General features: G+C 71.3%; 53 protein-coding genes (2 of these 53 running past the window's edge). 21 read left to right on the top strand and 32 right to left on the bottom strand.

Annotation, left to right across the window (positions count from 1 at the left end; translation table 11 throughout):
* From ACXJ1Y_RS17525 to ACXJ1Y_RS17540, 4 genes are all read left to right on the top strand, one after another.
* Positions 1–1,280 carry the 3' portion of a L,D-transpeptidase family protein gene (locus ACXJ1Y_RS17525; RefSeq protein ID WP_463847433.1) on the top strand. Its footprint begins 226 nt before the window's first position, so 1,280 of the gene's 1,506 nt are visible here — the last part of the coding sequence; its start codon lies off the left edge, out of view; the stop codon is at positions 1,278–1,280.
* A 136-nt stretch (positions 1,281–1,416) separates the two neighbouring features.
* A complete protein-coding gene (locus tag ACXJ1Y_RS17530) occupies positions 1,417–1,950 on the top strand; it encodes a Dps family protein (RefSeq protein WP_243959569.1) in 534 nt (177 codons plus the stop codon).
* Between the two features lie 111 nt (positions 1,951–2,061).
* Positions 2,062–2,310 carry an AbrB/MazE/SpoVT family DNA-binding domain-containing protein gene (locus tag ACXJ1Y_RS17535; RefSeq protein ID WP_342162326.1) on the top strand — a complete coding sequence of 83 codons (249 nt, stop codon included), beginning with the start codon at positions 2,062–2,064 and terminating at the stop codon, positions 2,308–2,310.
* Positions 2,294–2,695 carry a type II toxin-antitoxin system VapC family toxin gene (locus ACXJ1Y_RS17540; protein ID WP_463847434.1) on the top strand — a complete coding sequence of 134 codons (402 nt, stop codon included), beginning with the start codon at positions 2,294–2,296 and terminating at the stop codon, positions 2,693–2,695. Before ACXJ1Y_RS17535 ends, ACXJ1Y_RS17540 begins: the two co-directional genes overlap by 17 nt.
* Before the next feature lie 12 nt (positions 2,696–2,707).
* Here the strand turns inward: ACXJ1Y_RS17540 and ACXJ1Y_RS17545 are convergent, their stop codons facing one another.
* On the bottom strand, positions 2,708–5,422 hold the full coding sequence (locus ACXJ1Y_RS17545; protein ID WP_463847435.1) for a bifunctional acetate--CoA ligase family protein/GNAT family N-acetyltransferase: 2,715 nt from the start codon (positions 5,420–5,422) through the stop codon (positions 2,708–2,710).
* Between the two features lie 118 nt (positions 5,423–5,540).
* Between ACXJ1Y_RS17545 and ACXJ1Y_RS17550 the strand changes: the two genes are divergently transcribed.
* The gene (locus ACXJ1Y_RS17550; RefSeq protein ID WP_463847436.1) at positions 5,541–6,329 is read left to right on the top strand and encodes a restriction endonuclease; all 789 of its coding nucleotides are present in this window, start codon (positions 5,541–5,543) and stop codon (positions 6,327–6,329) included.
* A 3-nt stretch (positions 6,330–6,332) separates the two neighbouring features.
* Here the strand turns inward: ACXJ1Y_RS17550 and ACXJ1Y_RS17555 are convergent, their stop codons facing one another.
* Together ACXJ1Y_RS17555 and ACXJ1Y_RS17560 are read right to left on the bottom strand one after the other, a co-directional pair.
* The gene (locus ACXJ1Y_RS17555; RefSeq protein ID WP_463847437.1) at positions 6,333–6,974 is read right to left on the bottom strand and encodes a DedA family protein; all 642 of its coding nucleotides are present in this window, start codon (positions 6,972–6,974) and stop codon (positions 6,333–6,335) included.
* Positions 6,975–7,073: 99 nt separating this feature from the next.
* Complete coding sequence (locus ACXJ1Y_RS17560) at positions 7,074–7,553, bottom strand: peroxiredoxin (protein ID WP_463847438.1); 480 nt, start codon at positions 7,551–7,553, stop codon at positions 7,074–7,076.
* Between the two features lie 159 nt (positions 7,554–7,712).
* Between ACXJ1Y_RS17560 and ACXJ1Y_RS17565 the strand changes: the two genes are divergently transcribed.
* Positions 7,713–8,333 carry a YqgE/AlgH family protein gene (locus tag ACXJ1Y_RS17565; RefSeq protein WP_243959553.1) on the top strand — a complete coding sequence of 207 codons (621 nt, stop codon included), beginning with the start codon at positions 7,713–7,715 and terminating at the stop codon, positions 8,331–8,333.
* 21 nt (positions 8,334–8,354) lie between these two features.
* Here the strand turns inward: ACXJ1Y_RS17565 and ACXJ1Y_RS17570 are convergent, their stop codons facing one another.
* Positions 8,355–9,350, bottom strand: a complete 996-nt coding sequence (locus ACXJ1Y_RS17570) for a hypothetical protein (RefSeq protein ID WP_463847439.1) — start codon at positions 9,348–9,350, stop codon at positions 8,355–8,357.
* A gap of 402 nt (positions 9,351–9,752) precedes the next feature.
* Between ACXJ1Y_RS17570 and dnaK the strand changes: the two genes are divergently transcribed.
* The 3 genes from dnaK (at position 9,753) to ACXJ1Y_RS17585 (ending at position 13,736) form a co-directional block, all read left to right on the top strand.
* Positions 9,753–11,675, top strand: coding sequence for a molecular chaperone DnaK (gene dnaK, locus ACXJ1Y_RS17575; protein WP_463847440.1), 1,923 nt, complete (start codon positions 9,753–9,755; stop codon positions 11,673–11,675).
* 122 nt (positions 11,676–11,797) lie between these two features.
* Positions 11,798–12,952, top strand: a complete 1,155-nt coding sequence (gene dnaJ, locus ACXJ1Y_RS17580) for a molecular chaperone DnaJ (protein WP_463847441.1) — start codon at positions 11,798–11,800, stop codon at positions 12,950–12,952.
* A gap of 130 nt (positions 12,953–13,082) precedes the next feature.
* Positions 13,083–13,736 (top strand): class I SAM-dependent methyltransferase, encoded by a 654-nt coding sequence (locus ACXJ1Y_RS17585; RefSeq protein ID WP_342162333.1) that lies wholly within the window; start codon positions 13,083–13,085, stop codon positions 13,734–13,736.
* A 101-nt stretch (positions 13,737–13,837) separates the two neighbouring features.
* Here the strand turns inward: ACXJ1Y_RS17585 and ACXJ1Y_RS17590 are convergent, their stop codons facing one another.
* Positions 13,838–14,602 carry an NAD kinase gene (locus tag ACXJ1Y_RS17590; RefSeq protein ID WP_463847442.1) on the bottom strand — a complete coding sequence of 255 codons (765 nt, stop codon included), beginning with the start codon at positions 14,600–14,602 and terminating at the stop codon, positions 13,838–13,840.
* Between the two features lie 129 nt (positions 14,603–14,731).
* Here ACXJ1Y_RS17590 and cutA point away from each other — a divergent pair, with 129 nt between their 5' ends.
* Positions 14,732–15,064, top strand: coding sequence for a divalent-cation tolerance protein CutA (cutA, locus tag ACXJ1Y_RS17595; RefSeq protein ID WP_463847443.1), 333 nt, complete (start codon positions 14,732–14,734; stop codon positions 15,062–15,064).
* Here the strand turns inward: cutA and ACXJ1Y_RS17600 are convergent.
* The 9 genes from ACXJ1Y_RS17600 to croR form a co-directional block, all read right to left on the bottom strand.
* Positions 15,043–16,167, bottom strand: a complete 1,125-nt coding sequence (locus ACXJ1Y_RS17600; protein ID WP_463847444.1) for a glycosyltransferase family 2 protein — start codon at positions 16,165–16,167, stop codon at positions 15,043–15,045. The two genes, cutA and ACXJ1Y_RS17600, sit on opposite strands and share 22 nt — an antisense overlap.
* An 8-nt stretch (positions 16,168–16,175) precedes the next feature.
* Positions 16,176–16,919, bottom strand: coding sequence for a lysophospholipid acyltransferase family protein (locus ACXJ1Y_RS17605; protein ID WP_463850149.1), 744 nt, complete (start codon positions 16,917–16,919; stop codon positions 16,176–16,178).
* A gap of 77 nt (positions 16,920–16,996) precedes the next feature.
* Positions 16,997–18,538: a phytoene desaturase family protein gene (locus ACXJ1Y_RS17610; RefSeq protein ID WP_463847445.1), complete on the bottom strand. Its 1,542-nt coding sequence runs from the start codon at positions 18,536–18,538 to the stop codon at positions 16,997–16,999.
* 148 nt (positions 18,539–18,686) lie between these two features.
* On the bottom strand, positions 18,687–19,895 hold the full coding sequence (locus ACXJ1Y_RS17615; RefSeq protein ID WP_463847446.1) for an ABC transporter permease: 1,209 nt from the start codon (positions 19,893–19,895) through the stop codon (positions 18,687–18,689).
* On the bottom strand, positions 19,892–20,899 hold the full coding sequence (locus tag ACXJ1Y_RS17620; RefSeq protein WP_463847447.1) for an ABC transporter ATP-binding protein: 1,008 nt from the start codon (positions 20,897–20,899) through the stop codon (positions 19,892–19,894). The genes ACXJ1Y_RS17615 and ACXJ1Y_RS17620 overlap by 4 nt, the downstream gene beginning before the upstream one ends.
* A 5-nt stretch (positions 20,900–20,904) precedes the next feature.
* Complete coding sequence (locus ACXJ1Y_RS17625; RefSeq protein ID WP_463850150.1) at positions 20,905–21,288, bottom strand: DUF2141 domain-containing protein; 384 nt, start codon at positions 21,286–21,288, stop codon at positions 20,905–20,907.
* Between the two features lie 50 nt (positions 21,289–21,338).
* A complete protein-coding gene (locus ACXJ1Y_RS17630) occupies positions 21,339–22,928 on the bottom strand; it encodes a phytoene desaturase family protein (protein ID WP_463850151.1) in 1,590 nt (529 codons plus the stop codon).
* Positions 22,929–23,067: 139 nt separating this feature from the next.
* Positions 23,068–23,832 carry a TrmH family RNA methyltransferase gene (locus ACXJ1Y_RS17635; protein WP_463850152.1) on the bottom strand — a complete coding sequence of 255 codons (765 nt, stop codon included), beginning with the start codon at positions 23,830–23,832 and terminating at the stop codon, positions 23,068–23,070.
* Between the two features lie 62 nt (positions 23,833–23,894).
* Positions 23,895–24,383: a 3-hydroxybutyryl-CoA dehydratase gene (gene croR / locus ACXJ1Y_RS17640; protein ID WP_463847448.1), complete on the bottom strand. Its 489-nt coding sequence runs from the start codon at positions 24,381–24,383 to the stop codon at positions 23,895–23,897.
* Between the two features lie 201 nt (positions 24,384–24,584).
* Here croR and ACXJ1Y_RS17645 point away from each other — a divergent pair, with 201 nt between their 5' ends.
* Together ACXJ1Y_RS17645 and ACXJ1Y_RS17650 are read left to right on the top strand one after the other, a co-directional pair.
* Positions 24,585–25,187: a cation efflux transmembrane domain-containing protein gene (locus ACXJ1Y_RS17645; protein WP_463847449.1), complete on the top strand. Its 603-nt coding sequence runs from the start codon at positions 24,585–24,587 to the stop codon at positions 25,185–25,187.
* A gap of 8 nt (positions 25,188–25,195) precedes the next feature.
* The gene (locus tag ACXJ1Y_RS17650) at positions 25,196–26,038 is read left to right on the top strand and encodes a metallophosphoesterase (protein ID WP_463847450.1); all 843 of its coding nucleotides are present in this window, start codon (positions 25,196–25,198) and stop codon (positions 26,036–26,038) included.
* A gap of 38 nt (positions 26,039–26,076) precedes the next feature.
* Here the strand turns inward: ACXJ1Y_RS17650 and ACXJ1Y_RS17655 are convergent, their stop codons facing one another.
* The gene (locus ACXJ1Y_RS17655; protein ID WP_463847451.1) at positions 26,077–27,522 is read right to left on the bottom strand and encodes a homospermidine synthase; all 1,446 of its coding nucleotides are present in this window, start codon (positions 27,520–27,522) and stop codon (positions 26,077–26,079) included.
* 333 nt (positions 27,523–27,855) lie between these two features.
* On the opposite strand from ACXJ1Y_RS17655, the gene ACXJ1Y_RS17660 reads away from it, so the two are divergent.
* The 3 genes from ACXJ1Y_RS17660 (at position 27,856) to ACXJ1Y_RS17670 (ending at position 32,230) form a co-directional block, all read left to right on the top strand.
* Positions 27,856–28,032 (top strand): hypothetical protein, encoded by a 177-nt coding sequence (locus ACXJ1Y_RS17660; RefSeq protein WP_463847452.1) that lies wholly within the window; start codon positions 27,856–27,858, stop codon positions 28,030–28,032.
* A 76-nt stretch (positions 28,033–28,108) separates the two neighbouring features.
* Positions 28,109–28,777: an invasion associated locus B family protein gene (locus ACXJ1Y_RS17665; protein WP_463847453.1), complete on the top strand. Its 669-nt coding sequence runs from the start codon at positions 28,109–28,111 to the stop codon at positions 28,775–28,777.
* Between the two features lie 93 nt (positions 28,778–28,870).
* Positions 28,871–32,230, top strand: a complete 3,360-nt coding sequence (locus ACXJ1Y_RS17670) for a hypothetical protein (protein WP_463847454.1) — start codon at positions 28,871–28,873, stop codon at positions 32,228–32,230.
* 10 nt (positions 32,231–32,240) lie between these two features.
* Here the strand turns inward: ACXJ1Y_RS17670 and ACXJ1Y_RS17675 are convergent, their stop codons facing one another.
* From ACXJ1Y_RS17675 to ACXJ1Y_RS17700, 6 genes are all read right to left on the bottom strand, one after another.
* On the bottom strand, positions 32,241–33,677 hold the full coding sequence (locus tag ACXJ1Y_RS17675; RefSeq protein WP_463847455.1) for a TadE/TadG family type IV pilus assembly protein: 1,437 nt from the start codon (positions 33,675–33,677) through the stop codon (positions 32,241–32,243).
* Positions 33,662–34,390, bottom strand: coding sequence for a TadE/TadG family type IV pilus assembly protein (locus ACXJ1Y_RS17680; RefSeq protein ID WP_463847456.1), 729 nt, complete (start codon positions 34,388–34,390; stop codon positions 33,662–33,664). Before ACXJ1Y_RS17680 ends, ACXJ1Y_RS17675 begins: the two co-directional genes overlap by 16 nt.
* Positions 34,390–34,935: a TadE/TadG family type IV pilus assembly protein gene (locus ACXJ1Y_RS17685; RefSeq protein WP_463847457.1), complete on the bottom strand. Its 546-nt coding sequence runs from the start codon at positions 34,933–34,935 to the stop codon at positions 34,390–34,392. Before ACXJ1Y_RS17685 ends, ACXJ1Y_RS17680 begins: the two co-directional genes overlap by 1 nt.
* 108 nt (positions 34,936–35,043) lie before the next feature.
* Complete coding sequence (fliP, locus tag ACXJ1Y_RS17690; RefSeq protein WP_463847458.1) at positions 35,044–35,766, bottom strand: flagellar type III secretion system pore protein FliP; 723 nt, start codon at positions 35,764–35,766, stop codon at positions 35,044–35,046.
* Positions 35,763–36,824 (bottom strand): lysylphosphatidylglycerol synthase domain-containing protein, encoded by a 1,062-nt coding sequence (locus tag ACXJ1Y_RS17695; protein WP_463847459.1) that lies wholly within the window; start codon positions 36,822–36,824, stop codon positions 35,763–35,765. Before ACXJ1Y_RS17695 ends, fliP begins: the two co-directional genes overlap by 4 nt.
* A gap of 26 nt (positions 36,825–36,850) precedes the next feature.
* Positions 36,851–37,261, bottom strand: coding sequence for a hypothetical protein (locus ACXJ1Y_RS17700; protein ID WP_463847460.1), 411 nt, complete (start codon positions 37,259–37,261; stop codon positions 36,851–36,853).
* Between the two features lie 178 nt (positions 37,262–37,439).
* Here ACXJ1Y_RS17700 and ACXJ1Y_RS17705 point away from each other — a divergent pair, with 178 nt between their 5' ends.
* On the top strand, positions 37,440–38,756 hold the full coding sequence (locus ACXJ1Y_RS17705) for a KpsE/RkpR family capsule polysaccharide export protein (protein ID WP_463847461.1): 1,317 nt from the start codon (positions 37,440–37,442) through the stop codon (positions 38,754–38,756).
* A gap of 83 nt (positions 38,757–38,839) precedes the next feature.
* Complete coding sequence (locus tag ACXJ1Y_RS17710; RefSeq protein WP_463847462.1) at positions 38,840–39,124, top strand: hypothetical protein; 285 nt, start codon at positions 38,840–38,842, stop codon at positions 39,122–39,124.
* 11 nt (positions 39,125–39,135) lie between these two features.
* On the opposite strand, the gene flbD is transcribed toward ACXJ1Y_RS17710, so the two are convergent.
* The 8 genes from flbD to ACXJ1Y_RS17750 all read right to left on the bottom strand — a co-directional run bounded on the left by flbD (position 39,136) and on the right by ACXJ1Y_RS17750 (position 46,740).
* Positions 39,136–40,497 (bottom strand): sigma-54-dependent transcriptional regulator FlbD, encoded by a 1,362-nt coding sequence (flbD, locus tag ACXJ1Y_RS17715; protein ID WP_463847463.1) that lies wholly within the window; start codon positions 40,495–40,497, stop codon positions 39,136–39,138.
* 90 nt (positions 40,498–40,587) lie between these two features.
* Complete coding sequence (gene fliN / locus ACXJ1Y_RS17720) at positions 40,588–40,920, bottom strand: flagellar motor switch protein FliN (RefSeq protein ID WP_463847464.1); 333 nt, start codon at positions 40,918–40,920, stop codon at positions 40,588–40,590.
* 12 nt (positions 40,921–40,932) lie between these two features.
* Entirely contained in the window at positions 40,933–41,538 is a 606-nt protein-coding gene (locus ACXJ1Y_RS17725) for a FliH/SctL family protein (protein WP_463847465.1), read from the bottom strand.
* Positions 41,535–42,578, bottom strand: coding sequence for a flagellar motor switch protein FliG (locus tag ACXJ1Y_RS17730; protein ID WP_463847466.1), 1,044 nt, complete (start codon positions 42,576–42,578; stop codon positions 41,535–41,537). Before ACXJ1Y_RS17730 ends, ACXJ1Y_RS17725 begins: the two co-directional genes overlap by 4 nt.
* A gap of 17 nt (positions 42,579–42,595) precedes the next feature.
* Entirely contained in the window at positions 42,596–44,251 is a 1,656-nt protein-coding gene (gene fliF, locus ACXJ1Y_RS17735; protein WP_463847467.1) for a flagellar basal-body MS-ring/collar protein FliF, read from the bottom strand.
* A gap of 204 nt (positions 44,252–44,455) precedes the next feature.
* Positions 44,456–44,731, bottom strand: coding sequence for a CtrA inhibitor SciP (gene sciP / locus ACXJ1Y_RS17740; RefSeq protein WP_238204121.1), 276 nt, complete (start codon positions 44,729–44,731; stop codon positions 44,456–44,458).
* A gap of 91 nt (positions 44,732–44,822) precedes the next feature.
* Positions 44,823–45,512 (bottom strand): flagellar hook assembly protein FlgD, encoded by a 690-nt coding sequence (locus ACXJ1Y_RS17745; protein WP_463847468.1) that lies wholly within the window; start codon positions 45,510–45,512, stop codon positions 44,823–44,825.
* A gap of 13 nt (positions 45,513–45,525) precedes the next feature.
* Positions 45,526–46,740, bottom strand: a complete 1,215-nt coding sequence (locus ACXJ1Y_RS17750) for a flagellar hook-length control protein FliK (protein ID WP_463847469.1) — start codon at positions 46,738–46,740, stop codon at positions 45,526–45,528.
* A gap of 242 nt (positions 46,741–46,982) precedes the next feature.
* Here ACXJ1Y_RS17750 and mnmA point away from each other — a divergent pair, with 242 nt between their 5' ends.
* The 4 genes from mnmA to ACXJ1Y_RS17770 all read left to right on the top strand — a co-directional run bounded on the left by mnmA (position 46,983) and on the right by ACXJ1Y_RS17770 (position 51,215).
* Positions 46,983–48,134, top strand: coding sequence for a tRNA 2-thiouridine(34) synthase MnmA (gene mnmA / locus ACXJ1Y_RS17755; protein WP_463847470.1), 1,152 nt, complete (start codon positions 46,983–46,985; stop codon positions 48,132–48,134).
* A gap of 62 nt (positions 48,135–48,196) precedes the next feature.
* Entirely contained in the window at positions 48,197–48,850 is a 654-nt protein-coding gene (locus ACXJ1Y_RS17760) for a class I SAM-dependent methyltransferase (RefSeq protein ID WP_342162362.1), read from the top strand.
* Positions 48,847–49,623: a TVP38/TMEM64 family protein gene (locus ACXJ1Y_RS17765; protein WP_463847471.1), complete on the top strand. Its 777-nt coding sequence runs from the start codon at positions 48,847–48,849 to the stop codon at positions 49,621–49,623. Before ACXJ1Y_RS17760 ends, ACXJ1Y_RS17765 begins: the two co-directional genes overlap by 4 nt.
* Before the next feature lie 182 nt (positions 49,624–49,805).
* A complete protein-coding gene (locus ACXJ1Y_RS17770; RefSeq protein WP_463847472.1) occupies positions 49,806–51,215 on the top strand; it encodes a sensor histidine kinase in 1,410 nt (469 codons plus the stop codon).
* A gap of 13 nt (positions 51,216–51,228) precedes the next feature.
* Here the strand turns inward: ACXJ1Y_RS17770 and bioB are convergent, their stop codons facing one another.
* The 3 genes in view from bioB to ACXJ1Y_RS17785 are tightly spaced (at most 33 nt apart) and all read right to left on the bottom strand, a layout consistent with a single transcriptional unit that may run on beyond the window.
* Positions 51,229–52,227 carry a biotin synthase BioB gene (gene bioB / locus ACXJ1Y_RS17775; RefSeq protein WP_463847473.1) on the bottom strand — a complete coding sequence of 333 codons (999 nt, stop codon included), beginning with the start codon at positions 52,225–52,227 and terminating at the stop codon, positions 51,229–51,231.
* A 31-nt stretch (positions 52,228–52,258) separates the two neighbouring features.
* The gene (locus ACXJ1Y_RS17780) at positions 52,259–53,134 is read right to left on the bottom strand and encodes a fumarylacetoacetate hydrolase family protein (protein ID WP_463847474.1); all 876 of its coding nucleotides are present in this window, start codon (positions 53,132–53,134) and stop codon (positions 52,259–52,261) included.
* A 33-nt stretch (positions 53,135–53,167) separates the two neighbouring features.
* A protein-coding gene (locus ACXJ1Y_RS17785; RefSeq protein WP_463850153.1) for a PHA/PHB synthase family protein crosses the window boundary here: on the bottom strand, positions 53,168–54,481 show its 3' portion. The gene runs 423 nt beyond the window's last position; only the last 1,314 of its 1,737 coding nucleotides appear in the window; its start codon lies off the right edge, out of view — the gene reads right to left on this strand; its stop codon occupies positions 53,168–53,170.

The following is a 54,481-nucleotide window of genomic DNA, read 5'->3' on the forward strand; positions in this document are numbered from 1 at the left end:
AGAGCCGGGAGCCGGCGCCCCTCGTCTATGCCAAGGTCTCGACCGATCCCGTCCCGGCGCTCTCGCCGCAGACCTTCCTGAACACCCTGCGCGCCGCCGAGCGATACGCCGCCTTCGTGGAGGCCGGCGGCTGGGAGAAGGTGCCGGACAGCCTCATCACCCTGAAGCCCGGCGAGCGCCATCCCGCGATCCCGGCCCTGCGCCATCACCTCACCCTGGAGGGCGACCTTCCCGCCGACGCGCCGCCGAGCGACCGCCTGGACCCGCCCCTCGTGGCGGCGATCTCGGCGTTCCAGGCCCGGCACGGCCTGCCCGACAGCGGGATACTTGGTCGGCTTACTATCAACGCCCTGAACATCCCGGCCGAGACGCGCCAGAAGCAGCTCGCCGCCTCGGCCGCGCGGCTGATGGGCGCGAAATTCGCCTTCGGCGAGCGCTACGTCGCGGTGAACATTCCCTCGGCCACGGTCGAGGCGGTGGAGAACGGGCAGGTGGTCCGCCGCTACGTCGCCGTGGTCGGCTCCCCCGACAAGGCGACGCCCACCATCGAGACGCGCATCACCGACATCAACTTCAACCCGACCTGGACGGTGCCGGTCTCGGTGGTGAAGAACGAGATCATCCCGCAGATGCGGAAGAACCCCGGCTACCTCGCCAAGAACCGGATCCGCATCCTCGGGCCGGGCGGAACCGAGGTCGATCCGACGAAGGTCGATTGGGCGACGGAGAAGGCGGCGAACTACACGCTGCGCCAGGATTCCGGCCTCGACAATTCGCTGGGGCAGGTCCGCATCGACATGCCGAACCGTTTTGCCGTCTACATGCACGATACGCCAGCCAAGTCGCTGTTCGCGCGCTCGGTGCGCTTCCACAGCCACGGCTGCGTCCGCGTGGGGCAGGTGAAGGAACTCGTCGGTTGGCTGCTGCAGGGCGTCGAGGGGCCGAACGGGCCAGGCTCGACCTGGGGCCCGATGGAGATCGAGACCGGCATCGCCGACGGCGAGCGCCGGGACATCAAGCTGCCGAAGCCCGTTCCCGTCGCCTTCGTGTATCTCACGGGCTATGCCGGGCCGGACGGGCGCGCCCAGTTCCGGGACGACATCTACGGCCTCGACAGCCCCAAGCCGGCGCCCATGCCCGCGCCGACCGCCGCCGCGCCGAAGCCCTCCGAACCCGCCGCCACCGGCTCCGTCGGCGCCCGCCCGGCGGCCTCCCGGCCGGTGCCCCAGGCGGCCGCGGCCGAGCGCCGCAACGGCGAGGCGCCCTCCACCGTCCGCTGAAGGGGACCCTGCCATGCGGTGGGGGGAAAGATCGGAACCAACAGGGCGCGGTGCGATTGCAGGTGAGAACGCGGTCGGACCCCCCGTCAGGGGCCGACCCTACCTGTTACACCACCTGCATATGGGAGCCTGAACGATGGCCAAGGCCAATCCGGTCAGCCGTATCGAGAGCGATCGCCTCAACACCCCGACCGACCTCGATCCGAACGACACCAAGAAGATCGCCGAGGGGCTCACCGTCCTGCTGTCGGACCTCTTCGCCCTCTACATCAAGACGAAGAACTTCCACTGGCACGTGAGCGGCCCGAACTTCCGCGATTACCACCTGCTGATGGACGAGCAGTCCCAGCAGATCTTCGCGATCATCGACGCCGTGGGCGAGCGCGCCCGCAAGATCGGCGGCACGGTGCTGCGCTCGCTCGGCCAGGCCAAGAGCCTGACCCGCGTCGCCGACAACGATGCCGAGTATGTCAGCCCGCTCGACATGCTCAAGGAGCTGCGCGACGACAACAAGGCGCTCACCGCGCACATGCGCGAGCTCCATGAGGTCACGGACGAGGCCAACGACGTCTCGACCACCTCGCTGCTGGAAGAGTGGATCGACCAGTCCGAGGAGCGCACGTGGTTCCTCTACGAGGCCACCCGCAACGCGACCGACAGCGGCCACTGAGCCGACTCAGGCGAGATGAATGAGCCCTGCGCAGCGATGCGCGGGGCTTTTCTTTGCGCCGCCTTGTGAGGCATCCTTCTGGGATCCGATGCGTCCAAGAGGGGGATCGCGATGCCTTCGCAGGCGGTGAAGATCGGCGACGACGGCAAGTTGCTGATCCCGAACGATTTCCGCCGAGAACTAGGTCTGGACGCCGGCGACACCGTGACGGTCGAGCTGACGGAGGATGGGTTGCGTGTGCGCTCCCTGTCCGCCGCCATCCGCACGGCGCAGGCGATCGTGCGCGGCTTCGCCCCTGCCGAGCGAAGCCTGTCCGACGAGCTGATCGCAGAACGGCGAGCGAATGCCGAACGTGAGTGAGACTTACGTTCTGGATGCGTCTGCCCTGTTGTGTCTGCTGCATGCGGAGGCCGGCGCGGAACGGGTGACGGACATCCTGGATCGGTCGGTGATCGGTGCGGTCAACCTGTCCGAAGTCGTCGCCAAGCTCGCGGATACGGGGGGAACGGAGGCGGAGATATCGCGGGCACTCGGTGTGCTCCGCCTGAGGGTCGAGCCGTTCGATGACGAACAGGCCCGCCTCGCGGGACTGATGCGGACGGCGACGCGTCCCCTTGGGTTATCCCTCGGCGACAGGGCCTGCCTCGCCCTCGCCCGCCAGCGCGCCGCCGTTGCGGTCACGACCGACCGGGCATGGGGTAAACTTCCGAATCAGATCGGCGTCCCGATCCGCGTCGTCCGCTGACGCGAATGCCGGTCAGCCCGAGGCAGCGCGCTCGGTGTCAGCGGCTTGTCCCAGATCCAGCCGCACCTTCATCACCCCCGGATCCTCCGGGTCGCGCTTCTGGGTGAAGCCGAGGCGGCGGCAGACGGCGAGCATCGCGCGGTTCTCCGAGAGCACCGTGCCCTCCACCCGGCCGATCCCCTCCGAACGCGCCCAGTCGATCATCAGCCGCATCAGCGCGAAGGCGAGCCCCGTGCCGCGCACGTCCTGGCCGACGCCGATCGCGTATTCGCCGCTATCGTTGTTCGCGTCGGCGTGGAGGCGCACCGCGCCGAGCATCCGCTCGCGGCCGTCCGGGCCGATCTCCACCGCCACGAAGGCGATGGCGCGGGCGTAGTCGAGCTGCGTCAGCCGGGTGAGGAAGGCGTGGCTGAAGGCCCGCACCGGGCCGAAGAAGCGCAGGCGCAGGCTCTCCGGGTCGAGGTTCTCGAAGAACACCCGGAACAGCCCCTCGTCCTCTGGCCGCACCGGGCGCACCCGCACGGTCCGGTCCTTCAGGTTGAGGACGCGGATCCATTCCACCGGATAGGGGCGGATCGCGAAGCCCGGATGCCCGCCGCCGCGCCGGTCGCGGGTGCCGAAGCGGGTCTGCGGCACCCGGCCGATCCGCACCCGCGCGTCGAGGGCCAGCACCCCCGTCTCGTCGGCGAGCAGGGGGTTGATGTCGAGTTCGCGCACCTGCGGCAGGTCGGCGGCGAGCTGGGCGATCTTCACCAGTGTGAGGGCGATGGCCGGGATGTCGGCGGCGGGCACGTCGCGGTAGGCGTCGAGGCGCCGTGCCACCCGCGTGCGGCCGATGAGGTCGCGGGCGAGGATCATGTCGAGGGGCGGCAGGCCCAGCGCCCGGTCGTCGATCACCTCGACGGCGGTGCCGCCCCGGCCGAACACCACCACGGGCCCGAAGACCGGATCCTCGGCGAGCCCGGCGATCAACTCCCGGCGGCGGCCCCTGCGCACCATCGGCTGCACGGCGAAGCCGGTGACGCGGGCATCCGGCCGCTCCCGCCGCGCCCGGGTGAGGATGCTGCGCGCCGCCTCGCGCACGTCGGCCTCGCTCGTCAGGTCGAGGTGGACGCCGCCGATGTCGGATTTGTGCACGATGTCCGGCGAGACGACCTTGAGCGCCACCGTCTGCCCCCCCGCGATCAGCGGCCACGCGGCGGCGGCGGCCGCGTCGATGTCGGGGGCGAGCGTCAGCGGCACCACCGGGATGCGATAGGCCGAGAGCAGGGCGCTCACCGCGATCGGGTCGAGCCAGGAAGCCCCCTGGCGCAGGGCGTCGGCCACGATCCGCCGCGCCGCCTCGGTGTCGGGGGAGAAGTCGCGCGGCAGCGAATCGGGCGTGCGCATCAGGTTGTCCTGCGCCTCCCGGTAGCGGACGAGGTGCAGGAACCCTTCGATCGCCTCCGAATCGGAGGAGAAATGCGGGATGCCGGCGCCCGCGAAGGTCTCGCGCACGGCCTCGGCCTCCCCGAGGGAGACGGCGAAGACCGGCTTCTTGCGCGATGGGCCCTTGCGCGCCTGCGTCACCGTCTCGGCGATGGCGCCGGCCACGGCCTTCGCGTCGGAGCGGATCGTCGGGACGTGGATCGCCAGCACCGCGTCGCCGGCGTCGTCGGTGAGCAGCGGCGCCAGCGCCGCCGCGAAGGCGGGGCCGCCCGCATCCATGCCGAGGTTCACGGGGTTGCCGGCGGGGATCGCGGCGAGGAGGCCGGAGCGGTCGGCGAGCTTGTCGGCCGCGAGCAGCCCTATGCCGAGGCCGTTGGTGAGGATCGAGAGGCGCTTGCCGGGGAAGGGGCGCTGCCGGCCGAGGGTCTCGACGGCGGCGAACATCTCGTCGAGATCCTGCACGGCGAGCAGGCCCGCCCGGCGGAAGGCGGCGGCGTAGACCGCGTCGGGCCGGGCCAGCGCGCCGGTATGCGTCACGGTGGAGCCGGCGCAGTCCGGCGCGTCGGGCCGGCGGCGTCCCGCGCGCAGCACCACCACCGGCTTCGCCCGTGCCGCCGCGCGGGCGGCGGACATGAAGCGGCGGGCATCCTCCACCCGGTCGAGGCAGAGCAGGATCGCGCGGGTGCGGATGTCGGCGGCGAAATGGTCGAGGCAATCGGAGGCGTCGATGTCGAGGGCGTTGCCCAGCGCCATCACCGCCGAAAAGCCGTTCCCCCGCCGGCTCGCCCATTCCACGATGGCCGCCGCCACCGTGCCCGATTGCGAGACCAGCGCGAGGTCCCCCGCCGAGGGCGCGTGGGCGAAGAGGCTCGCATCGAGTTGTCGCGATGGCACGCACAGGCCCGCGCTGCTGGGGCCGAGGAGGCGCAGGCCGTGGGCGCGGGCGGCGATCCGCGCCCGGGGGCCGGGATCCTCCGGCCCGCGTCCGAGCCCGGCGCTGAGGATGACGGCCGCCGCCGCGCCGATCCGCCCGGCCTCGTCCACCACCTCCGGCACGCCCTCCGGCGGCACCGCCACGATCACGAGGTCGGGCACGGCGGGCAGCGCCGAGAGGGTCGGGGCGGTGGCGAGCCCCTCGATGGCGGCTTCCGTCGGATGAACGGGGAGGATGCGTCCGGGATAGCCCGAGCGGCGCAGGTTCGCGAGCACGCTGCGGCCCACGCTGCCCTCGCGGGCGCCGGCGCCGACGAAGGCCACCGCGCGCGGGGCGAGTAGCCTGTCGAAGCGATAGGTGCTCATGCCGTCCCCGGGCGTCTCGGGCGATCCACAGGTTTTCCCCGCTGCTTCAGGATCGGGCAAGGGGGGCTTGCGAGGCTCATCGCCGCCACCACCGATCGAGTTGCCGATGCCGATGCCGATGCCGTTCGCGCGCCCCGCGTCCCCCGGCGCGGGCGAGGAGCCCGCCCGCCCGCCGAACCTCGTCGCCCGCCTGTTCTGGACGGGGGTGACGGGCGCGTCCATCGCCTTCTGGTACGGCCCGGCGGCCTTCGCCGGCACGGGGCTGGCGCTCGCCGCCGTGCTGGCCCGCCACCTCGACAGGCCGCGCCGCCTGCGCGCCCGCGTCCGCCGCATCGCCCGGCGCCACGGCGAGACCCTGGCGCTCCGCCGGCGGCAGGAGCGGTTCGAGGATGCCTACGGCAACCTGATCGAGGACGGCTGGCTGCGCGAGTGCGACTATTTCCTCGACCGGACGGTGCTGCCGCAGCTCGGCCCCCGCGACGCCGACCTGTTCGAGCGGGAGCGCCCCCGGATGCTGGCGGTGATCGAGATGGCGGCGGCCGAAATCGACCTGCCGGACGAGGACGAGGCGCCGGAGGACGGCATCGATTACGAGCGCTTCTGCGCCGGGCTCCTGGCGCGGGCGGGCTGGCGCACCCACCGGACCCCGCCGAGCGGCGACCAGGGGGCGGACGTCGTGGCCGAGCGGGAGGGGATCCGCCTCATCGTGCAATGCAAGCGGCTCGGGCGCCCGGTGGGCAACGCCGCCGTGCAGGAGGCCGCCGCCGCCCTGCGCTACTGGGAGGGGGATCGCGCGGCGGTGGTCTCGAACGCGGGCTTCACCCCCGCCGCCCGCCGCCTCGCGGGGGCCACGGGGGTGCTGCTGCTCCACCATGGGGATCTGGAGGAGCTGGAGGTCGAGGTTTGAGGCTCAGGCCAGCGGCCCGGGGATCGCGCTCTCGGCCTTCACGAGCAAGCGCGCCTCGTGGCGGCGCACGAAGGCCCACAGGGCGATGCCGCCGAAGATCACCAGGGCGAGGAGGGTGAGGCCCACCGGCCCGGCGACCTTCTCGATGGAGCGGCCGCAATAATACGAGCCGAGGCCCATGCTCGCCGCCCAGGTCACGCCGCCCAGCGCGTTGAAGACGAAGAAGCGGCGGGCATCCAGGCGGTTCACCCCGGCGAGCAGGGCCGCGTAGGCACGCAGCATCGCGGTGAAGCGGCCGAAGAACACGATCTTCCCGCCATGCCGCCGGAACAGGTACTGCCCCAGCTTGAGCCGGCCGTGGTCGAGGGCGATCAGGTGGCCGTAGCGCAGCAGCAGGGGCATCCCCCAGCGCCGCCCGGCCCAGTAGCCGAGGTTGTCGCCGAGGATCGCGGCCGTCGCGGCGGCGGCGATCACCCCCGCGATGTCGAGGTTGCCGGTGCTGCCGGCATAGACCGCCGCCGAGATCAGCACGGTCTCGCCGGGGCAGGGCACGCCCGCGCTCTCGAGCGTGATGATCACGAAGATGGCGATGTAGCCGTAATTCGCGATCAGGTCGGCGATGGGCAGGTCGTGCAGGAAGGCCATGGGTCCTCGGGGGCCGGCTGCGGGTGAGCGCCCGCTGCCTTAGCCCGCAGAACATGGCCTCACGAGGGCGCGCCCGTCAAACCCCCTCGCGCCCCCTCGTCAGAGAACCTTCAGGAGGGCCTCGGCACCGGACGCCTCGGCCTTCGAGGGCGATTCCTCGACGTTGAGGATCCGCACCACGCCGTCCTCGACGAGCATGGAATAGCGCTTGGAGCGGATGCCGAGGCCGAAGCCCGTGCCGTCCATCTCGAGGCCGATCGCCTTGGCGAAGTCGGCGTTGCCGTCCGCCAGGAACTCGATGCCCTCGGCCGCGCTCGCCTTGGCCCAGGCGTCCAGCACGAACACGTCGTTGACGCTGGTCACGGCGATGGCGTCGACGCCCTTGCCCAGGATGGCCTCCCGGTGCTGCACGAAGCCCGGCAGATGGTTGCGGTGGCAGCTCGGGGTGAAGGCGCCGGGCACGCCGATCAGCACGATCCGACGGCCCTTGAACATGTCGTCCGTGGTGCGCGCGATCGGGCCTTCGGGGCCGATCACCCGGAAGGTCGCCTGAGGCAGGTGGTCGCCGACCTGGATCATCTGGTCTCTCCGCTGGGGCGGGGTTCCCCGCTGGCTCGGGGGTGACGTAGCGTGGCGGACTGGGCCTGTCGAGGCAGCCGGCACCGGCGGGCGGAAATCGAGGTTGCACAATCACGTTGTCCGCTGGACAACACGCCACCGCAGGGCCAGCATATAACCATGCCGACCACCCTTCCTCCCCGGCAGACGGCGCTCTCCGGCACGAATTTCCTCGATGGTCAGTTCCTGGTCGCGATGCCCGGGATGGCGGACGAGAGGTTCGCGCGCTCGGTGATCTACATCTGCGCCCATTCCTCCGACGGGGCGATGGGAATCATCGTCAACAAGCCCGCCACCGACATCAGCATGCCGGACCTGCTGGTGCAGCTCGACGTGGCGCCCGAGGCGGACGCGATCCGCCTGCGCGAGCGCGTCGGCCACATGCCGGTGCTGATGGGCGGGCCGGTGGAGGGGCGGCGCGGGTTCGTCCTGCACTCGGACGATTTCCACATCGCGCAATCGACGCTCATCATCGACGACGGGATCTGCCTCACCGCCACGGTGGAGATCCTGCGCGCCATCGCCAGCGGCGAGGGCCCGGCCAACGCCGTGCTCGCCCTCGGCTATGCCGGCTGGCAGGCGGGGCAGCTCGAAAGCGAGATCATGGCCAATGGCTGGCTCAACTGCCAGGCGGATCCGAGCCTGATCTTCGCGCCGGATCTGGAATCCAAGTACGAGCGGACCCTGCGGGACAACGGGATCGACCCCGCCATGCTCTCCGCGAGCGTCGGGCGGGCCTGACGGGCCCCCCTGAGAAATCCGCTACTCGGGTTCGGGGCCGCCGAACGCGTCCGGGTTCATGCCCTCGACGGAGGGTTTCGGCCTCGGCTTGCGCGGGGCGGCGACCGTCGTCGTGGGCGCGGCGGTGTTGGCGCCGAGCCGCGTCGCCAGCGCCAGCGAGCGGTTCTCCGTGAAGCGCAGGTGGCAGAAGCCGTGCGTGCCCTCGCGGGCGTAGCTCCGGCAGAACTGCTCCCGGTCCGCCGAGAAGGCGGCCTGCTCGGCCACGATCGGGCGGACATCCTCCCGCCGGGCCCGCTGGGTCATGAGCTTGTAATTGTCGCGCACCGACTTGTCCGCGACGCCCCGGGCCGTGTCGAACTCCCCCGCGCGGGGGATCAGCGTGGCGGCCGGCGGCCCCCACAGCCCGACCGGCGTCGTCGCGCAATCGTCGGCCGAGAAGGTGCAGGTCTGGCCGGACTCGACGGTCGTCACCATCACGCCGCCCTCGGTCACGTCCAACCGCAGGGGGCATTCGGCGGCCGGCGCCTCGTAGCGCGGCACGCCCTCCGGCTTGCCGGCGGCATTCAGGGCGATCGGCTTGCCGCCGCCGAGCTTGACGCTGCACGTCTCGGTCGGCTGCGAGACCTTGGTGCCCGGCAGGGTCACGGTGGCCGTGAGGCCCGTGCCGGCCCGTTCGAGCTTCAGGGCGCCGGTCGTGCCGTTGAGCTGCAGGTCCTGGTTGAGGATTCCATCCTCGCTCGGGGCCTTCAGCACCACCGGGGCACGGGGCACCGGGGCGGGGCGGGCCGCCTCGGGGGCCGACGATCCCGGCTGGCCCGGCTCCTCCGGCCCGCCGGGGGCGGGGGCGCCCTCCGGGATGCGCTGGGGCGGCACGGGCGGACGCTCCGGCTTGATGCCGAACAGCCGTTCGAGAAAATTCTGCGCCTCCGCCGGGCGGACGGGCGCCCCGAGGGCGAGCCCCGCCGCCAGGGCGGTGAGCAGGAGAAGGCGGGTCGGTCGGGGCTGGCGCGCGGGCAAGGACGGCTCTGTCGAGTGATTTTCCTGCGGGGGCCGGTCTCGATCCCACGGGACAGGGTTAACACGCCATCGGTGGCGCTGACGTGGCAGCGGAGCAACAAATTGCGGCTGTGCGGAAGGGCCGATTCCCTGGTGAGGGTTGAAAACCCCTGGCGGCCGAAGGCAGTGGCCGCGGAGACCGCGTTCATGCCAAGGCTTCTTGCGGCGTCGGGCGGCGGTTCTTATATCGCCGACGACGCGGGATTATCCGCTGGATTTCGGCCGTTCGCGGCCCTTGATCCGGCCCGGGTCCCGTACTCACATCAGATGCGTCAGTCTCCATCGCGAGTTCTGAAATGCCATGGGCCGAGCTGCTTCGGGGCTCGGCGGTCTGCTTGAACGCGACAGAAGAGGGATCCCACCATGGGTAAAGTAATCGGTATCGACCTCGGCACCACCAATTCCTGCGTGGCCGTCATGGAAGGCACGCAGCCGAAGGTCATCGAGAATTCGGAAGGCGCCCGCACCACCCCGTCGATCGTGGCCTTCACCGACGACGGCGAGCGGCTCGTCGGCCAGCCGGCCAAGCGGCAGGCGGTGACGAACCCCGAGCGGACGTTCTTCGCCATCAAGCGCCTGGTCGGGCGCACCTACGACGACCCGATGACCCAGAAGGACAAGGGTCTCGTCCCCTACAAGATCGTGCGCGGCGACAACGGCGACGCCTGGGTCGAGGCCGACGGCAAGAAGTACTCGCCGTCGCAGATCTCGGCCTTCACCCTTCAGAAGATGAAGGAGACGGCGGAGGCCCATCTCGGCCAGCCGGTCACGCAGGCGGTCATCACCGTCCCGGCGTACTTCAACGACGCCCAGCGTCAGGCGACCAAGGACGCCGGCAAGATCGCCGGTCTCGAGGTCCTGCGCATCATCAACGAGCCGACGGCGGCGGCGCTGGCCTACGGCCTCGACAAGAAGAAGGCCGGCACCATCGCGGTCTACGACCTCGGCGGCGGCACCTTCGACGTCTCGATCCTGGAGATCGGCGACGGCGTGTTCGAGGTGAAGTCCACGAACGGCGACACCTTCCTCGGCGGCGAGGACTTCGACAACCGCGTGGTCGAGTACCTGACCGCCGAGTTCAAGAAGGAGCAGGGCATCGACCTGACCAAGGACAAGCTCGCCCTCCAGCGCCTCAAGGAGGCCGCTGAGAAGGCCAAGATCGAGCTGTCGTCCTCGACGCAGACCGAGATCAACCTGCCCTACATCACCGCCGACCAGACCGGCCCGAAGCACCTCGCGCTCAAGCTCTCGCGCGCCAAGTTCGAGTCCCTGGTGGACGACCTCGTCCAGCGGACCATCGAGCCCTGCCGCAAGGCCCTCAAGGATGCCGGCGTCACGCCCGCCGAGATCGACGAGGTGGTGCTCGTGGGCGGCATGATCCGCATGCCGAAGATCCAGGAGGTGGTGAAGTCCTTCTTCGGGAAGGAGCCCCACAAGGGCGTCAACCCGGATGAGGTCGTGGCCATCGGCGCGGCGGTGCAGGCCGGCGTGCTCCAGGGCGACGTGAAGGACGTGCTGCTCCTCGACGTCACCCCGCTGTCGCTCGGCATCGAGACGCTGGGCGGCGTGTTCACCCGCCTGATCGACCGCAACACCACGATCCCGACCAAGAAGTCCCAGACCTTCTCGACGGCCGAAGACAACCAGAACGCGGTCACGATCCGGGTCTTCCAGGGCGAGCGCGAGATGGCGGCGGACAACAAGCTGCTCGGCCAGTTCGACCTCGTCGGCATCCCGCCGGCCCCGCGCGGCATGCCGCAGATCGAGGTGACGTTCGACATCGACGCCAACGGCATCGTCAACGTGACGGCCAAGGACAAGGCGACGAACAAGGAGCACCAGATCCGCATCCAGGCCTCGGGCGGCCTGTCCGATTCGGACATCGAGCGGATGGTGAAGGACGCCGAGGCCAATGCCGAGGCGGACAAGCGCCGCCGCGAGCTGGTCGAGGTGAAGAACCAGGGCGAGAGCCTCGTGCACTCCACCGAGAAGTCGGTGAAGGAGTACGGCGACAAGGTCTCGGCCGCCGACAAGGGCACCATCGAGACGGCCATCACGGCCCTCAAGACCGCCCTGGAAGGCGAGGACGTCGAGACCATCAAGGCCCGCACCACGGACCTGATGCAGGCGTCCATGAAGCTCGGCGAGGCAATGTACGCCGCGAGCCAGTCGGCCGGGCCGGATGGCGCGGCGGCCGGTGGCGAGGCGTCGGCCGAGAAGAAGGACGACGTCATCGACGCCGACTTCCAGGAGGTCGACGAGAAGGACCAGAAGAAGCGGGCTTAATCGCCACGCTCGTCTGAAACTTTACGGGGCCGGAGCGATCCGGCCCCGTCTTCGCTTGTGCGTGCGCACGCTCTCCTTCATCGGAAAGCAAGGCGCGGACGGGAAGGCACCTGAGGGCAGGGATGTCGAAGCGGGACTATTATGAGGTGCTGGGGGTCGCGAGGACCGCCACGGACGGCGAGATGAAAACCGCCTTCCGCAAGCTCGCGATGACCTATCATCCGGACCGCAATCCCGGCGACAAGGAAGCCGAGATCAAGTTCAAGGAGATCAACGAGGCCTATCAGTGCCTCTCCGACGGTCAGAAGCGCGCCGCCTACGACCGGTTCGGCCATGCCGCCTTCAGCCAGGGCGGTGGCGGCGGGCCGGGCTTCGGCAACGAGTTCGGCGACTTCATGTCGGACATCTTCGACAATTTCTTCGGCGACGGCCGGGGGGCCGGCGGTGGCGGCGGCGGCGGGCGGCGCAGCAGCACCCCCGGGCGCGAGCGCGGCGCGGACCTGCGCTACAACCTCGAAATCTCCCTGGAGGAGGCCTTCACCGGGAAGGCCGAGACCATCAAGATCCCGACCTCGATCACCTGCGAGACCTGCTCGGGCTCGGGCGCCAAGCCCGGCTCCAAGCCGCGTCCCTGCTCGACCTGCGGCGGTTTCGGCCGGGTGCGGGCGGCGCAGGGGTTCTTCGCCATCGAGCGCACCTGCCCGAACTGCCACGGACGCGGCGAGATCGTGGACGATCCCTGCCCGAACTGCCAGGGCGCGGGCCGGGTCAACCGGGAGCGGACGCTCTCCATCAACGTGCCGGCGGGCGTCGATGACGGCCTGCGCATCCGCCTCGCGGGCGAGGGCGAGAGCGGCCTGCGCGGGGGGCCCTCGGGGGATCTCTACGTCTTCCTCTCGATCAAGCCGCACGAGTTCTTCCAGCGCGACGGGGCGGACCTCTTCTGCCGGGTGCCGATCTCCATGGTGACGGCGGCATTGGCGGGCGAGATCACCGTGCCGGTGATCGACGGGTCGCAGACTCAGGTGCGCATCCCGGCCGGCACGCAGACGGCCAAGCAGTTCCGCATCAAGGGCAAGGGCATGCCGGTGCTGCGCTCGCGCGAGGTCGGCGACCTCTACATCCAGGTCTTCGTCGAGACCCCGCAGAACCTCACCAAGCGCCAGCGCGAGCTGCTGCTGGAGTTCGACCAATCCGCCTCGCCGGAAAATCATCCGGAATCGGCAGGGTTCTTTTCCAAGGTTCGCGAGTTCTTCGGGGGCGCCGCGAAGGCATGAGCCCCCGAACGGTCATGCGTGCATGGCGCCCCGCCGTGGCGCAGACACCCTAGGCGGCGCCTTGACCGGACGATAGATACGTTAGCCTGCTACACACTTTCGACTCTCCACGGCATCGGGAATCCAGGACTTGCCGCCGCTGCGCCACTCCAGTGCAAAGGTCCCCGGCCTCGAAGGCCGTCTCCGTGAGGGCCGCCTCCTCGGGCCCCGCCGCGATCCACTGGAGGACGAAGCGAGGTTCCTGCGCTCGTGGCTGGAGCGGCCCCTCGTCACCGGGGCGGTGACGCCCTCGGGCCGGATGCTCGCCCGGACCATGGCCTCCTATGTCGATCCGCAGCAGGACGGCCCGGTGATCGAGTTGGGACCGGGCACCGGCCCGGTGACGGAGGCGCTGATCCGCCGGGGCATCGCCCCGGAGCGGCTGATCCTCGTGGAGTTCAACCCGGATTTCTGCCGCCTCCTCGCCCGCCGCTTCCCCGGCGTCACGGTGATCCGGGGCGATGCCTACAACATCCGTGCGACGCTCGATTCGGTGCTCGCGGAGCCCGGTGCGGCGACGATCTCCAGCCTGCCGCTGTTCACCAAGCCGCTGGAGCAGCGCCTCGACCTGCTCAACGCCGCCCACGACCTGATGCGGCCGGGCGCGCCCTTCATCCAGTTCACCTACGCGGTGGTGCCGCCGATCCCCGCCAAGTGCGAGGCCGGCAGCTACACCGCCGCCCCGTCGAACCGGGTGTGGCTGAACCTGCCGCCCGCGCGGGTCTGGGTGTACCGGCGGCCCTAGGGCAGTGACGCACTCACTCCGTTCATGCGTCTCTGCCCTAGCTTATTGTCTTTGCATCAATTCTTCCAGACACGGCTGACGCCTCTGTCTGGATCGATGCCCTAGCCGAACTGCTCCCGCAGGATCCGCTCATCCAGGCTGTGCCCCGGATCGTGCAGCAGCACGAGGTCCGTGGTGCGGTCGAGGGAGGTCTCCACGGTGCAGACCCGGCGGAACTCGGTGTGGTCGGCCACCGCCGCCACGGGCCGGTGGCCGGCATCCAGCACCTCGATGTGGATGCGGGCGTAATCCGGCAGCAGCGCCCCGCGCCAGCGCCGGGGCCGGAAGGCCGAGATTGGCGTCAGCGCCAGCAGCTTGGCGTCCAGCGGCAGGATCGGCCCCCCCACGGAGAGGTTGTAGGCCGTCGAGCCGGCGGCGGTGGCGCAGAGCACGCCGTCCGCGATGAGCTGTTCGAGCCGCACCTGCCCATCGACGGAGATCTTCAGCTTCGCCGTCTGGTGCGTCTGGCGCAGGAGGTAGACCTCGTTGATCGCCCGCGCGGTGTGGGCGCGGCCCTCCGTGTCCGTGGCCTGCATGAGGAGCGGGTGGATGACGCTGCGATGGGCGTTGTCCAGGCGCTCGCGCAGGTCGTCCTCCCCGAACTCGTTCATCAGGAAGCCGACCGTGCCCCGGTTCATGCCGTAGATGGGCTTCGGCGCGTCCATGAAACGGTGCAGCACCTGCAGCATCAGGCCGTCGCCGCCGAGCGCCACGACGACGTCCGCCTCCTCGGGCGAGACGTGATCGTAGCGCCGCATCAGCAGGGCGGCGGCCTCGCGGGCGTCGCGGGTCGGGCTCGCCACGAAGGCGATGGTCTTGCTGCGCATGACGCTAGACGGACACGGGCCGGCGGATCGGGGTCACGGGCGGGGCTCCCAAACTGTCGAGCGGACCCGCCCGGTTGACGTCGGCCGTCGCGGCACCCACTCAGGGGGACCGCACGATGGAGGCATAGCATGGAGCGCCCGCTCCTCGTCTATACGACCTTTCCCGATGAGGCCTCCGCCCTCAACATCGGCGAGGCCCTGGTGCGCGACAGGCTGGTCGCCTGCGTCAACGTCCTGTCGGCGATGAGTTCGGTCTATGCCTGGAAGGGCAAGGTCGAGCGGGCGAACGAGGTGGCCGCGATCCTCAAGAGCCGCGAGGGGCTGAAGGACGCGCTCTTCGCCGCCGTGAAGGCCCGCCACCCCTACGAGACGCCGATCCTCCTGACCCTGCCGGTGGACGGGGCCGACCCTGCCACCGCCGCCTGGATCCTGGAGGAGACTCAGGCCCCGCCGACCGGGTAGCTGCGCCCCTTCCACGTCGCCGCCCCGGCGCGCTCCCGGCGCAGCAGCACGTTCCACTGGATCGCCAGCGCCACGGCGATGGAGGCCGGGTGGAGGAGGATCGTCGCCGCCGGCTCGCGGGTGGCGACCGTGATCGCGGCGCGGGTGGCGAGCGAGAGGGCGAGGGCCAGCCCGCCGAGCCACGCGGTATCCGGCGGCAGCAGGCCGAACAGCCCGGCGAGGACGAGGAACACCGGCAGCAGATGGCCGAGGCCGAGCAGCGCCGTCCACAGGGGCAGGGCGCGGGGCGTGGCGAGGCCCTCGTGGGCGTTCTTCGAGAACCCGGCCCAGGCGGCGGGGAAGCCGTCATACATCCGGCAGGTGGCGATCCGGGCACCCGCCACGAGGTCCGTCCGGTAGCCCGCCCGGCGGAAGATCGGCGCGAGGCGCACGCCGTCGTGGAGGAAGGCCCGCACGGCGCCGTGGCCCCCGGTGGCGGCATAGGCTTCCGCGTCGAACAGCACGAGTTGCCCGCAGGCGGTGGCGAGCGAGGGGTTCGGCAGCCGCCGCATCAGCGGCATGGGCAGGTAGCCGACGAGGAGGAAGTTGATCATCGGCACGGTCAGCCGCTCGCCGAGCGTGTCCATGCGCTGGCGGGGCACGGCGCTCACCAGGGCCGCGCCCGTCGCCCGGGCATGGGCCGAGAGGGCCGCGGCGGCCTGCGGCTCCAGGGTGACGTCCGCATCGATGAAGAGGAGCCGCCGGCCCCGGGCCTGGCTCGCGAGGTGGGCGCAGGCGTGGTTCTTGCCGGTCCAGCCCTCGGGCAGGTCGGGCACGGGGGCGAGGCGCATGCGCGGGTCGCCGAGGCCGGTCACGATCGCGGCGGTGTCGTCGGTCGAATGGTCGTCGCCGACGATCACCTCGATGGGGACACCCGTGCTCGCCAGCGCCGCGCGCACGGTGCCCGCGATGTTGCCGGCCTCGTTGCGGGCGGGGATCAGGATCGAGACGAGGTCGTCGCCCGGTTCCGGTTCGGGGCTCCTCAACACGAGGAGGTTCGCCACCGCGAGCCCCGCCGGGAGGAGGGCGGCGAGCACGCAGAGCAGGGCGAGGACAGTCAGCATGGCCTCGCTCAGGGGCTGGGGCTGCGATGGGCGGGGTCGAAGGGCCGGCCGCGCAGCCGGGCGGCTCCGCGCCGCCACAGGTCGTAGAGGCCGCCGACGCCCTTCCGCCCGGCCAGCAGCGGCCGGAAGCGGGCGGGGTCGCGGGTCGACACGTCGGCGCCGAGGCGGTCGAGGGTGTCGGTGAGCGCCCCTTCGAGGCGGGCGAGGCGGTCCGCCCGCGGCAGGGCGGCGAGGTCGGCCGCGCTCATCGCCGGCCCGAAGGCGGCGAAGGCCTTGGCGCCGCGCTCCTCCCAGAAGGCATATTCCAGGGCGAGGGGCACGAACAGCGCGTCGGGCGCCAGTTCCGCCAGCCGGGCGACGCCGGGGCGCAGGCCGAGGGGGCGCACCCGCACGTCCTGGAAGCGGCCCTGCGCGGTGATCCACATCAGGGCGCCGGGCCGGGCGAGGATGTCCCGCGCGGCGGCGAGGAACTGCGCCCCGCCTCGCGCGGTCTCGAGATCGACGCCGAAGGCGCCCATCCGCTCGAAGATCCGGTACTTGGCGAGCATCGCCGCATCGAACGGCGCGCGGTGGTCGCGGCCGGGGAAGAGCCGTCCCGCGAGCAGGATGATCACCGCCGCATCCCACCATGCCGGGTGGTTGCAATAGATCACCACCGGGCCGGGATGCCCCGTCACCGGCGGGGCGCTCCACAGCGGCAGGTTCAGCCCGTCGAGATGGCGGCGCAGGTAGCGGTCGAACCACGCCACCATGAACCGCCACAGGGCGGGGGACGTGCGGGGCAGGGGGCGCCGGTCCCTCGTGCCTCCCTGCCTCGCGACGGCCCGGCTCACGCCGACTTGCGCTCTGGCGCCGCCCCTTGCCCGCGCGCATCCGCGTCGAGGGCGTCGGCGGCGATCCAGCCGGACATCATCACCATCGGCATGCCGGGACCGGGATGGGCGGCGCCGCCCGCGAGGTAGAGGCCGCGCACCTGCCGCGAGCGGTTGCCCGGCTTGAACGCGCCCATCACCTTGCCGTGCGAGGCCAGCCCGTAGATCGCGCCGTTCAGCACCTTGTAGCGCTCGTGGATGTCCTGGGGCGTCAGGTGGCGCTCCACGACGATCCGGTCCTCCAGGTCGGTGAGGCCGGCGGTGCGCTTCAGCTTGTCGAGGATGGTGCGGCGGTAGTTCTGGAACAGCGGCCCGTCCGGGCGCCAATCGTGGTGCGGGCGCAGGTACGGCGTGTGGACGAGGACGTAGAGCGCCTCGCCGCCCTCGGGGGCCACGGAGGGATCGGTGGAGGAGGGGGCCGCGAGGTAGGCGGTCGGGTCCGGGGCGGGCTCGCCCTTGCGGTAGATGTACTCGAACTCCTCCTCGGGATCGCGGGAGAAGACGAAATCGTGGTGGGCAAGGTGCTCGTAGCGCTCCTTCAGCCCGAGATAGAGCACCACGCCGGAACAGGCCGGCTCGGGGTTCTTCTTCTCGAAGGATTTTCCCGGCTCGCCGCCGATCAACTCCTTGTAGGTGCGCACCGAATCCATGTTGGAAATCACGGCGTCGAAGGGCGTGGAGCCCTCGGCGGTGCGCACGCCGCGCACGGCGCCGCCCGTGGTGTCGATCCCCGTCACCTCGATGCCGGGCTTCAGCGTCGCGCCGAGTTCCTCGGCGAGCTTGGCGAGGCCCTCCGCCACGGCGCGGGTGCCGCCCATCGGGTACCAGACCCCCTCGGAGGTCTGCATGTGGGCGATGGCGCAGAGCACGGCCGGCGCGCCGTAGGGCGAGGAGCCGACATACTGGACGAAGTGGTCGAGCATCTGCGCCAGACGCGCGTCCTTGACCTTGCCCCGGATGGTGGAGGCCACCGAAGCATGCATCCGCAGGGAGAGCACGTCCCGCAGGGTGCCGGGATTCATGTTCTCGCGGATGTTGATCGTGTCGAACAGATCCTCGACCGGCTTCCAGAAGAAGAACTTTTCCGAAACGCCGTGCAGGTGCTCGGAGATGGAGATGAATTTTTTATAGCCCTCCCCGGTGCCGGGGGCGAAGCGGTCCATCTCGGTGGCCATGGTGGCCACGTCCTGCATCAGGTCGATGCGGGTGCCGTCGTCGAAGAAGCAGCGCCATTGCGGATCGAGCCGGCGCAGGTCCATGTAATCGTGCACCGAGCGCCCGGCCTCCGCGAAGATGCGCTCCAGTACCCGCGGCACGGTGAGGATAGTCGGCCCCATGTCGAAGCGGAAGCCGGCCTCGTGCAGGACGGCGGCCTTGCCCCCGAGCCAGCCGTTCTTGTCGTAGACGGTGACGCGATGGCCCCTGGCGGCGGCGACGCAGGCGGCGGCAAGCCCCCCGAGGCCTGAGCCGATCACCGCGACCCTCGAATCCTGGCTCATGAACTGGGCACGCTCCGCATGGGCGAGACGAACGGCCCGGCCCTGTGTGTCAAGCTAGATGCGAGCCGGCGGGGGTCAACGCGCCCTCCCGTCGCGGCACGAGACATCCACCGGGTTTCTGCGCGCCGACGGGATCCCAGAGGGGCCATCAGATCGTCCGCCGCGACACGCTCGCCAGCGCGACGCCGAGGCCGGCCAGCGCCATGGCGGCGAGCACCGCCAGGGCCGGCAGGGCGGCGGGCAGGCCCTCGCCGAGGGCGGATTGGTAGGCCTCGATCGCCCAGGCGTTCGGGGTCAGCCAGCCGGCCTGCTGCAGCCAGGGCGGCATCAGGAAGCGCGGCACCATCGAGCCGCCGACCGCCGAGAGGAGCAGCACGCCGAAGGTCGCCGCGAGATGCGCCTGCTGGCGCGAGGCGGCCAGCGCGCAGGCGGCGAGGGCGAGCCCGGCGGCCATGGCTGAGACGAGCAGGCACGCGGCGAGGAAGGCGGGCCAATGCGGGCCGATCTCGACCCCGTAGAGCAGCCCCGCCGCGAGGAAGATCAGCCCGGCCTGGACCACGCCCTGGGCGGTGAGGAAGCCGAACTTGCCGAGCACCACCACCGGCAGCCCGCCCGGCCCGGCCATCAGGCGGTCGCTGAGGCCGGATTCGCGCTCCTCCACCAGGGAGAGGGCGCCCTGCATCGCCGCGAAGAGCAGGAACACGGCGGTGATCGCCCCGGCATAGTAGCTCACCCGCGCGTTGGCGGTGCCGGAGGCGGTGCTCACCCGCTCCACGAGGCTCGCGAAGGAGAAGGGCTCCTTCTTCGCCCGCTGCTCGGCGAAGGCGTCGTCGAGGAAGCGCCGCTCGTCCGCGCCGATCTTGCCGGTGCGCTCGACATCCGCGATCACCCGCGAGAGCACCACGTCGGGCATCGCCTCGTTCAGCACCCGCTGCAACTGGCCGAGCGCGATGGGCGTCGCCAGCGCCTTGGCCGGGTTCTCCACCAGCACGATGGGCTGGTCCGCCGGGGCGGGGGCATCTCCAGACGTTCCCGCGATCAGGTCGCCGCGCAGGGCGAGCGCCACGTCGACCTCGCCCGCCCGCACCTCCCGCGCCACCTCCGCGAGGCTCTTCGCGTCGAGGCGGGTGACACGCAGGGACGGGTCGGCGGTCAGCGCGTCCATCAGCCGGTGGGTGGCGGGCGTGCCCGCGAGGTCGGCGAGGCCGAGATGGATGCGGATCCGGTCGCCGATGGCGCCGGAGAAGATCGCCGCGAAGATCGAGAAGATCACCGTCGGCAGCACGAAGGCCATGACGAGCGCCGCCCGGTCCCGCACCAGCGAGAGCAGCATCACCCGGAAGGCGGCGCCGATCATCGGGTCAGCCCCGCGGTGAGGGGCCGCGCGGCGGCCCCGGCCTCGCCCACGTCGCGGGGGCGTAGCGCTTCGAGATAGAGGGTTTCGAGACGCGGCGAGCGCACCCGCACCTCGCTCACCGGCACGCCCTGAGCGCGCAGGGTCCCGAGGAGCGCCGCCCCGTCGAGGCCCGCCCGCTCGCCCGTGCGCCAGCGCAGGCCCGAGGCCCCGGCCGGGGTGAAGCCCGCCCGGCGCAGGACCAGTTCGGCGGCGGCGTCGGGCGCGGTGTCGAGGATCAGCTCCCGCTCCGGCGGGCCGGTGCGCAGGCGCGCGAGCAGGTCGGCCAGATGGCCCTCGCGGACGATCCGCCCCTGCGCGAGGAAGGCCACCCGGTCGGCGAGCCGTTCGGCCTCCGGAAAATCATGGGTCGCGATGAGGATCGCCGTGCCCTGCTCACGCAGGCGCTGCAGCACGGCGTGGATCGCGGCGCGGGCGGCGAGATCGACGCCGTTGGTCGGCTCGTCCAGCAGCACGAGGGCGGGTTGCCCGATCAGCCCGGCGGCGATGTTGACACGGCGCTGGTAGCCCCCCGACAGGGTCGCCACCACGTGCCCCGCGACGTCCGCGATGTCGGCCAGCGCCAGCACCCGCGCGACGGCCTCCCGCCGCTCCCGGCGGGGAAGGCCGGCGAGTTGCGCGAAGACCGAGAGGTTCTCGGCGACGGTCAGGCGCGGGTAGAGGGCGATCTCCTGCGGCACCCAGCCCACCGCCCGGCGGGCCTCGCCGGAGCGGTGCGGATCGGCCCCCCCGACGCGCACGCTGCCGGCATCGGGCGTCAGACGCCCGGCCACGAGGCGCATCAGCGAGGTCTTGCCCGCGCCGTTCGGGCCGAGCAGCGCCAGGGTCTCCCCCGCCCCGAGGGCGAGGTCGATCCCGTCGAGCACCGTCCGGCCGCGCAGGGCGAGGGAGACGCCGCCGAGGACCGCCACAGGCTCCGAGGGCACAGGCCCCAAGGGGCGCCCCATGGCGATCAGCGCCTCGGCAGGGCGCGGACGAGCCGCACGCGGAGGGAGACGCCTGGTTCGCGCAGGGTGAACGCCGCCTCACGGAAATCCGGCCGCCCCCGCCGCCCCGAATCGTTCGAGAAGCCGTAGGGCTCCAGCGGCAGGCCGAGGCCGGTGCGGTCGAGCTGGCCGTTGCCGTTGCTGTCCTGGAAGGCGGCCACCGCGTAGGTGCCGGGCGGGACATCGCGGAACAGGAAGCGGGCACTGCCCGAGGCGCTGCTTTCCCTGTCGCCCTGGCCGCAGGCGTCGCCGGACAGCCCGCCCTGGCAGAGCGCCACGAGCACGGGCCCGGCGCCGGGCTCCGCCCCATCGACCTCCACCTGGATCGCCGCCGCCCGCGCCGGGCCCATGAGGGCGAGGAGCAGGGCGGTGCCGCAGAGCCGGGCGAGGGCGGGGCGCGTCAAGAGGCTTCGCCGGGCGCGGCCAGGGGCGCCGTCTCGGGCAGGCCCGCATTCTCGACGGCGCGGGCGCCGGCCAGTTCCTCGATGAGCAGCTTGGCCGAGATGCGCGCGCCCTCGTAGATCACCGGCAGGCCGGAACCCGGATGGGTGCCGCCGCCGACGAGGTAGAGGCCCGGCCCGAAGCGGTTGTGCGGCCGGAACCACAGCATCTGCATCAGGTCGTGGGCGAGGTTGAAGGTCGCGCCTTCGTAGACGGCGAAATCGCTCTCCCACTGGGTCGGATCGATGACACGCTCGTAGCGGATGCGCTCCTCGATGTCGTGGAGGCCGAGGAGCTTCAGCCGCTCCAGCGCCAGGGCGCGGTAGGATTCGCGGATCGCCGGCCAGTCGATCCCGGCCTTCAGGTTCGGCACCGGCACCAGCACGTAGAGGGCGGTGTGGCCGGGGGGCGCCATACCGCCATCGGTGTAGCCCGCGTGCTGGACGTAGAGGGAGGGCTGCATCGGCAGCGTCCCCTCGGTGATCTCGCGGATGTTCTGCTCATAGTTTTCGGCGAGCAGGATCGTGTGGTGCGACAGGCTCGCGGGCATTTTGCCCTCGATCCCGAGGTAGAGCATGAAGGTCGAGCAGGAGAGCCGCGCGTCGGCGATCTTGGCGTCGCGCCAGCGGGGGCGGTGCTGCTCGGGGACCAGGGCCTTCACCACCTTGGCGAAGTCGCCGTTGATGACCACCGCGTCCGAGCGGAAGGTCTCGCCGTCCACCACGACGCCGTTGGCGCGGGTCCCGTCGAACGTCACGCGCTCGACGTCGGCGTTGAGGCGCACGTCCACGCCCATCCGCCGCGCCAGCCCCGCCATCGCCTCCGAGATGGCGCCGCAGCCGCCCACCGGGTGGTACACCCCGTGCTCGTATTCGAGGAACGAGAGGATCGTGAACAGGCTCGGGCAGCGGAACGGGCTCATCCCGAGGTATTTGGTCTGGAACGAGAAGGCGAGCCGCACCCGCGGGTCGGCGAAGTAGCGCTTCAGGTCCCTGTCGACGCTGCGGCCGGGGTGGAGATGGGGCAGGGCGGCGAGCATGGCCGGGCTCGCCATGCTGAGGAAGCGGTGGAACGGCTGTTCCAGCACCGGCTTGAAATAGTCGAGCTTCTTGCGGTTCTCCGTGAAGAACTTCTTCACGTTCTTCGCGTCGTCCGGGGCGAGGCGGCCGATCTCCGCCTCCAGCCTGTCGAGGTCTCCGGTGGCGCGGATCTCGCCGGAAATGCCGCCGTCGCCCTCGAAGACGAGGTGGTACTGCGGATCGAGCCGCTCCAGCTTCACGTGGTCTTCGAGGCGCTCGCCGCAGCTGTTGAAGATGTCCGCCAGGATCTGCGGGTACAGGAAGAAGGTCGGGCCGATGTCGAACTTGTAGCCGCCCGGCGCCTCCACCGTCTTGGTGCGGCCGCCGACCTGGCTGTCCTTCTCGAACAGCGTGACGTGAATGCCCGCCCGCGCCAGCAGGAGCGCGGTGGCCAATCCGCCCGGGCCGGCGCCGACAACGGCGACCCGACGCCCCGAGAGCGCCCTCAACCCATCCCGCGCCTGAAGCAACGCCACGAACTCCCGTTCAACCCCTGGTCCTGTAGGGCCAAGCTAGAGATAGCGCGTCGAACGGCAATTGCAGCCCATTGTCGCGCGCCGGATTGCGGATGGAACGTGTGTATCCCCCGTTGATGCGAACCCGGAATCATTATGCGGGGCCTGCGTTCAACCGTCCCTGTACGAGCGCCAGCGCATGCAGGACGATGCCGGCCGCCGTGGCGACGTTGAGCGAATCGAAATCTCCCGCCATCGGGATGCGTAAACCCCGCGCCCGCCGGATCAAGCCCGCCTCCAATCCCGGCCCCTCGGTGCCGAGGATGAGGAGCGCACGGGCCGGCAGGGGGCGCTGGCCCAGGTCCTCCCCCGCGCCGGGGCTGAGCGCCAGGGCTTCGAGGCCGAGCTTGTCGGCGAGCGCCAGCCAGTCGGTGCCCTCCGCCAGCCGCGCGAAGGGCGTGACCAGGGCCGCCCCCGCCGAGACGCGGATCGCCTTGCGGTAGAGCGGATCGCAGGTCGCGGCATCGAGGAGCACCGCATCCGCCCCGAAGGCGGCGGCGTTGCGGAAGGCCGCGCCGACATTGTCGTGGTTCGTCAGCCCCGCCAGCGCCAGCACCAGGGCGGGGGCCGGCGCGGGCGGCACGATCGCCTCCGGCGCGGGCTCGTCCCCGCGCAGGCCGATCGCCAGCACGCCCCGGTGGATCGGGAAGCCCGTCACCGCGCCCATCACCGGCTTGTCGGCCACGTAGACCGGCGCCGCGCAGCCCCCCAGCGCCCCCGCGAGGCCGGGAAGCCGCTCGGGGGCGAGGAGGAGCGATTCGGCCCGGAAGCGCGAGCGCGGGCCGAGGAGCAGCCGGAGCGTCACCTCGCCCTCCACCACGAACCGCCCGGCACGGCCGACAAGGTCGCGCTCGCGCATCCTTGTGTAGGGGTCGAGGCGCGGGTCGGCCGGGTCGTGGATCGGCTCAGGCGTCACGGATCTCAGGCATCGCTCGGCGCGATGCGGCTCTTCTCCATCCGCGCGGCCAGCGGATCGGCCTCGGCGCGGTTCGGCACCTTCACCCAGGCCTCGCCGTCGAGCACCGGCTCGCCGGAGACGGCGCAGAGGCAGGCGAGCCGGGCGCGGCGGCGCTCGGGGATCAACTCGGCCACCGTCACCGTCACGTCCACGGTGTCGCCGATGCGCACGGGCGCGCGGAAGTTCAGGGTCTGCGAGATGTAGACCGCCCCCGGCCCCGGCAGGCGGGTGCCGAGCACGGCGGAGATCAGCCCGGCGGTGTAGAGGCCGTGGGCGATGCGCGTGCCGAAGGGCGTGCGCGCGGCGAAGTGCTCGGAGAGGTGGATCGGGTTGCGGTCGCCGGTGATCTCGGCGAAGCCCACCACGTCGGACGAGGCGATGGTCTTCGTCAGAGTCTCGGACAGACCGACTTCCAGATCCTCGAAATACAGGACGCGCAGTTCCGGCAGCATGGCTCGACGGGACCTCCGGTTGCGGCCGCCGTGGATGTCGGCCTTCTCCCCTAGGGGGTCGCACAGGCGGGGCGGCGAATCCACCCGGACTAAGGCGCAACTTTCTTGACCCGTCCGCAGACTTTTCTGACGGCCGGCGCCTCGACAGGAGGGCCGCGCCGGGACAAGAGGCGGGCCGCATCCCTCCCGCCCGGATCCCGGATGAGTCTCGATCCCGCCGCCACCCCGCCCGCCGCCCTGCGCCCGGTCGTGGCGCGCGTGGCTGCCCTGAACGGGGCCTGCTTCGTCGTGGAGATCGCGGTGGCGCTCGCCATCGCCTCCGTCGCCCTGGTGATGGACAGCCTCGACTTCCTGGAGGACGCGGCGATCAACCTGTTGATCCTCGCCGGCCTCGGCTGGAGCGCCCGCAACCGGGCGCGGCTCGGCACCGGCCTCGCGTTCCTGCTGATCCTGCCGGCGCTGGCCGGGGCCTATGCCGCCTGGGACAAGTTCTCGGATTTCACGCCGCCCGCGCCGCTGCCGCTGATGCTCACCGGGCTCGGGGCCTTCGCGGTGAACCTCGCCTGCGCGACGATGCTCGCCAAGCACCGCTCGGGCTCCGGCAGCCTCACCCGCGCCGCCTACCTCTCGGCCCGCAACGACACGGTGGCCAACCTCGCCGTGGTCGCGGCGGGGCTCACGACGGTGTTCGTGCCCTCCCCCTGGCCGGACCTCGTCGCGGCCGGGCTGATCGCGATCCTCAACGCCGATTCGGCCATCGACATCCTCCGCGCCGCCGCCGCCGAGCGGCGCGCCGCCGGGTGAGACCTCCCATGCGCATCTTTCCGCTCTCCGACCTGCACCTCGAACGGCGCCGCCTCGACCTGATCGCGCCGCCCACGGGCGACTTCGACGTGCTCGCCTGCGCGGGGGACCTCTACGAGGGCCATCCCGAGCGGGGGCTCGCGGCGCTGCTGCACCTCGCGCAGGGGCGGCCGGTGGTGCTGGTGCCGGGCAACCACGAGCATTACGCGCCGACCGGCGACACCCGCACGGCGCCGGAACTGCTCGCCGCCCTGGTCGCGGAGGTGGAGCACCTGAACACCCTCGGCGCGGGGATCCATCTGCTCGGGCATGGGCGATCGGTGGAGATCGACGGCGTGCGCTTCCTCGGCACGACCCTGTGGAGCGATTGGCGCCTCGCCGGCCGCTGGCTCCCGCCCGACGCCCCCGACCGTCCGGCGGACCCGGCCGCCTACGCCGCCGCGCGAATGACCGACCCGGTGACGGGCTCGCGGGAATATCGCGGTTCGATCAAGCGGGCGGACGGCCACGCGTGGCAGCCCGCCGACGCGATGGCGGCGCATCTGACCGAGCGCGAGGCGCTGCTCGCCGCGCTCGCCGTGCCGCATGGGGGGAAGACGGTCGTCATCACCCATCACCCGGCGAGCCCGCTCGCCGCCGACCGGTTCCGGGATGCTCCCGGCGTGCCCTGGTGGGTGCCGGCCTTCTACGCGACGACGCTGCTCGACGACCTCGCGGACGAATCACGGCCGGACCTGTGGGTCTCGGGCCATTTCCACGCCGGCCACGACATGCGGATCGGACGCTGCCGCTGGGTCGCCAACCCCGTCGAGGGGGCGACCTACCGGGCGGATTTCGTGGTCGATATCTGAGCGGGCGGGCCGGTGCCAGGGCACCGGCCCGCAACGCCTCAGCGATGCACCAGCACGTTGCGGAACTGCCAAGGATCGCTGGTGTCGATGTCCTCCGGGAACAGGCCCGGACGGTCGGTGAGCGGGGTCCAGTCGGTGTACACGCCGACGACCGGGCCAAGATACGGCGTCTGCACTTCCAGGCAGCGGCGGAAGTCGATCTCGTCGGCCTCCACGATGCCGGCCTCGGGGTTCTCGATCGCCCAGACCATGCCGGCGAGCACCGCGCTCGTCACCTGAAGGCCGGTGGCGTTCTGGTAGGGGGCGATGCGGCGGGTCTCCTCGATGGAGAGTTGCGAGCCGTACCAATAGGCGTTCTTGGCGTGGCCGTAGACCAGCACGCCGAGCTCATCGATGCCGTCGACGATCTCGGTCTCGTCGAGGATGTGGTGCTTCTCCTGCACCGTGCCGGCGTTGCCCCACATCTCGTGCAGCGACAGCACCGCGTCGTCGGCCGGGTGGTAGGCGTAGTGGCAGGTCGGGCGGAACACCGCCTTCTCGCCCTCGCGCACCGTGTAGTAGTCGGCGATCGAGATCGCCTCGTTGTGGGTCACGAGGAAGCCGAACTGCGCCCCGGCGGTGGGCACCCAGGTGCGCACGCGGGTGTCGGCGCCGGGCTGGAGCAGGTAGATCGCGCAGCGCGAGCCCTTGTCCTGCTCGCGGGCGTTCTCCGGCATCCAGGTCTCGTTGGTGCCCCAGCCGAGCTCGGCCGGCTGGTTGCCCTCGGAGACGAAGCCCTCCACCGACCACGTGTTGACGAAGACGCCGCGCGGCTTCGGGTTCTTGGCCCGCTGCGTGTCGCGCTCGGCGATGTGCACGCCCTTCACGCCGAGCTTGTGCATGAGCCCGGCCCACTCCTCCCGGCTCTTCGGCTCGGGATCGGTGACGCCGGTGTCCTTGGCGATGTTGAGCAGCGCCTGCTTCACGAACCACGAGACCATGCCCGGGTTGGCGCCGCAGCAGGACACGGCGGTCGGCCCGCCCGGCTTCTGCGCGCGGGCGTCGAGGATGTCCTGGCGGAGCGCGTAGTTGGTGCGGTCGCCCTGGCTGCGGGTCTTGTCGAAGTAGAAGCCCGGCCACGGCTCGGCGACGGTGTCGACGTAGAGGGCGCCGAGTTCCCGGCACAGCTCCATGATGGCGCGGGAGGAGGTGTCCACCGACAGGTTCACGCAGAAGCCCTGGCCGCCGCCCTCGGTGAGGAGCGGGGTGAGCACCTCGCGGTAATTTTCGGGCGTGAGCGCGACGGTCTCGAAGCGCAGGCCGTGCTTCTCGGCGAGCGCCTTATGGGTGTCGACCGGGTCGATCACCGTGAAGCGGGCCTTGTCGTACTCGAAATGGCGCTCGATCAGCGGGAGCGTCCCGCGCCCGATCGACCCGAAGCCGATCATCACGATGGGGCCGCCGATGCGGCCGTGGATCGGCCAGCGCGTGGGCGCGTCGGTCATGCTGGAATCCTCGTCTGGTGGGCGGCGCGGACGCCGCGACTTCGCACAGGCGGCGGTAGGCCGCACAGGTGACAGTTCAGCGACGGTCGGGCCACCGGGCCGCCATCGCGATCATCCCGCTCCATGGCGTCTCGCCCCGGCAGGGTCAACCGCCCCGCGCGCGGACAAACCTTGCCGCTTGGTTAACGCGCCGGACATCCAGGCATGTGTTGTACGCATGCCTCAGCGGCATTCCGGCCCATGGATTGCTAAAATGGGGAGGCTCATATTGCACTGCAGCAGACGGGAAAAGCCGTCGCGGAAACGTCCGAGCCTTTCGACATGGAGTCGTCAATGCTCGCTCTCATCGCCTCTCGCGTCCCGTCCCCGGTCGAGGAATCCGCCGTCGGGGATCCCGGTTTCCTCACCCTGGCCATCGCCCTGGTGCGCGCGATCCGTCGCGAAAGCGCCGCCGCCCTGAATCGCCATTGCGATCTCATCGCCCGCGCCGGCGGTCCGCTTCCTCTCTGAGCAGGTCGATTGCTTAAGCCCCGGTGAGGCGTTAGGCGGCTTCGCGTCCGATCCGCGTTCCGGGGGAACCGTCTTCATGCCGCCGATCCGTCTGCCTGTCCGCCGTGCGGCTCTGCTCGTCGCGGCGCTGCTCAGCGCCACGGCCGCCAGGGCGCAGGACGCCGACCCGGCCGCCGAGAGCCCGCCCGCCGCCGGATCGGGTGCGGCGCCCAAGGCGCGGCCGAAGCCGAAGCCCGCCCCGAAGCCCGTCGCCAAGCCGGTCCCGACGCCGGCCGCGGCGCTCCCCGTCGCGGCCTGGCCCACGGGGGCGACGACCGTCAGCGAGAGCTACGGCGACTGGACGGTCTCCTGCGTGCGCCCGGAGACCAAGGCGACCTGCATCGTGGTCCAGTCCCAGGGTGATTCGAAGACCGGCCGGCGCCAGTTCGGCTTCGAGCTGAGCGTGCCGAAGGACGGCCGCTCCGAGGGCGTGATCCTGATGCCGTTCGGCATGGCGATCGAGCCCGGCGTGACGTTCAAGCTCGACGAGCAGGCGCTGGGCAAGGGCGCGCCCTATTCGACCTGCACGAGCGATGGCTGCCTCGTGCCGATCAGCTTCCCGGCCCTGGCGACGGACGGGATGCGCAACGCCAAGAGCCTCACCGTCACCGCCCAGAAATCCGGCAACAGCGAGCCCGCCACCATCGTGGTGCCGCTGGCGGGCTTCCCGCAGGCGTTCGACCGGGCGGTCGCCCTCGGCGGTTAAGCCGCTATTAGCCGTGCTCGTGCAGGGTCCATCCCATGGCGTCGAGGCGTGGCGGCTTTCGCCCCCGCGCCGGGATCGGATCATTAGAAAGCGATGGCGACGTTGCGCGGGCGAAACCGGACAGGACGCGGCCTTCGCGCCCGATCCGTTCCGCTCGTGGCCGCGCTCCTCGCGCCCACGTTGTTCTGGGCCGCCGGGCTCGATCCGGCGCTCGCCGCCCGCCTCGTCTCGGCCAAGGGGTCCGACACGGACGGCTACGGCCGCCTCGTCCTCACCTTCGACAAGCCCGTCACCGTCAAGGCCACGGTCTCGGGCGGCATCCTGATTCTCGGCTACGGCGAGCGCGCCACGGCGGGGCCGGAGCGGCTTTCCGAGGAGCTGGCGGGCTACGTCGCCGCCGTCCGCCGCGATCCCGACGGGACCGGCCTGCGCCTCGCCCTGCAGAAGCCGGTGCGGGCCAACGTCCAGCTCGCGGGCGAGCGCGTCTTCGTGGATCTCCTCCCCGAGAGCTGGAAGGGCCTGCCGCCTGCCCTGCCGCAGGATGTCGTGGCCGATCTCGCCCGCCGGGCGCGGGCCGCCGAGGAGGCGTTGCAGGCGCGCGCGCCCGTGCCGCCGCCGAAGGCGCTCGGCCTCGACCTCGCCCTCCTGCCGACGCTCACCCGCTTCTCCCTGCGCCTGCCCGAGGGCGTCTCGGCCACCCTGACGACGGAGGGCGCGGCCACGCGCCTGCGCGTCGCGGGCCGCTACACCATCGATGCGGGGGCCGTGCGCGGCCGCCCGAGGCCGGGCGTCTCCGCCCTGGCCACCGACGCCGACGAGGGCTCGGCGAGCGTGATCGTCACCCCCGCCGAGGGCTATGCCGTCCGGGGCGAGCGGGAGGACGGGCTTTACACGATCGACGTGACCCGCAAGGTGGTCGCGCCGCCCAAGACCACGGAGGTCGCGGTGCCGGAGGGGCCCGCGCCCGCCCCGGAGGACGCGCCCGCGCCGAAGGAGGCCGCCGCCGGCCCGGCGCCCGCGAAGCCGGCTCCGCCGAAGCCCGCGCCCGTCGCAGAGGCGGTGCCGACGAAGCCCGCCGGCTCCGGCCTCGTCTTCCCCTTCGCCCGCCTGCCGGCGGCGGCCCTCTTCGAGCGCGGCGGCATCGCCTTCCTCGCATTCGAGACGGCCGACCCCGTCTCCGTGCCGCCCCCCGGCGCCACGGGCTTGCGGGCGCTCGGCGAGCCCCAGCGCTCCGGCCCGCTCACCATCCTGCGCTTCGAGATCCCGGCGGGGAAACTCCTCGACCTCGGCGCCGTCGTGAGCGCGGGCGGCCCCGCCTGGGAGCTCTCGGCGGGGGACGGCCTCAACCCGAGCGCCAGCCTCGATCCCGTCCGCCGCCCGAGCCCGTCCGGGCAGGTGGCGGTCGCCGTGCCGCTGCCCCGCGCGGGGGCCGCCGGATGGCTCGACCTCGACGGCGAGCGGATCGCGGTGGTGCCGTCCTCGGCGCTGGACGCGGTCGGCAACCCCAAGACCCGCCGCTTCGTGGATTTCGAGATCCTGCCGAGCCGCCACGGCCTCGCGGTGCTGGCGGCGGCGGACGACCTCGCCGTGCGGCTCGACCTCGACGGGGTGCTCATCGCCCGCGAGGGGGGGCTCGCCACCTCGAACGCCCCGAAGAGGTCGGAGACGGTGCTCGATCAGGCCAGCGCCTCCACCATCGACCGGGGGGCCTGGGAGAAGGTCCGCCTCGGCAACGTGCGCGAGACCCTGCGCGGCCTCCTCGCGGACGCGGCGATGGGCCCCGTCATCGAGCGCGGGCCCGCCCGCATGGCGCTGGCCCGCGCCTCCTTCGCCAACGGCCTGGACGTGGAGGCCCTGACCGCCCTGGAGGCGGCCGCCGCCGACGATCCGCTCGTGGCCGACATGCGCGACACGGCGATGCTGCGCGGCATCATCCTGGAGCATATCGGCCGGCATGCGGAGGCGATGAAGGCGCTCTCCGTGCCGCTGCTGACCGCCGACCCCGAGGCCGCCCTGTGGCGGGCCATGGCGGCGGCGGGGTTGGGCGACTGGACGAGCGCCGAATCGGGGTTCCAGAAGGTGCTGTCGCTGGCCGAGCGCTACCCCGCCGACATGGCCTCGGAGATCCGCGCCACGGCGGCCGAGGCCGCGATCGAGACCGGCGATGCCGAGACCGCCGCCGCCCGCGCCGTCGAGGGGCGGGACCTGCACCCGCTGGTGCGCGACAGGCTCGCCCTGGTGCGGGCGCGGGCCGCCGAGACGACGGGGCAGGATGCGGCCGCCCTGGAGGCCTATGCCAAGCTGGCCGACAAGGCCGAGCGGCCCGTCGCCGCCGCCGCCGCCCTGCGCGGCGCGCTCCTCGCCCGCGCCATGGGCAAGATCGACGTGCCCGCCGCCATCGACAAGCTCGAACGCCTCGCGCTCCTCTGGCACGGCGGCCCCCTCGAAGAGGCGATCAATGCCGGCCTCGCCCGGCTCTACCTCGCGGATGGGCGCTGGCGCCCGGCCTTCGCCGCCGTGCGCCGGGCCAACATGCTCGCCCCGGCCTCGTCGCTGTCGCGCTCCCTCACCTCGGAGGCACAGGGCGCGTTCGAGGACCTCTACCTCGCGGGCAAGGGCGATTCGCTGCCCGGCGTCGCGGCGGTGGCCCTGTATTTCGACTTCAAGGAACTCGCCCCCATCGGCCGGCGCGGCGACGCGGTGGTGCGCCGCCTCGCGGACAGGCTGGTGGGGCTCGACCTCCTCGATTCGGCCGCCGACCTGCTGCAATATCAGGTCGACAACCGGCTCACCGGCCCGGCGCGCTCGGCCGTGGCGGCGAAGCTCGCCACCGTCCTGCTCATGGACGACAAGCCGATGCGGGCGCTCACGGCGATCGAGAAAACCGACATGCCGGAACTGCCGCTCGACCTGCGGCGGGCGCGGTCCCTGGTGCGGGCGCGGGCGCTCTCGGACCTCACCCGCACCGACCTCGCCCTCGAAGCCATCGAGGACGAGACCGGGCCGGACGTGGCGCGGCTGCGCGCGGACATCCTGTGGAGCGCCCGGCGCTGGCGCGAGGCGGGCGAGGCGCACGAGGCGCTGCTCGGCGAAGCCTGGCGCGCGGGCGGCCCCCTCGAAGAGGGCGCGCGGGGCGATTGCATCCGCGCGGCCATCGCCTACGACCTCGCGGGCGAACGGCTCGGCCTCGAACGGCTGAAGGCGAAGTTCTCCGGGCCGATGGCGCTGGGGCCGGATGCGCGCACCTTCGCGCTCCTCACCAGCGACGGGGCGACCCGCACCCAGGGCTTCCGCAGCATCGCCGCGCGGGCGACCAAGGCCGAGACCCTGTCGGCCTTCCTCGCGGAATACCGCAAGCGCTACCCCGAGGCCGCCGTGCCGGATCGCGGCACCCCGAAGGCCGAGGGCAGCCAGAGCCGCGCCGACACCCCGGCCGCACCGCCGCCGGGGTGAGGCGCCGGCCTCACTTGATGATGCGGGCCACCTTCAGCGCCTGGGAGAACATCTGGTCGAGGGCCTTGTTGATGTCGTCCGGCGTGTTGGCCGTGTAGAAATAGCCCGTCGTGGCGCAGGCCTGCAGCGGCGTCGCCAGGGTCGGGCTGAAGCCGTTGACCCGGCCGTTCTCCCACGCGACCGTGCCGCCGTAATCGACATACGAGATCTGGTTGTACGGGATGTAGAGGACCGAGATCGTCGCCCCGGCGTTCTTGAGCGCCGCGCACGTGTTCGGGTCGATCTGCGACGGCTGCGAGCCGTCCCACCACGCCGCATTGTAGCCCGAGAACTTCGACGGGTTGCCGGGATAGGTGTACTTGCCGTTCCACGTGAAGAAGTGCTGGCCGTTCTGCATCCCGTCCGTGATCAGGAACACGAACGGCTTCGGCTTGGCGGCGGTCGAGCCGTCGCCGTAGACCGAGACGGTCGATTGCATCTGCGGCATCGCCACCTCGAAATGCGTGCCCCCCGACCCCGTCCCGGTGCTCGGGTCGTTGTTCGTGTAGAGCTGCGTCGAGCCGGTATCGAGGAGGTTTGTGAAGGCGAGCGGCCAGGTCTGGCCGCATTGCGCGGCCGTGTTCAGGGTCGCGATGCTGCTCGTCAGTCCCGCCAGCGTGGCGAGCTGGTTGATGAACGGATAGAGGCCGACCCGGTACTGGTTCGGCACGACGGGCGCCGCCGCCCGCTTGAGCAGGTTGCACACCGCGTTGTTCACCGCATCCGAGCGCAACTGGATCTTGCCGGCCGCCAGCGTCCAGCCGTTGTTGCCCGGGAAGTGGCAGGCGAACTGGCAGCCCTGCTTGTAGTCCGAGTACATGTCCTTGTTCTGGGCGGCGAGGTTGGTCATGCCCGTCGTCGTCGAGGGCAGGCCCATCGAGCCCGAGACGTCGACCATCAGGTAGAAGTCGAGGTAGCTCGGCAGGTCCACCGAGGCCTCGACCGTGTTGCCCAACGTCGTCGTCGGCGTGCGGAACAGCTTGCCGAAGTTGTTCTGGATCGTGGCCGAGTACTGGATCGTCGACTTGAGCGTCTGGTGGTCCCGCGTCACCGTGTTCGTCGTCAGGCTCACGGTGGTGTAGGGCACCTTGCCGGCGTTGACGTTGAACGAGTTGATCGCCTGCTGCTGCCCGGCCGCGATGGCGTTCTGGTTGAGGTTGGCGTCGTTGGGGTTGGCCGCGATATAGGCCTTGGCCGTCACCACGCCGGCCAGCGCGGCGGCGTCGGCGGCGGCGTTGAGCTTGGTCTTGGTGGTGATGGCCATGCCGTAATCCACCCCGAGGCCCATCAGGCCCAGGAGCGGGATCAGGCTCAGCCCGAACAGGATGCTGATGTTGCCCTCGCGGGCACGCGGGAGCGCGGCAGCCCGGCCGGCGAGCCGGCTCACGCTGGTCAATAGCCTGGACATTTGGTGGCGATGCCGTCGTTGTTGGTGGCGTCGTAGTTGATCAGGGTCGCGTAGCGGGGCTGCACGTAGGCGCTCCGGGCGATCTTGATCGCGGGAAAGAACTTCGAGCCCAGCGTCGGCGTGAAGTTGAACACCACGTCGATCACGATGAGCGTGGCCGGGCCGAAGACCGAGCGCGGCAGGGTGGTGCGGTTCGGCGCCGCCGTGTTGTCGGCGGGCAGCTGCGGCGTGGAGCAGGGCCGGTAATTCGCCCCGTAGGGCTGGGCCGTGCCGGTACTCGTCCAGACGACGTTGGCCGTGTAGCAGGCGCTCTGGTCGGCCGGGTCGTTGCAGGTGGCCGTGACCTTGGTGAAGGCGATGCTCGCGTAGTTGATCGAGATGTCGCCCCACCACGACAGGTTCTGCCGCTTGGCGTCGTTCAGCAGGTAGGGGAAGATGACCATCGCCGCGTCCAAGCTGAAATGCAGGTCGAGGGCGTTGACGGTGGCCGTCGTGGACGTGTCCGGCGGCTTGGCCTGGGAGACCATCTGGCTGATCGAGCGCGCCACCTGCCCGACCTTGCGGCTGGCGTTGATGTAGATCACCACCTGCGTGCCGGTGAGCAGCAGGACGAGCAGGATCGGCAGGATCACCGCGAACTCGATCGCCGCGACCCCGCGCTCCGCGCCGAGGAAGCGGCCCAGGGCCGCCGGGAGGGCGCGTGCGGGCCGCATCAATACTGCTCGTTGCGGAACGCCGCCGTCGCGATCGCGAGGTAGGCGGCCTGCCCGTTGAAGGTGGCGCCGCCGCTCAGGATGGAGGCGAAGCCGGAGGGCAGGAACGTGACCGGGTAGATCACCTGCAGGTACTGGAAGTCGCCCTGGGTGCCGAGGTCGAACGTGCCGGTTCCCGGCGTCAGGGCCGGGATCTTCAGGCCGCTCATGTCGGACTTCACGTAGCTGTAATAGCCCGCCGGCTGCGCCGCCTGGGGGATCTTGTAGAGGTTCACGACGAGGTTCGCGCACTTGATGCCGGGCGGCAGCCGGCCGCACAGGCTCTGCGTGAAGCCGCTGGCGGTGACGGAACCGGTCTGCGCCGTGCCGGTGAGGATGTCCCGGGCGGCCGCGTTCGTCGCGTAATCGACTGCCTGGGTGATATACAGGATCGCGCCGACCAGCATGACGAACAGCGTCGTCATGATGAACAGCGTCCCGACGAGGGCGAATTCAACAGCCGCCGCACCCCGCCGGTCGCCGAGAAAATTTCGGAGCCTGACCATAAGCGGATTTAAGCCGCGACAGCTTAAATCAGAGATAATTGGATTGCCGATCCTCGCACAGGTTAGCGGGGTAAGTGCCTAAACCCAGATGCCGGGCACCGGTAACCTTTAGTTTCCGTAACTCTGGACGAGGGAGCCGGCCACCAGCCCCCACCCGTCCACGAGGACGAAGAAGATCAGCTTGAAGGGCAGGGCGACGGTGGCGGGGGGCACCATCATCATGCCCACCGCCATCAGCACCGAGGCCACGACGAGGTCGATGATCAGGAAGGGGATGAACAGCAGGAAGCCGATCTCGAAGGCGCGCCGCAATTCGGAGATCATGAAGGCGGGGGTCACGATCTCCAGCCCGACCTCCTCCGGCCCCTTGGGCACGGGGGCCTTGGCGAGGTCGAGGAACAACTTGAGGTCCTTCTCGCGGACGTTCTTCAGCATGAAGGCCTTGAACGGGCCCGAGGCGCGCTCGAAGGCCTGCACCTGGGTGATCCGCCCCGCGACCAGGGGCTCGATGCCGGCCGTGTAGGCCTCCCGGCCGGTCGGGGCCATGACGAAGGCGGTGAGGAACAGGGCGAGGCTGATGATCACCGCCGTGGGCGGGGCGGTCTGGGTGCCCAGCGCCGAGCGCAGGATCGAGAGCACCACGACGATGCGGGTGAAGGCGGTGGCCATCACCAGCACCGAGGGCGCCACCGCCAGCACGGTGATGAGGGCCACGAGCTGAAGCGCGCGCTCGGTCGTGCCCCCCGCGCCGAGATCGACGGTGAGGCTCTGGGCCGCGGCCGGTCCGGCGAGGAGCACGAGCCCGGCAAGGGCGATCAGGAGACGGGTCATCGCGGCGTCGCGGCCGGGCCGATGCCGGTTCTCCGCGCCTCAAGGTTCTGCCACACCAGCAGGGCCGGAAGGCCCAGCACCACATCCGGCACGCGCTTGGCCAGCGACAGGGCGAGCGCCGTCCCGCCGTCGATCCCGAACAGGCCGCAGACCAGCACGAAGCCGCCCTCCTGCACCCCGAGCCCGCTCGGCACGAGGAAGGCCACGGCCTTGATCGCCTGCCCCAGGGCCTCGATCACCACCACCTCCGTCAGGCCGAACGGATGGTCGCCGATGCAGGCGAGCACGATGGCGACCTCGGCGACGCCGAACAGCCACGCCAGGGCGTGCAGGCAGAAGGATTGCACGAGGGCGCCGCGCCGGCCCTTGCCCCACACCGCGTCGAGTGCGCCCTGCACCTGCGGGCGGGGCTCCGGCTGCACCTCGGCCTCGCGCACGAAGCGGCGGCCGAGGGCGGCGATCCTCTCTTCGAGCACCCGCACGAGGCCGGTGCGCTGGAGGGCGAAGAACCCGCCGAGCAGCAGGGCCGCGACGCCCAGCGACCGCAGGGTCCAATCCGCCAGTTCCGCCGCCTCCGGGCTCGGGACCCGGCTGAGGAACGCGGCGCCGAGCCCGGCGAACAGGGCGAGGGTGCCGACCTGGAACATCATGTCCGCCAGGACCGAGGCCGCCGCCAGGGCGCCGGGCACCCCCCAGAAGGTGAGGAGCCGCGCGCCGAGCACGTCGCCGCCCACCGAGGCCACCGGCAGGAGCACGTTGATGCCCTCGCGCACGAAGCGCAGCGTCAGGCAGGCGCCGGCCGGGGCGGGGACGAGCCCGTCGAGCAGCCGCGCCCAGGCGAAGCCGCAGACGAGGATCGCCGTCGCCCGCACCAGCACGACGCCGGCGAGGCCGAGGAAGCCGATCTTTCCGAAGGCCGTGGCCACGGCGGTGAGGTCGTTCGTCGCCACGAGCCACGCGGCGAGACCCAGCCCGACGAGCGTGCCGGCGAGCGGCAGCCGCCGCAGCACCGCGCGCCCGATGCGAGCCCGGTGCGACCGGTTCGAAGCGACATCCAAGGGCGGGGCGTCCTCGCCATGGCGTTTCAGGGGGAGCGGGGCGAGTCGTCTCCCGCGCCGCCATTATCCGCGCCAGCGGCTAGACGGGCAATGGGGCCGAATTCGGGGAGCAGGGCGGCGCGGGCCCCCGCGACGCCGGCCGCCGGATCGAGGAGCAGCACCCGGCCCTCCGCGAGGCTCGCCCCCGTCGCCACCGCCACCGCCCGCTTGGGGCAGGGGCCGAGGCAGCCGGATTCGATCACGCAGAGCTTGCGCCGCTTGCCCTTGCTCCCCGACGCGGGAGCGAGGTCCGCATGGGCCTCCTTCAGGAGCGTGCGGATCGCCTTGGCCGGCAGGCCCTGCCGCTTGGCGCATTTGGCGCACACCACGACGAGGCCGCCGAACTTGGACTTCGCGCCGCGAGGCTTGGCGGGGCTGGAACGTAATTCAATCGTCATCGGGCGCGACCATCGCAGGAAGGGGCGGGCAGCGGTAGGCGGCGCGATGCGGCGCAGCAACGCGGCCGGTTGGTGCCTTAAAAAGGGCCGAAAAGAACGGGATCCCGGAGTGGCGCACGGCCGTCCTCGGCCGGCTTCCCCGCGAGGGGAAACGGCGCAGATCAGGAACAGCGAGCGGATGAGCTTGGACGACGTCAAGGAGGACCAGCGCGAGGGCGAACTCGTCACGCTGATCCAGCCGACGATGACCGAACTTCGCCGCGAGGCGGAGACCATCCGGCCCATCCCCGAGAAGCGCGGGAAGCTGGCGCTGCTGCGCTCGGCCTCCACCCGCCTGGACTGGCGGCGCCTGCCGGGCCTGCGCCCGTCGCAGCCGGACGGCGAGGAGGCCAGCTATGCCGGCATGCTGATGCGCCGGGTCGGCCTGTTCGTGCTGCTGCCGACGGCGGTGGTCGCCCTCTACATGTTCGGCATCGCCTCCGACCAGTACACCGCCACGGCCCAGTTCGCGGTGCGCGGCAACGTCGAGCCGATGGAGCACGCCAGCCTCGGCCAGTTCACGGCGCTGATCCAGAAGCACAACAGCCAGGACGGCTACATCGTCCGCGACTACATCCAGAGCCAGGCCATGGTCGAGGAGCTGGAAAAGAGCATCCACATCTCGAAGATGTACTCCCGGCCCGAAGCGGATTTCTGGGTGCGGTACGACCCGCGCGATCCGATCGAGCAACTGACGAAATACTGGCACAAGCAGACCAGCGCGGAGATCGACGCCATCTCCGGCGTGATCCGCCTGAACGTGCGTGCCTTCACGCCGGAGGACGCCGTCACCATCGCCCGCGAGGTCGTGACCCGCGCCGAGGTGCTGATCAACGACATCTCGAAGCGCGCCCAGGCCGACATGGTCGCCCAGGCGAAGTCGGACGCCACCGCCGCCGAGGAACGCCTGCGCAAGGCGCATCTCGCCATCCAGAGCTTCCGCAACCAATGGGGCCTGATCGACCCGGTGAAGACCGCCGAGGGCACGCTGACGACGCTGACCCTCCTGCGCAAGGAGAAGATCAAGCTCGACAGCGACCTCCAGGTCCTGCGCTCCTCGAACCTCGACGAGCGGTCGCGCTCGATCCAGACGCTCGCGGCCCAGTCCAACGCCCTCGATCAGCAGATGAAGACCCTGCAGAACGAGATGACGAGCAGCGGCTCGGCGGACGGCCAGCAGAACCTCACCGAGGCGCTCCTCGCCTACGAGGGCCTGCTGGTGGAGCGCAGCATCGCCGAGAAGCTCGAGGAATCCGCGCACACCCTCTACGACAAGGCGCGGATCTCGGCCGCGAAGCAGCAGATCTTCCTGGCGACCTTCGAGCGCCCCGTCCTGCCGACGGAAGCACTCTATCCCGAGCGGGCGCGCACCGTCTTCGTGATGCTGTTCTGCTTCACGGTGCTGTGGAGTTCGTTCACCCTGGTCAAGGCAGGCATCAGGGATCAGCGAAGCTGATCGGGCGGGAAGTGGATACCGTTTCCGCGCCGGCTGATTTAGAGCAGGCGACCATGGCCGCCCCGTCCCCCACTTCCCCCCCCATGTCGGATTTCTCCGCCCTCGTCGCGAAGGCGATCAATCCCTCCATGTCGCGCGAGCAGCGCGAGGCGGTCTATGCCCGGGTGCGCGAGGCCGTCCTGTCGCTTCAGGAGCGCGATGGGCTCGACCCGTCCGACCCCCGCGCCGCCTATCGCCGCCACCTCGTGGAGGAGACGATTCGCGACATCGAGATCGACGTCGCGCGCTACGAATCCATGCGCAAGCTGGACGAGGCCTTCGCCGCCCAGGCGAAGGAGCACAAGGCGCAATCCTCCGGGCGGCGGTAGGCTTCCGGCCCTCAGCCGATCGCCGCGCTCGCCCGCGCCTGGCCGGGTTCGGCCACGTCGAGGCCCGAGGCCACGTACTCGTTGAGCTTGTTGCGCAGGGTGCGGATCGAGATCCCGAGGATCTTGGCCGCATGGGTACGGTTGCCGAGGCAATGGTCCAGGGTGTCGAGGATCAGGTCGCACTCGACCTGCGCCACGGTGCGCCCCACGAGGCCCCGCGTCACCGCCTCGGCCGCCTGGGCGGCCCGGGCCGCCGGTCCCTCCGGCGTCAGGGTGTCGCCCTCAGGGGTGAGCAGCGCCTCGGGCCCGATCTCCGGGCCGGTGGCCAGGAGCACCGCCCGGTGCAGCGTGTTCTCCAATTCGCGCACGTTGCCGCGCCACGGGTTCTTCAGCATCAGCGATTGCGCCTGCATCGAGAGCGGGCGCATCGGCAGGCCGTTCGACTCGGCGTAGCGCCGGGCGAAATGCGCGGCGAGTTCGAGGATGTCGCCGGGCCGCTCGCGCAGAGGCGGCAGGCGCAGGGAGACGACGTTCAGCCGGTAGAGCAGGTCTTCCCGGAACGTACCCTTGCGGACCTCCTCCGCGAGGTTGCGGTTCGAGGTGGCGAGCACCCGGATGTCGACCTTGACCGACGCGGTGCCGCCGACCCGGTCGATCACCCGCTCCTGCAGCGCCCGCAGCAGCTTGGCCTGCAGCCGCACGTCCATCTCGGAGATCTCGTCGAGGAGCAGGGTGCCGCCATGGGCCTCCTCGAACCGGCCGATGCGCCGGGCGATGGCCCCGGTGAAGGCGCCCTTCTCGTGGCCGAACAATTCCGATTCGAGCAGGGCTTCGGGAATCGCGGCGCAGTTCACCGAGACGAAGGGCTTGGCCGCCCGGTTCGACTTGGCGTGCAGGTAACGGGCGAGCACCTCCTTGCCGGTGCCGCTCTCGCCGGTGATCAGCACGGAGGCCTCCGCGCGGGCGACCTGCTCGGCCAGCCGCACCACCCGTTCCATCGCCCCGTCGCGCCACACGAACGGGCTGCGGTCGGCGGCCACCGCCTCCAGCACCGCCGCGATCATTTCGGGGTCCGGCGGCAGGGGGATGTATTCCCGCGCCCCCGCCCGGATCGCCGCCACCGCCGCGTTGGCATCCGCCGAGACGCCGCAGGCGACGACCGGCGTGCGGATGCGCTCGGCCTCCAGCGCGCCGATCAGCCCGGCGATGGGCTGGCCGACATCGACCATCACGAGGTCCGCGCCCTTGGCCCGCAGGACGTTGAGGCCCTGAGGCACGCCGTCGGCCTGCGTCACGGACGCGCCGCGCGACATGGCGATCTTCGAGGCGGTGATGAGCTCGCCGTTGAGCCGGCCGATCATCAGGAGCCGCATGGGCCTGTTCCTTCTACCAACGGTTCGAGGGGGTCATGCGGGGCGCTGCCCCGCACCCGCCGAAGGGCTCGGCCCTTCGGGATCCCCATGTCATTCGCCCTTGACGATCTCGGTCATCGTCACGCCGAGCCGGTCCTCGACGAGGACCACCTCGCCGCGGGCGACCAGGCGGTTGTTCACGTAGACGTCGATGGCTTCGCCGACCTTGCGGTCGAGTTCGAGCACCGTGCCGGGGCCGAGGCGCAGCAGGTCGCCGATGGGCATCCGCGCGGCGCCGAGCACCGCCGAGACCATCACCGGCACGTCGAACAATTGTTCGAGGTCGGCGGCGGTCTTCGGCGTGGTCGGCGCGTCGCGGATCGATTCCGGGGCGAAATCGCCGTCGTTGTCGCCGAGCTGGGGCAGGCTGAAATCGTCGGACATGCGTCCTCCGCGTCAGGAGAAGGAGGGGAGGCCGAGGGCCTCCGCGACGGCGGCCTCGATGCGGGCGCGCTCGCGCACGACGCCGCCATCGGCCCATTCGATCCGGGCATCGCCCGGCAGGGTCTCGGGGTCGCCCAGCACCACGAGGCGCCCCTCGAAGCCGCGCTCGCGGGCGAGGCGCTTCACCAGGGTCTCGGCCTCGTCCACGAGGCTGTCATGGACCCGCACCACGAGGTGGGGCACCCCGCGCAGGTGCTGCAGGGCGGTGCGGGCCGCCTCGCCGATGCCGATCAGCGGCTGCGCGTCGAGGGCGTCCCCCGCCACCTTGCGGGCGATGAGCATGGCGAGTTCCACGGCCTGCGCCTCGCGCTCGGCCTCCCGCGCGTCCGCGGAGGCCAGGAGCCCGGCGGCCGAGAGGGCGAGCCGGGTCATCGCGTCGGCGAGGCGGGCCTGCGCCTGCCCCTCGGCCTGGAGGCGGCCTTCCTGCACCCCGCGCGCGAAGCCCGATTGCTCGGCCTGCACGGCCTCCTCGGCGGCGCGCATGGCCTCGGCGCTCGGCCGGGGCCGGCGGAAGTCGGTGTCGAACAGGAAGGGCGTCGTCTGGCGCGCGGGGCTCAATAGACCAACTCCTCCTCGGCGCTGTTCTTGGCGATCATGATCTCGCCCTTCTCGGCGAGGTCCTTGGCCGTCTCGGTCATCTTGGCCTGGGCCTCATCGACCTCCTTGAGGCGCACGGGGCCCAGCGCCTGCATCTCGTCCGTCAGGTTCTTGGCGGCGCGGGTCGACATCTGCGCCAGGAAGAAGGCCCGCGTCCGCTCGTTGGCGCCCTTCAGGGCGCGGCACAGGGTGTCGTTGTCGATCTTGCGCAGCAGGGTCTGCACGCTGCCCGGATCGAGCTTCAGCAGATCCTCGAAGGTGAACATCAACTCGCGGATGCGCTTGGCCGAGCCGCGATTCGCCTGGTCGAGGGCGGCGAGGAAGCGGCCCTCGGTCTGCCGGTCGAAGGCGTTGAACACGTCCGCCATCATCTCGTGGGCGTCGCGCCGCTGGGTCTGAGCGATGGTCGAGACGAACTCGACGCGCAACGTCTCCTCGATGTGGCGCAGGGCCTCCTTCTGCACCGTCTCCATGCGCAACATGCGGTTGAGCACGTCGATGGCGAAATCCTCGGGCAGGATGGTGAGCACCTTGGCGGCGTAATCCGCCCGCACCCGCGAGAGCACCACCGCGACGGTCTGCGGGTATTCGTTGCGCAGGAACGAGGCCAGGATCTCGGGATCGACCTGGGCGATGGACGCCCAGACCCGCTTGCCCGAGGCGCCCTTGATCTCCGCCATGATCAGGGAGACCTGCTCGGACGGGAAGATCTTGAGCAGCAGCGCCTCGGTGCGCTCGAAGTTCGAGGAGATGCCGCCGCTGTTGCCGAGCTTCGTGACGAACTCGATGATCAGCTTCTCGACGGTGTGCACCTCAAGGGCGCCGAGCTGCACCATCGCGGCGCTGACCTTCTTGATCTCCTCCTCCTCGAGGGCCTGCCAGATCGGCGCGCCCTCCTCGTCGCCGAGCATCAGCAGCAGCGCGGCCGCACGCTGGGGGCCGTCGAGCTGCACCAATTCTACGCCGCCAGCCCTCTCGGAATTGCCGATACCCGCCGCCATCGCTCGACCTCAGCTCCTCAATCCTCGTGGATCCACGAGCGCAGCACCTCGACCGTCTCGGCCGGGCTTGCGCGCACCATGTCGACCACGCGTTGCACCGTTTCGGCCTGCACCTGGCCGTTGATCTTGGCGAATTCCATCAGCCGGGCGGTGGGGTTGTCGCGCTCCACCATCGTCACCGCGCCACCGCCGCCGGTCCCGGTGGTCACGGTGATCGTCGCGCCGGGGGGCAGGCCCTCGATCAGCCCGCCGGCCGCGGCGGCCGCCACCTCGGCGGGGGGCGCCAGCACCTGCCGCACCAGCGGGCGCACCACCGTCATCAGCACGATCAAGGTCAGGATCGCGAGCACGCCGAGTTCGCCCAGGCGCATCACGTCCTCGCGGGAGGGCGAGAGCAGCGACTGGATCAGGGACGGGTCCTCGAATTGCGGGGTCCCGGCGGGGCCTTCCGCGAAGCGCAGGTTCACCACCTCGATCTGGTCGCCGCGCGCCTTGTCGAAGCCGACCGCGCTGCGCACCAGGGCGGCGATGCGCTCGATCTCGGCGGGCTGGCGCGGGCTGTAGGCGGCCTTGCCGTCCGGCCCGACGGCGTAGACGCCGTCCACCACCACCGCCACCGAGAGCCGCTTGAGCCGGCCGCCCTCGGCCACCTCCGTCTTGGTGACGCGGGAGATCTCGTAGTTCGTCGTTTCCTCGTTCTTGTTGGTGGCGTCTTTCTGGGAGGCGGGCTTGTCGCCGCCGTTGGCGCCCGGCAACTCGTTGCCGACGGAGGTCGTCCCGCCCTCGGGGCCGCCGGTCAGGGAGGATTCCGTCCGCGTCTGGGAGGAGCGCACCACCCGGCTCTCCGGGTCGAAGGTCTCGGAGCGGCTCTCGATCCGGTTGAGGTCGAGTTCGGCGTTCACCTGCACCCGCGCCCGGCCGGGGCCGACGATGCCGGCCACCACGTCCTCGATCTGCGAGCGCAGGCGCTTCTCCAGGACGAGCTGCCGGTCCTCCATGGCCGCCGCGCCCTCTTGGTCGGCGCCGCGCGCGCCGTCGGCGAGCAGCCGGCCGCGCTCGTCCACGATGGAAACCCGGTCGGGCCGCAGCCCCTCGACCGCCGAGGCGACGAGGTGGCGCACCGCCCGCACCTGCCCCGGATCGAGGTCGCCCATCAGCTTGAGCACGATCGCCGCCGAGGGCGTCTCGCGGTCGCGCTCGAACAGGCGCCGCTCCGGCAGGACGAGGTGGACGCGGGCCGCCTGGACCCGGCCGATGGCGCGGATCGAGCGGGCGAGCTCCCCTTCGAGCGCCCGCAGGTGGTTCACGTTCTGCACGAAGTTCGTGGACGAGAACGCGTCGCCCTTGTCGAAGATCTCGTAGCCGACGCCGGCCTGGGTCGGCAGGCCCTTGCCGGCGAGGTCCATGCGCAGGCGCGGCAGGTCGGCGCGCGGGGCCAGGATGGTCTGTCCGGTGTCGCCCTTGGTCTCGTAGCGGATGCCGCGGGCGTCGAGGTCGCGGATCACGGCGGCCGAATCCTGCATCGACAGGTCGGAGAACAGCACGCCCATGTCGGGGCGCGACACGCGCAGGATGATGAACGCGAAGAAGCCGATGAGCGTCAGCGTCACGGCCGCCATCGCGGCGAGCCGGGCCGGGCCGAGCTTCGTAACGAGATCGAGGATCGGCTTCACGGATGGGACGCTCGGGACGCGGGCGGGCCCGGATCGGGACCACTCGGCAGAAATTGCCCGGCTTGTGGTTAGCGACCCGTTAAGATCCGTGCGGGATGTCCGGACGTGCGAAAGCCGCGCCGGGTCTGATCCGGGCGCGGCTCGCGGCCGAGGCGAAGGCGGGGGTGGACGGCTGCCGGGACCGGCTGGCACGTCCCGCCGCCATCAGTGCCGGTAGTGCTGGATGCGCGTGGTGCGCAGGCCAGCGAGGCCGTGCTGGTCGATGGAGAACTGCCAGCTGAGGAATTCCTCGGTGGTCAGCGTGTAACGCTTGCAGGCCTCCTCCAGGCTGAGGAGACCGCCGCGCACGGCGGCCACGACCTCCGCCTTCCGGCGGATCACCCAACGCCGGGTGGTCGGCGGAGGCAGGTCCGCGATGGTCAGGGGACTGCCGTCGGGCCCGATCACGTACTTCACTCTCGGGCGGTGGGGTTCGGTCATGATACGCTCTACACTCGACTAACCCGTCGAGAGATGAAGCTACTTGCGCCCACCTAAGAGATGGTGAAGCGGATCGCTTGGATGTGATTCGTTACGAGCCGCTTGTGGACAACCCGATCAACTGGACGCTGGACAGGGGAACCTTCTGCGATCCCACCAGCAGCATCGGCGTGGTGCCGCTGAGATCGACTTCCGTCACCGTGCCGGTCACGCTCGTATCCACGGCGACGTTGGCGCCGGTGGTGTCCTGCGCCGCGACCTTGATGGAATAGGTGCCGTCCGGCGCCGTGAGGCCCGCCGAGGTCTTGCCGTTCCACGTGAAGGCCTGGCTGCCGGCGGTGAGGGCGGTGGTCTGCGTGGCGACCACGTTCCCCTTGGCATCGCTGATGGTGATGGCGGCCTTCGGCGCCGCGCGGGCGGGGTCGAGGGTCCAGGTGGCCGTGCCGTCCTGCAGCTGGGCCGAGGTGCCGTCCGTGGTGACGGTCTTGCCGATATAACTCGTGGCCGTGGCCGTGCTCGCCGTCTTCGAGGCGGTGAGGATGCTGTCGAGCCGGTCGTTCGTCTTCAATTGCTGCTCGACGCCCGCGAACTGCACCAGCTGCTGCGTGAACTGGTTGGTGTCCATCGGGTCGAGGGGGTTCTGGTTCTTGAGCTGCGTGGTGAGCAGGGTCAGGAACTGGGAGAAGTTGTTGGCGATGCCGGTGGCGTCGCTCGTGCTGCTCGACGAGCTCGACGTGGACGTGGAACTGCTGCTGACGAGACTGGAGATGCCGGAGGTCATGGGGGTCGTCTCCTCAGATTCGGATGTCGAGGCCGCCGTAGCCGCGCAGGATGCGCAGGGGCACGGCCTCGGTGGGCGTGTCGGATCGGTCGGCCGACCAGGGGCTGGCCTGACGGCTGTCGCCGCCCGGCTGGCCGTTGGACTGCCCGCCCGCGTTGCCGCCGTTGCCGCGCAGGGAGACGTTCACCCCGCCCGCGCTGGGGTCGAGCCCCGCCTGGGTCAGGGCCTGCTGCAACTGGCCGGCGTCGCGCTGGAGCAGGGCGAGGGTGTCGGGCCGGTCCACGACGAGGTGGGTCGCCACGGTGCCCTTGGCCTTGTCGATCTCGAGCTTCACGTCGATCCGCCCGAGCTCGACGGGATCGAGGCGGATCTGGAACTCGCTGGAGCCGGCGAGCGAGCGCAGGCCGATGGTCATCGGCACCTGCCCGAGGGGCACGGGGGCCTGCGTCGGCGCGGGCGCCTGGGCGGGCTGCGTCGCCGCCGCCGGAGTGCTGGACGCGGCCTGCGTGACGCCCTGGGTCGCGGCGGCGGCCTGCGGCGCGGTCGTGGCGGGCGCGTCGGCCTGGGCCGCGCCGGTCTCGCCGAGGAGGGCGAGGAAATCCTTGGCGTCGGCGCCCTTGCCGTCCGTGGGGGCGGCGGTCTCGCCGGTCCCGGAGGCATCGACGGCGCCGGGCACGGACGCGGCGGCGCTCGCCACGGCGGCGGCCTCTCCCGTGGCCGTCGCGGCGGCCTGGGCCTCGGCGACCGGGGACGGCGCCGCCGGGTTCGGCTGGATCTGGATCAGCACCGGATTCGGGGTGGGCGTCGCCGCCGCAGCTTCCTCCTTGGCCACGCCGTCCGCGGCGGCGGCGGCCTTCGCCGGCTTGGCCGCGTTCTCCGGGGTCGCCTCGGCCTCGGCCGCCTTGCCGTCGCCCGCGTCCTGCTTGGCCGGGGCCTTGTCGCGGAGGGGCTTGCCGTCGTCGGAACGGGCCGCGCGGGGCGAATCGTCGGCGGACGAACGGGCCTTTTTCGTCTCGCGGGTGTCGGCGGACGTGTCGTCCCGGCGCGCGGCGGTGCGGTCCTGGCTCCGCGTGTCCTCCGCCTTGCGCGGGGTCGCGGCCTCCGGCTTGGCGAGCATGGCGTCGAACCGCGACGGCTGTGAATCGGCCGCGCGCCACGCCGGCTCGGCCCTCTGGCCTTGCGCGCGCCAGGCCTTGGTCTCCACCCGATCCGTCCCGCCCAATGCCATGCACCTGACTCCTCCCTGCCGAGTGAGCAAGGGCCGAGCCACGGCCGGAAATCGGTTAAGCCTTTGAAAAATCACGGGAAGGCCGGGCGGTCCCCCCGGCGTCGGAGCGCCTGCGACGGCGGAAGCTGCCGTCCGGCCGGCAGGATCTGCCGGGTGGCGGTTTTCACCGGGGCCCGCAACCGCTATAGACGGGGCCGGCGGACCGGCAGCCTCGGGCGCAAGGCCGCCTGACGCGGCCCGAGATGAACACCCTCGACCTTCCGAACCCACCCCACGAGACGCGCGTCGTCGTCGCCATGTCAGGCGGCGTGGATTCGAGCGTCGTCGCCGGCCTGCTCAAGCGGCAGGGGTTCGATGTGGTGGGCGTCACCCTGCAGCTCTACGACCACGGTGCGGCGACCCATCGCCGGGGCGCCTGCTGCGCGGGGCAGGACATCAACGACGCCCGCGCGGCGGCCGACCATCTCGGCATTCCCCATTACGTCCTCGATTACGAGGACCGCTTCCGCGACGCGGTGATCGACAAGTTCGCCGAGAGCTACCTCGCGGGCGAGACGCCGATCCCCTGCGTTGAGTGCAACCGCACGGTGAAGTTCCGCGACCTCCTCGGGCTGGCCAAGGAACTCGGCGCCGACGCGCTGGCCACCGGCCATTACGTGGCGAGCCGGCCCCTGCCGGGCGGCGGGCGGGCGCTGCACCGGGCGATGGACCCGGCCCGCGACCAGAGTTACTTCCTCTACGCGACGACGGCCGAGCAGCTCGCGTTCCTGCGCTTCCCGCTGGGGGAGATGGGCAAGGACGAGACGCGGGCGCTGGCCCGCGACCTCGGGCTCGCCATCTCCGAGAAGCCCGACAGCCAGGACATCTGCTTCGTCCCGCAGGGCCGCTACAGCGACGTGATCGCCCGCCTGCGCCCGGACGCCGCCCGCCCCGGCGAGATCGTGGACCTGTCCGGCCGGTCTCTCGGGCGGCACGAGGGCATCCTGCATTACACGGTCGGCCAGCGCCGGGGCCTCGGCCTCTCGGGGCGCGAGCCGCTCTACGTCGTGCGGCTGGAGGCGGAGACCGCCCGCGTGGTCGTCGGCCCCCGCGCGGCGCTCGCCACCAGCCGAATCCGCCTCACCGAGCTGAACTGGCTGGGCGACGGCGCCCGCGAGGCGGTGCGCGACCTCCCCGTGGCGGTGCGGGTGCGCTCCACCCGTCCGCCCCGGCCGGCGCTCCTCACCCTCGACGACGGGGGGGCGGAGATCGTCCTGGCGGAAGCGGAGGACGGCGTCTCCCCCGGTCAGGCCTGCGTCATCTACGACGACGACGATTCCCGCGCGCGGGTGCTCGGCGGCGGCACCATTCGCCGCGTCGATGCGTTCTCGGCCAAGCCGCTGGAAGCGGCCTGATCGTGCGCCATTTGCCCCCCGTGGCGGCCTAGCTTCTTCCAACCCAGGACCATCCGACAGTCATGTTGAGCGAGCCGCAGGTGGCCGGGCCGAGCACGGCCCTGATGCGCAAGGCCTATGCCCGCTGGGCGCCCGTCTACGACGTGGTCTACGACAAGCTCACCGAGCCCGCCGCGCGGGCGGCGGTGGAGGCGGCCTCCCTCCACGGGCCGCGCATCCTGGAAGCGGGCGTCGGCACCGGGCTGGCCCTGGGCTACTACCCGAAGGGCAGCTTCGTCTGCGGCGTCGACCTCTCCGAGGACATGCTGAAGCGCGCCCGGGGCAAGGTGCATCGCAAAGGCCTGTCGCATGTGCGCGGCCTTCAGGTGATGGACGTGTGCCACCTCGGCTATGCCGATGCGAGCTTCGACGCGGTGGTGGCGCAGTTCCTCATCACCCTCGTGCCGGACCCGGAGGCGGCGCTCTCCGAATTCCTGCGGGTGGTGAAGCCGGGCGGCGGCATCGTGCTCGCCAACCATTTCGGCCAGGATTCCGGGCCGCTCGCCAAGGTCGAGGAGGTGGTGGCGCCCCTCTGCACGAAGATCGGCTGGTCGTCGGACTTCAAGGCCGCGCGGATCGAGGCCTGGGCCCGGCGCAACGGCGTCGAGGTGCTGGGCCTGAAGCCGACCTTCCCCGGCGGCTTCTTCAAGATCCTGCGGATGCGCAAGGCCGGGTGAGCGCGCAGGCGCCCCCGGAGAGCCGCTGGCGGCCAGTGCGCCGCTGGCTGCCCCTCATCCTCCTCATCGGCCTTTCCGTGGCGGTGCTCGTCTCCGGCGCGGCGCATCTCCTCAGCCTCGACAGGCTGCTCGCCTCCCGCGCTTGGCTGAAGGGCTTCGTGGCGGAGGGCTACGGGCGGGCCATGGTCGTGGCCTTCCTCGTCTATCTCGGCGCGGTCATCGTCTCCGTGCCGGCGACCCTGTTCCTCACCATGGTCTGCGGCTTCCTGTTCGGCATCGTGCCGGGGGCCTTGCTCGCCGTCTGCGCCGCGACGACCGGGGGCTCCCTCGTCTTCTCCATCGGGCGCGGCCCCGGCCGGGACCTGCTGCAGCGCTTCGGTGGACCGCGCCTCGACCGTTTCGCGGCGGCCTTCCGGCGGGACGCCTTCGGCTACATCGCCACCTTCCGGGTGCTGCCGCTCTTTCCGTTCTGGGTCACGAACCTCGCGCCGGCCGCCTGCGGCGTGCGGCTGCGGACCTTCGTCGCCGCGACCTTCCTCGGTCTCCTGCCCGGCGCCCTCGTCTACGCGACCACCGGCGCGGGGATCGAGGACGTGGTCGCCGCCCACGAGACGGCGCGGGCCGCCTGCCTCGCGGACGGCGGCACCGGCTGCGACGACGCCATCGCCCTGTCCGCCCTCGTCACGCCCAAGATGGTCGCGGGTCTCGGCTCCCTGGGCGTCTTCGGCCTCGTGACCCTCGTCCTCGGCCGGCGGATGCGCCGCCGGGCCTGAGGCGCGGCATCGTTGCAGAGGTATTCATACGCAGCGGGTGATCCTGCCCTCGACGCTGGGGCGGGCCGAAGCTATCGACGGTGGGCTGCTCCATCGTCCCGCCGTCCGACGGCGGTGGAAGCGGGGGGGTGTGAGTTCGCGTGAAAGCGGAAACCGACAGCATTGTCGGACCGGCTCCGGAGGTGTCGGCCGCCCCGGTGGCCGGTGTCGACCTGCGCCCGCGCAGGCTCGGCCTGTCCGGGCGGCTGTTCCTCGTCACCGTCGCCTTCGTGGTGGTGGCGGAGATCCTGACCTTCGTCCCCGCCGTCGCCAATTACCGGATCGAGTGGATGGACGACCGGCTGGCCGCCGCGCAGGTGGCGGCCCTGGTCCTCGATGGCCGCACGGCGGAGCCCGTCTCGGAGGATCTGGAGAGCCGGCTGCTCCAGGGCGTCAACGCACGGGCCATCGTCGTGCGCGGCAGCGGGGCGCAGCGCCTCCTCGCCATCGAGCCGATCCCCGAGCGGGTCGCGGACACGGTCGATCTCGGGCAGGTCACGACCTGGAGCGCCCTGCGCGGGGCGTGGCGCACCCTGGTCTCGCCGGTCACGGAGCCGATCCGCGTCCTCGGCGAGGGCAAGCCCGGCTTCGGCCGGGTGGAGATCCTCCTCGACGAGGCGCCCCTGCGCACGGCGATGATCGACTATGCCCTCCGGCTCGCAGTCTCCTCGCTCATCATCGCGGCGGTGGCGGCGGGGCTGGTCTTCGTGACGCTGCAGGTGCTGATCGTGCGCCCGGTGCGCCGGCTCGCCACCAACATCACCGCCTTCGCCGACGCGCCGGAGGATGCCGCGCGGATCATCACACCCTCCGACCGCGCCGACGAGATCGGGCAGGCTGAGGCGGCCCTGGCGAAGATGCAGCGCGGCCTCGCGGACCAGTTGCGCCAGAAGCGGCGCCTCGCGGAACTCGGGCTCGCCGTCAGCAAGATCAGCCACGAGTTGCGCAACCTCCTCACGGGGGCGCAACTCCTCGGCGACCGCCTCGAATCCGCCGCCGACCCCTCGGTGCAGCGCATCGCGCCGCGCCTCGTCGGCACCCTGGCGCGGGCGATTCGCTTCTGCGAGGGCACCCTCGCCTATGGCAGGGCCATCGAGCCGGAACCGCGCCTCGCGCCGACGCCGCTCGCCCCGCTGCTGGCCGACCTGCCGGACATCGCCGCCCTCGCTGCGCAAACGGTCGCGGTGAAGGTCGATGGGGGCGGGCTCTCGGTCCTGGCCGATTCCGAGCAGGTGTCGCGGGCGCTCGCCAACCTCGTGCGCAACGCCGTGCAGGCCCTCGACGGGGCGGCCGTGGCGGGGGCGACGGTGCGGGTGACGGCGGCCGCCGGGCCGGAGGAGAAGGTGACGATCCTCGTCTCGGACAACGGGCCGGGCCTGCCGCAGCGGGCGCGGGAGAACCTGTTCGCGCCGTTCCAGGGCTCGGTGAAGGCCGGCGGCACCGGCCTCGGCCTACCCATCGCCGCCGAACTCATCGAGATGAACGGCGGCCGCCTCTGCCTCGACGAGACGTCGAACGGCACCCGCTTCCGGATCGTGCTGCCGGCGGCGTGAGGGAGGCGGCGGATCACTCCGCCGCGGCGCGGGTCTCCACCGGCACGCGGATGCCGAGGTCGGCGAGCAGGGCGACGTCCGCGTCCTCGTCGGCATTGGCCGTCGTCAGCAGGCGCTCGCCGTAGAAGATCGAGTTGGCGCCAGCCAGGAAGCACAGGGTCTGCGCCTCGCGGGTCAGGCTCTTGCGGCCGGCGCTCAGGCGCACCCGGGCGCGGGGCATCACGATGCGGGCGGTGGCGCACATCCGCACGAGGTCGAACGGGTCGATGGCCGGCTGCGCGGCCAGCGGCGTGCCCGGCACGGCCACGAGGGCGTTGATCGGCACGCTCTCCGGGTGGGGCGCGTGATTCGCCAGGACCTGCAGCATCGCGGCCCGGTCGGTCGTCTCCTCGCCCATGCCGACGATGCCGCCGCAGCACACGCCGATCCCCGCCGCGCGGACGTTCTCCAGGGTGCGGAGCCGGTCGTCGTAGGTGCGGGTGGAGATGATGTCGCCGTAGAAATCCGGCCCGGTATCGAGGTTGTGGTTGTAGGCGGTGAGCCCGGCCTCGGCGAGGCGACCGGCCTGCGAGGGCGAGAGCATCCCCAGCGTCACACAGGCTTCCATGCCCATGGCGCGCACGCCGCGCACCATGGTGAGCACCGCGTCGAATTCCGGCCCGTCCTTCGGCTGGCGCCACGCCGCGCCCATGCAGAAGCGGTGGGCGCCGGCGGCCTTGGCGGCGGCGGCCTCGGCCAGCACGGCCTCCGGCTTCATCAGCCGCTCGCGCTCCACCCCGGCCTCCTTGTGGTGGGCCGATTGCGGGCAATAGGCGCAATCCTCGGGGCAGCCCCCGGTCTTGATCGAGAGCAGAGACGCCCGCTGGATGTCCGCCGGGTCGTTGTAGCGGCGATGGATCGTCGCCGCCCGGAACACGAGGTCCATCAGCGGGGCATCGTGGATCGCGCGGATGTCCTCCACGGTCCAATCGTGGCGGATGTCGTCCCGGAGGGTCACGGCAGGCTCGCTCATGCCGTTTCTTGCCGGGCTCGGCCGGGAAAAATCAAGCCCCCGCGGCGGCCTTCGCGGTCCAGGCGTCGAAGGCCACGACCTTCTGGCGCTGCTCGCCGAGCTTGGCGATGCGCAGCACCATCTCGTCGCCCTCCTTCAGGTAGGTCGGCGGGTCCATGCCGAGCCCGACGCCGGGGGGCGTGCCGGTGGTGATGACGTCGCCCGGTTCCAGCAGCATGAAATGCGAGCAATAGGCGACGATCTGCGGCACATCGAAGATCATCGTCGCCGTCGAGCCGGTCTGGCGGCGCGTGCCGTTCACGTCGAGGCTCATGGCGAGGCCCTTGAGGTCGCCGACCTCGTCGAGGGTCACGAGCCAGGGGCCGAGCGGCCCGAAAGTCGGGGCGCTCTTGCCCTTGGTCCAGGTCGGGCCCCGGTTCATCTGCCAGTCCCGCTCGGAGACGTCGTTGCAGATGCAGGCGCCGGCCACGTAGTCCAGCGCTTCGTTGGCGTGGACGTAGCTCGCCGGGCGGCCGATCACCACCGCCAGCTCCACCTCCCAATCGGTGCAGGAGGAGCCCTTGGGCAGGATCACCGTGTCGTTGGGCCCGCACAGGCTCGACGGGGCCTTGTTGAACACGATCGGCTCGGAGGGGATCGGCGCACCGGTCTCGGCGGCGTGGTCGGCGTAGTTCAGGCCGATGGCCACCACGTTGCGGGTGCCGCCGACGCAGGGGCCGAGGCGCGTGCCCGGCGGCAGGAGCGGCAGGCGCTCGGCGTCGATCAGCTTCAACCGCGCGAGGGATTCGGGCGAGAGCGCCGGGCCGGCGATGTCCCTCACCATGCCCGAGAGATCGCGAAGGCCCCCCTTCGCATCCACGAGACCGGGTTTCTCGTCTCCGGGCGCGCCGTGGCGGATCAGCTTCATCCTGCGACCTTTCCGTGTGCGGCGTCCGGCCCGTCAGGACCGGACGCGGACATAGGTGCCCGGCGCCGGGCCGAGGGAGGGCAGGGCGCCCCCGCCGGGGCTGCGGGCGGGCACCCGCTCGGGGGCCTGCGCCTCCATCCAGCGCAGCCAGTAGGGCCACCACGAGCCGGGCGTCTCGGCGGCCTTCTCCAGCCATTCCTCGAACTGGCCCTTCACCGGACCGCCGGTCCAGAACCCGTATTTCGGCTTGGCCGGCGGGTTGACCACCCCCGCGATGTGGCCCGACCCCGCCAGGACGTAATCGACGGTGCCGCCGAAGCGCTTCGAGCCCTTGAACACCGACAGGGCGGGGGCGATGTGGTCCTCGCGGGTGGCGAGGTTGAAGACCGGAATCTTCACCTGCTTCAGGTCGAGGCGCACGTTGCTGAGCACCATCCGGCCCTTGGCGAGGTTGTTCTCCAGGTAGCAGTTGCGCAGGTAGAAGGAATGGTTCGCCGCCGGCATCCGGGTGGCGTCCGAATTCCAGTAGAGCAGGTCGAAGGCCGAGGGGGCCTTGCCCTTGATGTAGTTGTTGACGACGTAGGGCCAGATCAGGTCGTTCGGCCGCAGCATGTTGAAGGCGTTGGCCATGCGCGCGCCCTCCAGATAGCCGCGCTCCCCCATGGTCTTTTCGACTTGGCGGATCTGCTCCTCGTCCGCGAAGACCTTCAGGTCGCCGGCATGGGTGAAGTCGACCTGCGTGGTCAGCAGCGTCGCGCTGGTGATGCGCTTGCGGCCGGTGGCGGCCTGCATGGCGAGCGTCACCGCGAGCAGCGTGCCGCCGACGCAATAGCCCGCCGCCGCCACCTCTCTCTCGCCCGTCGCGGCGCCGACCGCGTCGATGGCGGCCTCGATCCCCTCGTTCATGTAGGACTCGAAGTCCTTCTCGGCGTGCCGCTCGTCGGGGTTCACCCACGAGATGCAGAACACCGTCAGGCCCTGGTCCACCATCCACTTGATGAAGCTCTTCTGGGGGTTCAGGTCGAGGATGTAGAACTTGTTGATCCACGGCGGCACGATCAGGAGCGGGCGCTTGAACACCGTCTCCGTGGAGGGGGCGTACTGGATCAGCTCGATCAGGTCGTTGCGGAACACGACCTCGCCGGGCGTCACCGCCATGTTGCGGCCGACCTCGAACCCGGACGGGTCGGTCTGGCGCACGCGCAGCGCCCCGTTCCCGGCCTGCATGTCCTCCTCGTACATCTTGAGGCCGCGCACGAGGTTGGCGCCGTTCTCCGCGATGGTGTGGCGGATCAGTTCCGGGTTGGTCGCCAGGAAGTTCGAGGGCGAGAGCATGCTCGTCACCTG

It is taken from the genome of Methylobacterium sp. TK26 (assembly GCF_055361565.1).

Excerpts from the sequence above, each read along its gene's own strand:
- bioB (WP_463847473.1), bottom strand. The coding sequence starts at position 52,227 with ATGAGCGAGCCTGCCGTGACCCTCCGGGACGACATCCGCCACGATTGG.
- ACXJ1Y_RS17550 (WP_463847436.1), top strand. The coding sequence starts at position 5,541 with ATGCCGTTCGCGCGCCCCGCGTCCCCCGGCGCGGGCGAGGAGCCCGCC.
- ACXJ1Y_RS17705 (WP_463847461.1), top strand. The coding sequence starts at position 37,440 with ATGAGCTTGGACGACGTCAAGGAGGACCAGCGCGAGGGCGAACTCGTC.
- ACXJ1Y_RS17590 (WP_463847442.1), bottom strand. The coding sequence starts at position 14,602 with ATGCGCAGCAAGACCATCGCCTTCGTGGCGAGCCCGACCCGCGACGCC.
- ACXJ1Y_RS17665 (WP_463847453.1), top strand. The coding sequence starts at position 28,109 with ATGCCGCCGATCCGTCTGCCTGTCCGCCGTGCGGCTCTGCTCGTCGCG.
- ACXJ1Y_RS17760 (WP_342162362.1), top strand. The coding sequence starts at position 48,197 with ATGTTGAGCGAGCCGCAGGTGGCCGGGCCGAGCACGGCCCTGATGCGC.
- ACXJ1Y_RS17700 (WP_463847460.1), bottom strand. The coding sequence starts at position 37,261 with ATGACGATTGAATTACGTTCCAGCCCCGCCAAGCCTCGCGGCGCGAAG.
- mnmA (WP_463847470.1), top strand. The coding sequence starts at position 46,983 with ATGAACACCCTCGACCTTCCGAACCCACCCCACGAGACGCGCGTCGTC.
- dnaK (WP_463847440.1), top strand. The coding sequence starts at position 9,753 with ATGGGTAAAGTAATCGGTATCGACCTCGGCACCACCAATTCCTGCGTG.
- ACXJ1Y_RS17670 (WP_463847454.1), top strand. The coding sequence starts at position 28,871 with ATGGCGACGTTGCGCGGGCGAAACCGGACAGGACGCGGCCTTCGCGCC.
- ACXJ1Y_RS17635 (WP_463850152.1), bottom strand. The coding sequence starts at position 23,832 with ATGCGCGAGCGCGACCTTGTCGGCCGTGCCGGGCGGTTCGTGGTGGAG.
- ACXJ1Y_RS17685 (WP_463847457.1), bottom strand. The coding sequence starts at position 34,935 with ATGGTCAGGCTCCGAAATTTTCTCGGCGACCGGCGGGGTGCGGCGGCT.
- ACXJ1Y_RS17610 (WP_463847445.1), bottom strand. The coding sequence starts at position 18,538 with ATGAGCCAGGATTCGAGGGTCGCGGTGATCGGCTCAGGCCTCGGGGGG.
- croR (WP_463847448.1), bottom strand. The coding sequence starts at position 24,383 with ATGCTGCCGGAACTGCGCGTCCTGTATTTCGAGGATCTGGAAGTCGGT.
- ACXJ1Y_RS17615 (WP_463847446.1), bottom strand. The coding sequence starts at position 19,895 with ATGATCGGCGCCGCCTTCCGGGTGATGCTGCTCTCGCTGGTGCGGGAC.
- ACXJ1Y_RS17680 (WP_463847456.1), bottom strand. The coding sequence starts at position 34,390 with ATGCGGCCCGCACGCGCCCTCCCGGCGGCCCTGGGCCGCTTCCTCGGC.
- ACXJ1Y_RS17545 (WP_463847435.1), bottom strand. The coding sequence starts at position 5,422 with ATGAGCACCTATCGCTTCGACAGGCTACTCGCCCCGCGCGCGGTGGCC.
- ACXJ1Y_RS17750 (WP_463847469.1), bottom strand. The coding sequence starts at position 46,740 with ATGGCATTGGGCGGGACGGATCGGGTGGAGACCAAGGCCTGGCGCGCG.
- dnaJ (WP_463847441.1), top strand. The coding sequence starts at position 11,798 with ATGTCGAAGCGGGACTATTATGAGGTGCTGGGGGTCGCGAGGACCGCC.
- ACXJ1Y_RS17620 (WP_463847447.1), bottom strand. The coding sequence starts at position 20,899 with ATGGGGCGCCCCTTGGGGCCTGTGCCCTCGGAGCCTGTGGCGGTCCTC.
- fliN (WP_463847464.1), bottom strand. The coding sequence starts at position 40,920 with ATGTCCGACGATTTCAGCCTGCCCCAGCTCGGCGACAACGACGGCGAT.
- flbD (WP_463847463.1), bottom strand. The coding sequence starts at position 40,497 with ATGCGGCTCCTGATGATCGGCCGGCTCAACGGCGAGCTCATCACCGCC.
- ACXJ1Y_RS17540 (WP_463847434.1), top strand. The coding sequence starts at position 2,294 with ATGCCGAACGTGAGTGAGACTTACGTTCTGGATGCGTCTGCCCTGTTG.
- ACXJ1Y_RS17675 (WP_463847455.1), bottom strand. The coding sequence starts at position 33,677 with ATGTCCAGGCTATTGACCAGCGTGAGCCGGCTCGCCGGCCGGGCTGCC.
- ACXJ1Y_RS17780 (WP_463847474.1), bottom strand. The coding sequence starts at position 53,134 with ATGAAGCTGATCCGCCACGGCGCGCCCGGAGACGAGAAACCCGGTCTC.
- ACXJ1Y_RS17645 (WP_463847449.1), top strand. The coding sequence starts at position 24,585 with ATGAGTCTCGATCCCGCCGCCACCCCGCCCGCCGCCCTGCGCCCGGTC.
- ACXJ1Y_RS17650 (WP_463847450.1), top strand. The coding sequence starts at position 25,196 with ATGCGCATCTTTCCGCTCTCCGACCTGCACCTCGAACGGCGCCGCCTC.
- ACXJ1Y_RS17535 (WP_342162326.1), top strand. The coding sequence starts at position 2,062 with ATGCCTTCGCAGGCGGTGAAGATCGGCGACGACGGCAAGTTGCTGATC.
- ACXJ1Y_RS17625 (WP_463850150.1), bottom strand. The coding sequence starts at position 21,288 with ATGGGCCCGGCGCGGGCGGCGGCGATCCAGGTGGAGGTCGATGGGGCG.
- ACXJ1Y_RS17660 (WP_463847452.1), top strand. The coding sequence starts at position 27,856 with ATGCTCGCTCTCATCGCCTCTCGCGTCCCGTCCCCGGTCGAGGAATCC.
- ACXJ1Y_RS17565 (WP_243959553.1), top strand. The coding sequence starts at position 7,713 with ATGCCGACCACCCTTCCTCCCCGGCAGACGGCGCTCTCCGGCACGAAT.
- ACXJ1Y_RS17560 (WP_463847438.1), bottom strand. The coding sequence starts at position 7,553 with ATGATCCAGGTCGGCGACCACCTGCCTCAGGCGACCTTCCGGGTGATC.
- ACXJ1Y_RS17530 (WP_243959569.1), top strand. The coding sequence starts at position 1,417 with ATGGCCAAGGCCAATCCGGTCAGCCGTATCGAGAGCGATCGCCTCAAC.
- cutA (WP_463847443.1), top strand. The coding sequence starts at position 14,732 with ATGGAGCGCCCGCTCCTCGTCTATACGACCTTTCCCGATGAGGCCTCC.
- ACXJ1Y_RS17745 (WP_463847468.1), bottom strand. The coding sequence starts at position 45,512 with ATGACCTCCGGCATCTCCAGTCTCGTCAGCAGCAGTTCCACGTCCACG.
- ACXJ1Y_RS17655 (WP_463847451.1), bottom strand. The coding sequence starts at position 27,522 with ATGACCGACGCGCCCACGCGCTGGCCGATCCACGGCCGCATCGGCGGC.
- ACXJ1Y_RS17710 (WP_463847462.1), top strand. The coding sequence starts at position 38,840 with ATGTCGGATTTCTCCGCCCTCGTCGCGAAGGCGATCAATCCCTCCATG.
- ACXJ1Y_RS17605 (WP_463850149.1), bottom strand. The coding sequence starts at position 16,919 with ATGGTGGCGTGGTTCGACCGCTACCTGCGCCGCCATCTCGACGGGCTG.
- ACXJ1Y_RS17730 (WP_463847466.1), bottom strand. The coding sequence starts at position 42,578 with ATGGCGGCGGGTATCGGCAATTCCGAGAGGGCTGGCGGCGTAGAATTG.
- ACXJ1Y_RS17600 (WP_463847444.1), bottom strand. The coding sequence starts at position 16,167 with ATGCTGACTGTCCTCGCCCTGCTCTGCGTGCTCGCCGCCCTCCTCCCG.
- ACXJ1Y_RS17555 (WP_463847437.1), bottom strand. The coding sequence starts at position 6,974 with ATGGCCTTCCTGCACGACCTGCCCATCGCCGACCTGATCGCGAATTAC.
- sciP (WP_238204121.1), bottom strand. The coding sequence starts at position 44,731 with ATGACCGAACCCCACCGCCCGAGAGTGAAGTACGTGATCGGGCCCGAC.
- fliP (WP_463847458.1), bottom strand. The coding sequence starts at position 35,766 with ATGACCCGTCTCCTGATCGCCCTTGCCGGGCTCGTGCTCCTCGCCGGA.